This window comes from Nostoc cycadae WK-1, from assembly GCF_002897135.1.
Classification (GTDB): domain Bacteria; phylum Cyanobacteriota; class Cyanobacteriia; order Cyanobacteriales; family Nostocaceae; genus Nostoc_B.
Genome location: NZ_DF978428.1, coordinates 186730 through 244400 on the forward strand (window position 1 = coordinate 186730; position 57671 = coordinate 244400).

The 57671-nt window shown below is 40.9% G+C and carries 41 protein-coding genes (1 of these 41 running past the window's edge); 23 read left to right on the forward strand and 18 right to left on the reverse strand.

Annotation, left to right across the window (positions count from 1 at the left end):
- From NCWK1_RS13485 to NCWK1_RS13500, 5 genes are all read left to right on the forward strand, one after another.
- Positions 1-439, forward strand: partial view of a cytochrome c oxidase subunit 3 gene (locus NCWK1_RS13485; protein ID WP_096583224.1) — the 3' portion only. It extends 152 nt beyond the left edge of the window; 439 of the gene's 591 nt are visible here — the last part of the coding sequence; its start codon lies beyond the left edge, outside the window; the stop codon is at positions 437-439.
- Between the two features lie 161 nt (positions 440-600).
- On the forward strand, positions 601-1086 hold the full coding sequence (locus NCWK1_RS13490) for a hypothetical protein (protein ID WP_096583222.1): 486 nt from the start codon (positions 601-603) through the stop codon (positions 1084-1086).
- Between the two features lie 43 nt (positions 1087-1129).
- Positions 1130-1348, forward strand: a complete 219-nt coding sequence (locus NCWK1_RS29125; protein ID WP_146033987.1) for a hypothetical protein — start codon at positions 1130-1132, stop codon at positions 1346-1348.
- 6 nt (positions 1349-1354) lie between these two features.
- Positions 1355-1966, forward strand: coding sequence for a cysteine dioxygenase family protein (locus NCWK1_RS13495; RefSeq protein WP_103125073.1), 612 nt, complete (start codon positions 1355-1357; stop codon positions 1964-1966).
- A gap of 134 nt (positions 1967-2100) precedes the next feature.
- Positions 2101-2574, forward strand: coding sequence for an ArsC/Spx/MgsR family protein (locus NCWK1_RS13500; protein ID WP_096583218.1), 474 nt, complete (start codon positions 2101-2103; stop codon positions 2572-2574).
- Between the two features lie 99 nt (positions 2575-2673).
- Here the strand turns inward: NCWK1_RS13500 and cysK are convergent, their stop codons facing one another.
- Positions 2674-3618 (reverse strand): cysteine synthase A, encoded by a 945-nt coding sequence (cysK, locus tag NCWK1_RS13505; RefSeq protein ID WP_096583216.1) that lies wholly within the window; start codon positions 3616-3618, stop codon positions 2674-2676.
- Between the two features lie 1101 nt (positions 3619-4719).
- Between cysK and NCWK1_RS13510 the strand changes: the two genes are divergently transcribed.
- The 6 genes from NCWK1_RS13510 to NCWK1_RS13535 all read left to right on the forward strand — a co-directional run bounded on the left by NCWK1_RS13510 (position 4720) and on the right by NCWK1_RS13535 (position 7677).
- Positions 4720-5124: a hypothetical protein gene (locus NCWK1_RS13510; RefSeq protein ID WP_096583214.1), complete on the forward strand. Its 405-nt coding sequence runs from the start codon at positions 4720-4722 to the stop codon at positions 5122-5124.
- A 30-nt stretch (positions 5125-5154) separates the two neighbouring features.
- Positions 5155-5436 carry a hypothetical protein gene (locus NCWK1_RS13515; RefSeq protein ID WP_096583212.1) on the forward strand — a complete coding sequence of 94 codons (282 nt, stop codon included), beginning with the start codon at positions 5155-5157 and terminating at the stop codon, positions 5434-5436.
- Between the two features lie 2 nt (positions 5437-5438).
- Positions 5439-5750: a hypothetical protein gene (locus tag NCWK1_RS13520; protein WP_096583210.1), complete on the forward strand. Its 312-nt coding sequence runs from the start codon at positions 5439-5441 to the stop codon at positions 5748-5750.
- Positions 5751-5936: 186 nt separating this feature from the next.
- A complete protein-coding gene (locus NCWK1_RS13525) occupies positions 5937-6299 on the forward strand; it encodes a hypothetical protein (protein WP_245894895.1) in 363 nt (120 codons plus the stop codon).
- Between the two features lie 12 nt (positions 6300-6311).
- Positions 6312-7313: an LLM class flavin-dependent oxidoreductase gene (locus tag NCWK1_RS13530; RefSeq protein WP_103125074.1), complete on the forward strand. Its 1002-nt coding sequence runs from the start codon at positions 6312-6314 to the stop codon at positions 7311-7313.
- Positions 7306-7677 (forward strand): hypothetical protein, encoded by a 372-nt coding sequence (locus NCWK1_RS13535; RefSeq protein WP_103125075.1) that lies wholly within the window; start codon positions 7306-7308, stop codon positions 7675-7677. Before NCWK1_RS13530 ends, NCWK1_RS13535 begins: the two co-directional genes overlap by 8 nt.
- A 118-nt stretch (positions 7678-7795) precedes the next feature.
- Here NCWK1_RS13535 and NCWK1_RS13540 read toward each other — a convergent pair whose 3' ends face one another.
- From NCWK1_RS13540 to dnaK, 4 genes are all read right to left on the reverse strand, one after another.
- Positions 7796-8884, reverse strand: coding sequence for a sensor histidine kinase (locus NCWK1_RS13540; RefSeq protein ID WP_187308144.1), 1089 nt, complete (start codon positions 8882-8884; stop codon positions 7796-7798).
- Between the two features lie 6 nt (positions 8885-8890).
- A complete protein-coding gene (locus NCWK1_RS13545) occupies positions 8891-10048 on the reverse strand; it encodes an FIST signal transduction protein (RefSeq protein ID WP_096583202.1) in 1158 nt (385 codons plus the stop codon).
- Positions 10049-10162: 114 nt separating this feature from the next.
- On the reverse strand, positions 10163-10813 hold the full coding sequence (locus NCWK1_RS13550) for an acetoacetate decarboxylase family protein (protein WP_103125077.1): 651 nt from the start codon (positions 10811-10813) through the stop codon (positions 10163-10165).
- Positions 10814-10944: 131 nt separating this feature from the next.
- Complete coding sequence (dnaK, locus tag NCWK1_RS13555) at positions 10945-12852, reverse strand: molecular chaperone DnaK (RefSeq protein ID WP_096583198.1); 1908 nt, start codon at positions 12850-12852, stop codon at positions 10945-10947.
- Positions 12853-13338: 486 nt separating this feature from the next.
- On the opposite strand from dnaK, the gene NCWK1_RS13560 reads away from it, so the two are divergent.
- The gene (locus NCWK1_RS13560) at positions 13339-14331 is read left to right on the forward strand and encodes an ADP-ribosylglycohydrolase family protein (RefSeq protein ID WP_103125078.1); all 993 of its coding nucleotides are present in this window, start codon (positions 13339-13341) and stop codon (positions 14329-14331) included.
- 173 nt (positions 14332-14504) lie between these two features.
- Here the strand turns inward: NCWK1_RS13560 and NCWK1_RS13565 are convergent, their stop codons facing one another.
- The 10 genes from NCWK1_RS13565 to NCWK1_RS13610 form a co-directional block, all read right to left on the reverse strand.
- Positions 14505-16001, reverse strand: coding sequence for a beta-barrel domain-containing protein (locus NCWK1_RS13565; RefSeq protein WP_096583194.1), 1497 nt, complete (start codon positions 15999-16001; stop codon positions 14505-14507).
- A gap of 88 nt (positions 16002-16089) precedes the next feature.
- Positions 16090-16965 carry an SDR family oxidoreductase gene (locus NCWK1_RS13570; protein WP_096583192.1) on the reverse strand — a complete coding sequence of 292 codons (876 nt, stop codon included), beginning with the start codon at positions 16963-16965 and terminating at the stop codon, positions 16090-16092.
- A 154-nt stretch (positions 16966-17119) separates the two neighbouring features.
- On the reverse strand, positions 17120-17308 hold the full coding sequence (locus NCWK1_RS29925) for a hypothetical protein (RefSeq protein ID WP_146033988.1): 189 nt from the start codon (positions 17306-17308) through the stop codon (positions 17120-17122).
- 1 nt (position 17309) lies between these two features.
- Positions 17310-18578, reverse strand: coding sequence for a glycosyltransferase (locus NCWK1_RS13575; RefSeq protein WP_103125079.1), 1269 nt, complete (start codon positions 18576-18578; stop codon positions 17310-17312).
- A 146-nt stretch (positions 18579-18724) separates the two neighbouring features.
- Positions 18725-19984: a glycosyltransferase family 2 protein gene (locus NCWK1_RS13580; RefSeq protein ID WP_103125080.1), complete on the reverse strand. Its 1260-nt coding sequence runs from the start codon at positions 19982-19984 to the stop codon at positions 18725-18727.
- 288 nt (positions 19985-20272) lie between these two features.
- A complete protein-coding gene (locus tag NCWK1_RS13585; RefSeq protein ID WP_103125081.1) occupies positions 20273-21532 on the reverse strand; it encodes a glycosyltransferase family 2 protein in 1260 nt (419 codons plus the stop codon).
- Positions 21533-21677: 145 nt separating this feature from the next.
- Positions 21678-22145, reverse strand: coding sequence for a DUF2141 domain-containing protein (locus NCWK1_RS13590; protein ID WP_096583183.1), 468 nt, complete (start codon positions 22143-22145; stop codon positions 21678-21680).
- A gap of 224 nt (positions 22146-22369) precedes the next feature.
- On the reverse strand, positions 22370-23371 hold the full coding sequence (locus NCWK1_RS13600) for an NAD-dependent epimerase/dehydratase family protein (RefSeq protein ID WP_096583181.1): 1002 nt from the start codon (positions 23369-23371) through the stop codon (positions 22370-22372).
- Positions 23372-23463: 92 nt separating this feature from the next.
- Positions 23464-24642, reverse strand: coding sequence for an ABC transporter permease DevC (gene devC / locus NCWK1_RS13605; protein WP_096583179.1), 1179 nt, complete (start codon positions 24640-24642; stop codon positions 23464-23466).
- Between the two features lie 104 nt (positions 24643-24746).
- On the reverse strand, positions 24747-25952 hold the full coding sequence (locus NCWK1_RS13610) for an ABC exporter membrane fusion protein (protein ID WP_103125082.1): 1206 nt from the start codon (positions 25950-25952) through the stop codon (positions 24747-24749).
- A 700-nt stretch (positions 25953-26652) separates the two neighbouring features.
- Between NCWK1_RS13610 and NCWK1_RS13615 the strand changes: the two genes are divergently transcribed.
- From NCWK1_RS13615 to NCWK1_RS13650, 8 genes are all read left to right on the forward strand, one after another.
- Positions 26653-27993 carry a ParB N-terminal domain-containing protein gene (locus NCWK1_RS13615; protein ID WP_103125083.1) on the forward strand — a complete coding sequence of 447 codons (1341 nt, stop codon included), beginning with the start codon at positions 26653-26655 and terminating at the stop codon, positions 27991-27993.
- Positions 27994-28744: 751 nt separating this feature from the next.
- Positions 28745-29023: a hypothetical protein gene (locus NCWK1_RS13620; RefSeq protein ID WP_103125084.1), complete on the forward strand. Its 279-nt coding sequence runs from the start codon at positions 28745-28747 to the stop codon at positions 29021-29023.
- Positions 29024-29211: 188 nt separating this feature from the next.
- Positions 29212-34644 carry a type I polyketide synthase gene (locus NCWK1_RS13625; RefSeq protein ID WP_103125085.1) on the forward strand — a complete coding sequence of 1811 codons (5433 nt, stop codon included), beginning with the start codon at positions 29212-29214 and terminating at the stop codon, positions 34642-34644.
- Between the two features lie 155 nt (positions 34645-34799).
- The gene (locus tag NCWK1_RS13630) at positions 34800-36530 is read left to right on the forward strand and encodes an SDR family NAD(P)-dependent oxidoreductase (RefSeq protein ID WP_103125086.1); all 1731 of its coding nucleotides are present in this window, start codon (positions 34800-34802) and stop codon (positions 36528-36530) included.
- Between the two features lie 326 nt (positions 36531-36856).
- Positions 36857-38224, forward strand: a complete 1368-nt coding sequence (locus NCWK1_RS13635; RefSeq protein WP_103125087.1) for a beta-ketoacyl [acyl carrier protein] synthase domain-containing protein — start codon at positions 36857-36859, stop codon at positions 38222-38224.
- A 97-nt stretch (positions 38225-38321) separates the two neighbouring features.
- A complete protein-coding gene (locus NCWK1_RS13640; RefSeq protein ID WP_103125088.1) occupies positions 38322-41618 on the forward strand; it encodes a PfaB family protein in 3297 nt (1098 codons plus the stop codon).
- Between the two features lie 321 nt (positions 41619-41939).
- Positions 41940-43583 (forward strand): PfaD family polyunsaturated fatty acid/polyketide biosynthesis protein, encoded by a 1644-nt coding sequence (locus tag NCWK1_RS13645; protein WP_103125089.1) that lies wholly within the window; start codon positions 41940-41942, stop codon positions 43581-43583.
- 15 nt (positions 43584-43598) lie between these two features.
- Complete coding sequence (locus tag NCWK1_RS13650) at positions 43599-45113, forward strand: thioester reductase domain-containing protein (RefSeq protein ID WP_103125090.1); 1515 nt, start codon at positions 43599-43601, stop codon at positions 45111-45113.
- A gap of 254 nt (positions 45114-45367) precedes the next feature.
- On the opposite strand, the gene NCWK1_RS13660 is transcribed toward NCWK1_RS13650, so the two are convergent.
- Positions 45368-49963, reverse strand: coding sequence for a CHAT domain-containing protein (locus tag NCWK1_RS13660; protein WP_103125091.1), 4596 nt, complete (start codon positions 49961-49963; stop codon positions 45368-45370).
- Positions 49964-50190: 227 nt separating this feature from the next.
- Between NCWK1_RS13660 and NCWK1_RS13665 the strand changes: the two genes are divergently transcribed.
- Positions 50191-51972 (forward strand): tetratricopeptide repeat protein, encoded by a 1782-nt coding sequence (locus NCWK1_RS13665; RefSeq protein WP_103125092.1) that lies wholly within the window; start codon positions 50191-50193, stop codon positions 51970-51972.
- Positions 51973-51979: 7 nt separating this feature from the next.
- On the opposite strand, the gene NCWK1_RS13670 is transcribed toward NCWK1_RS13665, so the two are convergent.
- Together NCWK1_RS13670 and NCWK1_RS13675 are read right to left on the reverse strand one after the other, a co-directional pair.
- Positions 51980-53230, reverse strand: coding sequence for a dihydroorotase (locus NCWK1_RS13670; protein ID WP_103125093.1), 1251 nt, complete (start codon positions 53228-53230; stop codon positions 51980-51982).
- A gap of 202 nt (positions 53231-53432) precedes the next feature.
- Positions 53433-54782 (reverse strand): histidine phosphatase family protein, encoded by a 1350-nt coding sequence (locus NCWK1_RS13675; protein WP_096583154.1) that lies wholly within the window; start codon positions 54780-54782, stop codon positions 53433-53435.
- A 223-nt stretch (positions 54783-55005) separates the two neighbouring features.
- On the opposite strand from NCWK1_RS13675, the gene NCWK1_RS13680 reads away from it, so the two are divergent.
- Both NCWK1_RS13680 and NCWK1_RS13685 read left to right on the forward strand, forming a co-directional pair.
- Positions 55006-55575 (forward strand): DUF3611 family protein, encoded by a 570-nt coding sequence (locus NCWK1_RS13680; protein WP_103125143.1) that lies wholly within the window; start codon positions 55006-55008, stop codon positions 55573-55575.
- Between the two features lie 174 nt (positions 55576-55749).
- The gene (locus NCWK1_RS13685; RefSeq protein ID WP_187308146.1) at positions 55750-57633 is read left to right on the forward strand and encodes a PAS domain-containing sensor histidine kinase; all 1884 of its coding nucleotides are present in this window, start codon (positions 55750-55752) and stop codon (positions 57631-57633) included.
- Positions 57634-57671: the final 38 nt, after the last annotated feature.

A 57671-nucleotide genomic window follows, 5' to 3' on the forward strand; every position in this document is an offset into this window, starting at 1 on the left:
GCCGCCCGAAGGAACAGAAGTAGAATTACTCGTACCCACAATTAACACCATCATTCTAGTATCTAGTAGCTTCGTCATTCACTTTGGTGATGTAGCGATTAAAAAGAATGATCTTGCAGGAATGCAACGGTGGTACAAAATTACCGCCATCATGGGCGCAATTTTCTTATTAGGTCAAGTTTATGAGTACATGACCTTGGGATATGGTATGACAGCCAATGTCTTCGCCAACTGCTTTTATTTGATGACAGGCTTCCACGGCTTGCACGTATTTGTGGGGCTGTTATTGATTTTAGGAGTATTGAAGCGATCGCAGCGTCCCGGTCACTACTCAGCAACCAAACACACCGGCATCGAAATGGCAGAAATTTACTGGCACTTCGTAGACATCATTTGGATTGTTCTGTTTTCTTTGTTATACATTCTCAATCAGTTTTAAAGATTGAGTAGGGGAGGCAAAAAGCAGTGTGGATGTTCCTCCTGCTTTATTGCCGTTGTGTTACGGCACAAAGTAATTCAATGTAAAAGCAATAATTATTTTGCCGTAACGCACCATTTATTTTGATGCGTTACTCTGTGCTTTCTTCACACTTCAGATGTATGCAAATCGATACCAATAGATTTTCTTGGTTTCAAGTACCAGAAAATGTCAAAAAGTTACTCATATTAGCAGCAGATACTTGGCATAATAATTCTGAATCCGAGAAATATATGCAACAAGCTATCACTGAAGCCGGAGACAACCCAGACATTTTAATTTCCGCCTATAGATATTTTTACTATAAAAATAATTATGTTCTCGCCTTGCAAACAACAACTAAATTATTAGATAAAATTAAAAAAGCAGAAAATTTTCCTGAAAATTGGGAACAGCTAAAACCCATACTTATAAATCGGAGGGAAGAAAGTCAAATCAGGTTGTACTTAAATGCCTACTCTGCTACTGGTTTGGTTTTAGCTAAATTAGGAAACATAGAACAAGCTAAAGAAATCAGCATCAGGGTTCAAGAAATTGACCCCAAAAATGATTATGGTGCTGGTATCCTCCTGGATATTTTGACACGTCCAGCCGAGGAAGAAGATTAAATAGTCAAGAGTCAAGAGTTATTTGACAATTGACCAATGACTATTGACTAATGACCAATATTTACCAACACTCAACGGTCAAAATTTACAAACCATGATGAAGAGTTTTTCTTTTTCTCTACCCTTATCCACATTTAACCTGCCAGAAAATCCCCTTCCTAATACTGTTCCCTTATCTCCTGTTAGTCTTCCTAGTACTAACTCTCCTTGGTATGCAGCACCAGTGATTGTCATGCCTTCAACTTCTCAATTTAGATTCTAAAAAGTTATGCAAGGTAGGGATTGGCTACTTACTGGAGACGGTCAGTATCAGATCTGTAAAGCTGTCAGAGCATGGGATTTATTGCGAGAAAATTATCGCCTCTATCGTTTTTTGACTGAGGTGGAAGATGTTCTCAATGGTGTTGAGGATGAATCTAGCCGTCTACCAGAAATTAGGATGTTGGTGAGGCGCTTAATTGCCAATTCCTACTGGGTCAGAAGTCAACATTTAGAACCTTGTCCCAAAACAGGAACTTCTGTACTTCTCTTATACGATGAATTGGGTTTTCCGTTGACAGTCCAAACAGTAACTTTTGCACCAGGGACAACTTCAACCATTCATAATCATGGAACTTGGGGAGTTGTAGCGGTGTTAAAAGGTGAAGAAAAAAACACCTTTTGGCGACGTAAAGATGACTCAAAATCTCCAGATCAAATTGAACAAACGGGAGAAATAACTTTATCCCCAGGTGATATTGTTAGCTTTACTCCCGATGCAATTCACAGCGTGCAAGCAGTCGGTGATGAACCAACTGTGACTTTTAATATTTATGGGGAAACTGATCCAAAACAACGATTTGAGTTTGATTTAGTTACCCAGACTGCACGAAAGTTTTAAGAAGGCAGGAGGCAGGAGGCAGAAGGCAGGAGGGAAGAATTTACTTACTCAGCACTTTTAACTCAGCACTCAGCACTTTATAGAGGGGAATCTGCGTAAGTCCTAAACCATAAAGTGGATTAGGAGCAAGTACAATGGCAAGAGTAATTTTTTATGAAAAACCAGGCTGTAAAAATGGCACTCGGCAAAAAGTGTTGCTGACTGCGGCTGGTCATGAAGTAATTGCATATAACTTATTAACCGAACCTTGGACAATTCAGGGTTTACGGTCGTTTTTTGGCGATCGCCCTGTAGCTGAATGGTTTAATCGGGCTGCACCCAAGGTAAAATCTGGGGAAATCATACCCGAAAACATCGACGCAGAAACCGCCTTGGTGTTGATGTTGCGCGACCCGCTATTAATTCGCCGCCCTCTAATTCAAGTAGGCGATCGCCGCGAAGTCGGTTTTGAAGTCGAAAAGCTTGACGCTTGGATTGGCTTAAAACCTGTAGATGAATCCTTCCAAGCTATGAGTGAAGACCTGATGAGTAAGGATTTACAAGGTTGCGCCCACGGTGGTAATCATCATCATGAACATGGCCACGGTCATGGTAATTGCAAACATTAAATTAAGTAAAAAGTAAAAGGGTAAAAGGCAAAAGAGTTTATTTTCTATTTTGACTGTTTACTCTTCACTTTTTACTTTTTCCTTTTAACTTTTGACTTCTTAACTAATGCTCAAATCTTGAAACATTGCTGTGCTGAGGTAACGTTCACCGAACGAAGGCTGAATCATCACAATCAAACGACCAGCGTTTTCTGGTCGTTTTGCTACTTGCAATGCAGCACACAAAGCCGCACCAGAAGAAATCCCCGATAGTAAACCTTCTTCTTTGGCTAAACGCCGTCCATAAATCATTGCTTGGTCATCACTAACTCTGATGACTTCATCAACCAGTTCCAATCGCAACACATCGGGAACAAATCCTGCACCGATACCTTGAATTTTATGTGCGCCAGCTTCGCCACCAGAAAGGACAGGGCTATTGCTGGGTTCAACTGCGATCGCCTGTAAACTAGGCTTACGTTGTTTCAATACTTCGGCAATTCCGGTAATCGTCCCGCCAGTACCAACCCCAGCAATCACAATATCTACTTCCCCATCTGTATCTGACCAAATTTCTTCGGCGGTGGTTTCGCGGTGAATTTTGGGATTAGCTGGGTTGCGGAATTGTTGCAGCATATATGCGTCGGGTGTATTCGCCACAATTTCTTCAGCTTTGCGAATTGCACCTCGCATTCCTTCTGGGCCTGGTGTCAACTCTAATTTTGCACCATAGGCACGCAGCATTGAGCGACGTTCTTGGCTCATGGTTTCTGGCATAGTCAAAATTAGGCTATAACCACGGGCGGCTGCTACCATTGCCAAAGCGATTCCGGTATTTCCAGAAGTTGGCTCAACTAAAATTGTTTTACCCGGTGTGATGAAACCCTCCGCTTCCGCTGAGAGTACCATACTCAAGCCAATACGGTCTTTCACCGAAGCTGCTGGATTCATACCTTCGAGTTTGGCAACTATTCGCGCCACTGCACCTTCAGCTTGAGGAATTTTATTTAGTTGAACTAAGGGAGTTGTGCCGATAAGTTCTGTGACATCTTTAGCAATTCGCATAAATTAACTCCTAAAACATTTAATTTTAAAGCAGCATATTTACTTATAACAATCATTTTTGGCTAACTGCTGAGGTTAGCGATCGCTAAACCTATTTACTTTCACTAAAGCATAAATATGTAACACCAAGAAATAATTTTGGTTAATTTACACTTAAATTCGCATTTTCTATTACCATTAACTTAACATTCTGCTATTTAAGTATTGCCAAATACTAAATATCAGTTTATCTAGGGAACTTTATTAGCCGATATTTGTCTAAAAACATATACAAACTCATTTCATATTCTTTAACAAAATCATCCTGAAATCAACAGTCTATTTAACAGTTTTGCTAAATATCTAAATTTCTCCATATAAAGCTCTAAAATGTAAATTAAATACAGTAATTTTATTCATCAATAAAACTTGATTATTTTGGGTTTATTTAATTGACTTTCTGAAAAAATTTAGTTATTTAAAATATGAAGTTTTTATCCTGAGTACAAAATTTATTCATCAAAATTTATTAAAAAAAATCGTTTTTAACGATAGCCTGTCTAGCTTTAAGTCTGAGTACAAAAGTTCCAGAACCCCACCTCAGTAATACTAGTCCCTTTACTCAAAAATGCTAGTCCATTTACCCCAAGCAATTTTTTAAAAGCTTGTGCATTAATGGTTTGAGGTTTTGAGTACAACCTTAATCTATTTAATAAACTTAATCCACACCTATTAAACAGCCATAGAGAAAGCCAACTGATATAAAACATATAGGATTTACGCAGAGATTCCCCTCTACCCCCCGAAATTCTCTAGCTTGCTAGTGAACTAGGGGGGACTTCTTAACCCCACATTTTCAAGTAAGAGTGCGTTAATTCGACAAGTATAAAAATATAATTTTTAGCAAAATAGGTAATTATCTACTAGTTACTTACTGGTTTAATTTAATAAACATGAAACTATATACCTAATTTATTTATGAATCAATAAAAACCATAGTCTTCAAGCTGTTTGGGATATAAACCATAACTAAATTTTGTAATTTACTATGTAAAACTCTCTAATCTAGACCCTAAACTCTAGCCTAAACACCTAGCTTCTACCTAGCCAAGGAGAGCAAAAATGAAAGTCAAACTTCTAAATGTTCTCACAGTTTGCCTTGTAACATTAATCGTAATTTCTCCAGCAATGGTAGCCCTAAAAGTAGTTTGGGAAAAACATGGAGAGTTAGTTAAGGCACAGAATTTAACTTGTGAAGTTAATAATATTAACAAAGTAAATCAAGCCTTAGAACCTGTGGTGACGGCTGGTGTTAATAATTGCGATCGCCAAATCGTAAACCAACCGCCAACTACTGATTTTGTATATAAACTTGCCATTATTCTGCAATGGTTTATCTTGCTAACCCCTGTGTGTATTGGGTTAGGAATTCTTGTATACGATAGGTATTTAGTACATCGTGCCGCCGTATTCCAAGAACAAGTAGAAATGTTAGAAAGACTTTGGCAACAAAGTATTGAACAATAATCAATCCATACTCCAAAATTAGCAAATATTATGACAGAAGAACGGCAAGCTCAATATTTTGATTTAATCGATAAATTATTGCAATGTCCTAATGGTCAAGAACCAGAAATTTTAGAAGCACATTCAGAATTAATTGATGCTAATTTCGTAGAAGCAATGGCTAGAGTTGCTACAATGTTTGCTCACGAAGGCAACCAAGATGGCGCTCAATTTTTGTTTTTTTTAGCTCGTGAGCTTGCTAAACAATTAGGTTTATATCCAGACTTTAAAAATTCCGAAGCTGCAAAATCTGAAGTGCCAAATAAGGAGTAATCATGCTACTGACGGCTACTGATGCTGGACATATAGCGTTAGAGTTTCTCTTAGCAGACTGGAATATTCGTGACGAATATAGAGAGTGGTTTACTATTATAAAATCTCGTTTAACTGGCGAGAGTTGGTACATTGTAGAGTTGGGTGTAGAAGGCTTCCCTGATAGATGGTTTATTCAAGTTTACGATACAGGAGAATGTGATCCAAGTTATACTTTTCTTTCCCCTATCAGTGGTAAAGAAGGATTTTCTGACTTTGGTGATTTACCAGAAATGGTTGCTGAAGTATTAGTCGCCGAACGCAAATCTCGATAATACATCTGATTATTTATAAAATATCGAGAAAGTTCAGATCCCCGTCTTCTTCAAGGAGCCGGGGATTTTGGTCTCTATTAACGTCTGACAAATCATTTTTTATATATTTTTTAACACTAAAAAGCAACATATAACACACTCTATGTCATGCTTGGTTGACAAATATATGTTATATTAAATAGCGTGATGAACGCTACAGAAACATCAGTTAAAATGATTACTGAAGATATCATCGCTAAAGAATTCAAAAGAATCATCAGCGAGTATTATCCAAAGGTTGGGGAACTATTAGACGGGTGCCATGTGAAAGTCATCACCTGTTTTTGGGGAAGACCGCCTAGACGTTTGCAATACATAGGTATTTACTGCTCTGAGGAAATGCTGCCCCATATTAGAGAACAACAAAAAATCCTCAGAGACATAGCAGACAATATGGGATTAGTCCAAGTAGTTTGTATGAATGCTAAACGCTTAATTCGTGATCCCAAATCGACGCTGAAAGATACCGATCCGCGCTTGTGGTTGGAGTTGCAAATGGTAGCAACCTAAGAATAGTAAACAATGAAAATTGGACTTTTCTGCAATTACGAAAATCATCATCAAAATGCCCGCCGGGCTATTTTTGAGCAAGTCGCTTTAGTTAGACAAGCCGAAAGCTTAAATTTTGCCGAAGCTTGGGTAAGTGAACATCATTTTAGTGAAATTAATATCAGTTCTTCTATGCTGCTATTAATGGCACATTTAGCGGGTGTCACCTCAACAATTCGCTTAGGCACAGCGGCGGTTTTACTACCATTTCACAACCCGATTCGGGTAGCAGAAGATATTGCTACCTTGGATAATTTGTGTAATGGCAGATTATTATTTGGAGTTGCTAAAGGTGGGCCTTTTCCTCAGCAAAATAAACATTTTGCGATTTCAATGGGAGAATCTCGCGCCAGAATGTTAGAGGCGATCGCATTAATTCATAAGCTGTTATATGAAAATGAAGTTTCATTTCACGGACAACATTATCAATGCGATCGCCTCACAGTTTACCCTAAACCGCTGCAACAACAAATCCCTGTATATATAGCCAGTGGTGATGAGACAAGCATAGAATTTGCCGCTAAAAATTCCTTTAGCTTAATGGGAGGGCCACCCTTTGCGCTAGAGAGATTGAAAAAGACAGTGAGCCAATATCGAGAGATTAATCCCAGTGGTGCAGACAATTTTGTCTTAGCGAGGTTCTTTTTTGTTGGACAAACCAACGCAGATGCTATCACCGAAGCGATGCCTTTTATCCGCCAATTTAGCCAAAAAATGAAAGCTAATTCGGCAGTAGTAATGCAGAATAGTTCCAATGGTCATAAGGCATTTGACCGTAGCAACATTTGTTTTGACGAAGACTATTTGATTGAAAATTCAATCATTGGTGATCCTATCACTTGTCGAGACAAAATCAAAAAATTTCATGACGAATTGAATCTAGGTACATTAGCGCTCAAACCGACATCGTTTGATATGCAAAAAAACATCGAAAGTTTGCAGCGCTACAACCAAGAGGTACGCAATTATGTCTAAATTAAACCTGCTTCCACCCGATGATTTACCTCCAACAAAGGTAACAAAAGAGGATGGAATGCTGCACCTAGAGCTAGAGCAATCGATTGGTAGATGTTTTTATTACAGTTGCGATCGCATTACTCAAGCTCTACTTAATAATTGTCAGTGGTATCTTACTGATAAAAACACCAAAGTGATGTTAGTAATTGATTGCCCTGACATCGTATCTTACTGGCATATAGTCAGCAATATTCCCCAATTAGGTAATAGATTAGAGAGATTTACAACTAATGCCAAAATCAAAGTTTATCCACCTTTTGGTAAAGGTGAGCCATTAGAAATTAGTGTAAATGAAATCTCTGCTTATCGAGATTGGCTGTAAATCATATTTACTAAATTCAGAAACCCAGTTTTTTCACGAAAGCTGGGTTTTTCTTGATAGATAACTTACCTAGTGAGTAAAAGAGCGATCGCATTGAATTTCAAAACATAACATCTAGCTACAGCCTTTGTAAAGGTATCATAATCATAAATTCCGTACCTACGCCAGGAATAGATTGACATTCTAGCTGCCCTTGATGAGTTTCCACAATTATTTGATAACTAATAGAAAGCCCTAAACCTGTACCTTTACCAACTGGTTTAGTAGTGAAGAAAGGATTAAATATTTGTTGCGTTGTTTTTTCATCAATTCCAATCCCATTATCACTTATGCGAATAGAAACCCAGTTATTGATTAATTCTGTAGTAATCTTGATAGTGGGGGTAAAAGTTGCAGTTTGCAGTGTAGCTAAACCATTTGTTTTAGAATAAGTATGCTGACTATAATTTAATTTCTGCTCTAAAGCATCAATAGCGTTACTAATAATATTTATTAATACTTGATTCAGCTTACCTGCATAACACTCTACCCTGGGTAGATTGCCGTATTCTTTAATAATTATAACTTCTAAGCAACCGAGTTGAGAATTTAAGCGATTTTGCAGAATCATCAATGTGCTATCAATACCTTCATGAATATTGACTTTTTTGAGTTCAGCTTCATCTAATCTGGAAAAAGTACGTAAAGAGCGAACAATTTCACTAATCCGCTGACTCCCTATTTCCATAGACTGTAAAACTTGTACAAAATCTTTTTTGATGAACTCCAAATCAATTTTTTTGATTTTATCAGCTATAGTTATAACAGGATTTGGATAATATTCTTGATAGCATTTTAGTAGTTCTAAAATTTCTTCGGCATATTGAGTAACATAATTAATATTGCCATAAATAAAGTTTACTGGATTATTAATTTCATGGGCAATACCAGCTACTAAAACTCCTAAAGCAGACATCTTTTCAGACTCTACTAATTTGCTTTGCATAGCGCGTAGCTTTTTTAAAGTTTCTTCTAAGTCGCGACTTTGTTCTTCTAAAGTTTTTTGTGAATCACGTAATTCGTCAATTACCTTGAGAAACAAAGCCTCTTTTTTCTCATTGGTTTCCTCTAATGCAATTCTTAAAGATTCAGAGCGCTCTAGTTTTTTTTGGAGAATGCGATTGGCTTTTTCCAATTGTTTAATTTTCTGCTCATAATCTAATTGCATGATTTTTTAATATATTCCTATCAAAAGGGTAACAAAAGTCTCATGATGCAATCTAGTTTCACCGCCACTGTTTAACGGAGAAATTTCACCATGAGTATAAAAACCACAACCTGGGATTTCTGCTGTCAAAAATTCCTGAGCCAGTTGATATTCTTCAATTGTGCGTGTACCTAGTAATAGCCGACGAGCCGCACAAGAAAAAAATAAAGCTGCATCAGGCTGTTTCCCAGGATAATTATTTAAGGCATTTATAATTGATGTTTTCGCAGCACCTAAAATCTCATCTCGACTTGCTTGTGCTATTTGAACACAAGCATCTGCTGGTACTTCTCCTAAAAAAGTAATGCTACCATTTTCAGGATTATAAATGCTAGGCGCACGCATATAAAATTCTTCAGTTTCTGATTCAAACACCGCTAAAGGATATTCACCAGAAGGAGGAAGACCACCTAAATAATGATGATAAAAATCTAATGCTGGTTTGCCATCAATTTCATAGAGAATATTTTGCTCAACATTGGTAACTTTGCCTTTTCTTCCTAGAGGATGCCAACCACTAGCGACTCCTTGAGAAAATAAGAAATTACCAGAAAATATCAATACAGGAACAGAATCACTGAGAATTTCTGTTTGAAAAAATTGATATGTCTTTGCAAATTTCCATTGATCGGCGGTTAATCCACCAAAAATAGGAATATCTTTCCCCAAAGCGACTTTCAAGCCTTCAACAATCACCACCCCATCAACTGTTAAACTTTCGGGAAAAGTCAAACATAATTGAGAGAGAGATTGATGTTTAATTTTTGCTTTTGCTTGTTCTACAGCTTGTTTCGTAGCTAACATTGGGTCTTGGGATAGATTTCTACCCAACCCTGCATAAATTTCAATTTCATCAGCACAAAATAGCATTAAAGCTAGTGAATCTTGCTGAAACTTTAATAATGAAGAAATTTCGGCATCGCTAGTACCACCAATTAACTCAATTCCAGGAAAAGCCAGCACAATTTCTTGCAAGATAAGTGCATAATCAAAATCTATTGCCGCAAATAAAATACCAGCTTGAGGACGTTTTTCACCTAAATTATCTTGACATTGCTCGATAACTTCAGTAATCGCCGCTAAAGAATCAGGGTCATTACTATGGCCAACTACTACATTCAACATATATATATCTGGTCTGGAAGTTTTCTACCGTGAATTTATTATTCCCAAACCAGATTGCTTTTATAATGCCGACTATAAATTTATTGGTGATAAGATAAGCATTCTTTCGCTATCTTATCTATAAATAACTTCGCCTACTCTTTGCCCTACAATTTCTGGGTGAGCAACTGTTAATGTCATCTGTTCAAAACGCCCAGTTAAAAAAGCCTGACCTAAACCTAGACTCGCAAAAGGACTGTCTGTAGGAACTTCTAATTGGGAACTAATCAAACCCAACCGCGCTTCACATTCAGCCGAAAATTTGAGTAACTCCACACCCTTAACACTGAAGGTGGAACCAGTCAGCCTTTGTCGCCAAGCTAAACTTTGCTGAGTATAATTCAGAGTACACAAATTGCGATCGCCCTGACTCACCCTCACCCGCTGATCATTTTCCCACGTAAAATCGGCCAATTCTTTCGGCAATCCCCAAATTTCTCGCCCACCAGCCACAGAATCAACGTTATCTACATAAATGTGCGAAATCCAAGCACCAATTTTATTTTGATAACTCACCACAGCCGGAGCAACAATTAACTCACTGTACTCCAACACAGAGCCTTCCCCGTAATTGGATAAATACACGCAGCCGAGAGTTTTACCCGGCCAGACAGAAAAAATTTGCAATTCCGACGGAATCAGGGAGCGTACTTGGTTAATATTTACCAGATGTAAAGAGGCGATCGCTTTGCCTCGAAGTGTCCAAGGCGTTGCAGGATATGACATATTAACCTATCACCTGTAACCTGTAACCTATATACCAAATCCCCGCATAAAAAAAATCCCCACCCAGGTGAATACCTAGATGGGAAATATTGAGTAGGGAATTTCTCACCTTCCCTACAACATTGGAGGAATTACTTGCTTTCAGTGAAATCTGCGTCAATTACATCATCACCGCTACCAGAGGAAGTAGAAGAACCGCCACCACCATCTTGAGGTTCAGCGCCAGGTGCAGCACCGCCAGCTTGTTGATAGATATTGCTACCAACCGCGAATAGTGCTTGTTGCAATTCTGGCATCAGCTTGGCGATTTGCTCATCATCCTCTTTAGCAACAGCTTCCCGCAGATCTTTTATCAAACCTTCTACTTTGGTTTTGTCAGCCGCAGGTACTTTATCGCCTAATTCTTGCAGCTGCTTTTCAGCTTGGTACGCCAAGGAATCAGCTTGGTTCTTACGTTCAATTTTCTCACGGCGCTCTTTGTCAGAGGAAGCATTTTGTTCTGCTTCGCGTACCATCCGGTCAACATCATTTTTATCTAAGGTAGAAGCACCAGTAATGCTGATGGATTGTTCCTTACCAGTACCTTTGTCCTTAGCCGTAACGTTGAGGATACCGTTAGCATCAATGTCGAATACCACTTCGATTTGAGGTACGCCACGGGGCGCAGGAGGAATACCATCAAGACGGAAGGTTCCCAAACTCTTGTTATCGTTAGCAAATTCCCGTTCACCTTGGAGGACGTGAATTTCTACGTTGGTTTGACCATCAACAGCAGTAGAGAATACTTCGGATTTTTTGGTAGGAATTGTTGTGTTGCGAGGAATAATCTTAGTCATTACACCACCCAAGGTTTCTACACCCAAGGACAATGGTGTTACGTCTAACAATAGAATACCTGTAACATCACCAGCCAACACACCTGCTTGAATTGCCGCACCAACGGCTACTACTTCATCAGGGTTAACAGTTTGGTTAGGCTCTCTACCCAAAATCCGCTTCACCAACTCTTGGACGGCAGGAATACGGGTGGAACCACCAACCAGTACTACTTCATCGATATCATTTTTGCTTAACTTGGCATCACGCAGCGCATTCTCTACTGGAATCCGAGAACGGTCAATCAAGTCAGAGCAAAGTTCTTCAAACTTAGCGCGAGTCAGCGTCATATCCAGGTGCTTAGGCCCGTCCTGGGTAGCGGTGATGAACGGTAAGTTAATTTCTGCTTGGGTAACGCTAGAAAGCTCAATTTTGGCTTTTTCTGCCGCTTCTGTTAAACGTTGCAGTGCTTGTCTGTCTTTACGGAGATCAATACCTTCGTCTTTGCGGAACTGTTCAGCTAAGAAATCAACGATTTTTTTATCAAAGTCGTCACCACCGAGGTGGGTATCACCAGAAGTTGCTAATACTTCAAATACGCCGTCGCCAACTTCCAATACAGATACGTCAAATGTACCACCACCTAAGTCAAATACCAAGATGGTTTCGTTGCTCTTTTTATCAAAGCCGTAAGCCAGAGAAGCAGCTGTCGGTTCGTTGATAATCCGCAGAACTTCAATCCCGGCGATTTTACCAGCGTCCTTTGTAGCTTGGCGTTGGGAGTCGTTGAAGTATGCAGGGACGGTAATTACTGCTTGAGTGACAGTTTCACCTAAATATTTGCTTGCGTCTTCCACTAATTTGCGGAGAACTTTTGCCGAAATTTCTTCTGGAGCAAACTGCTTGCCAGCACCAGGAGAATCTAGCTTGACGTTACCACTGCTGCTGAGGACTTTATAAGAAACTTCGGTTGCTTCATTAGTCACTTCGTCATAGCGACGACCGATAAAGCGCTTCACCGAGTAGAAGGTATTTTCAGGGTTCATCACCGCTTGGCGCTTGGCAATTTGCCCTACCAAGGTGTCGCCATTTTTGGCAAATGCTACTACTGATGGTGTTGTCCGAAAACCTTCTGCATTAGCAATAACCGTGGGTTTACCACCTTCCATCACTGCGACGCAGGAGTTAGTTGTACCTAAGTCAATTCCAACTACTTTTGCCATTTTATGTGCTGGCTCCGTATAACTACAAATGAATGAATGGGAATATAAGGACTAAATCTTGAACCAACTGGTTTATGAAAGCAGTTACTTCAGCATCAATGACCTTTAGCTCGGTGTTGTTGGGGTTATAGCCCCAAGTTCTGCTGATATATATACTGAGCTTGTATAGCCAGTCCATGAAGGGTGGTTTCCCGAACCTTATCTGGGACGGTTAATTTTAAAGTTTTGTTTAGTTGGTTCATGGATTAATTTGCTTTCACTTCGTCTAATTTATGAGAATTAATACATTGAGTAATTAGGGTGAACCGTAATCACCATGTGGTGTTTGCCGTCTTTAAACAACATTAACTCCAGAGATATAGAGAATAAATTAGCTATAAAAGGAGTCTGTGCTTGATAAATTCAGTTAAAACGCGGATACTTACACTTACTCAAGGGTAGATTTTGTAGCGTTTGTGTATTAAAAATGTAATTAAAAAACTATTTATGCGTCGTGCCTCTGGATGTTTATTTGGGTTAGCCTTTGGTGATGCCTTGGGCGCTGCTACAGAATTTTTAAATGTGAAAGAAATTTGTCGTCGCTTTCCGCCAAATGGGCCGCAAGAAATTGTTGGTAATCCTGCACGCGTTACAGATGACACACAAATGACATTAGCAGTAGGGCAAGCCCTGATTGAGGTTGGTGTCGCAAACTTGAGTTTGCCTAATTTAGAACCTATTCTCAGACGTACTTTTGTTGAGTGGTTACACAGTCCAGACAATAATCGCGCTCCTGGGATGACTTGCTTACAGGCTTGTGAATATTTGGAATCAGGTCTGCCTTGGCAACAAGCAACTAGACCCAACTCCAAAGGCTGTGGTGCAAATATGCGTGTTGTGCCTGTAGGTTTGTTGCCCACAGATGATAAAATGCGTGCGGCAGTTGCTCAATTTCAAGCAGCATTAACTCATGGTCATCCTACTGCCCTCGCTGCTTCCGATTTAACCGCAGCAGCAATTACTTATCTTGTCAAGGGTGGCGAACCACAAAAATTGCCGACTCAATTACGCAACTATGCTCTAACTCAGCGATCGGTTTATCATGCTGATTGGCTGGATTATTTATGGCAACGTCCAGGCATTCAGACACCAGAAGAATTTATTAGTCGTGGTTGGGATGAGTGTTTAGCAGTACTCGACCGTCTTGATGCAGCATTAGTCAACCCCAACCGCGACATTGACCCCTGTTTAGCCATAGGTGAAGGTTGGGTGGCAGAAGAAGCCTTAGCTACAGGTCTATTATGCTTTTTGTTATTTCCAGAGGCACCTTTAGCGGCTTTGCGACGTGCTGCACTCACATCTGGTGATTCTGATTCCATTGCTTGTTTAGCAGGTGCTTTTGCTGGAGCATATTTAGGAATGGCAGTATGGCCAGAAGATTGGGTAGTTCGGATTGAATACCGCGACCAATTGGCGGCCTTGTGCAAAGTTTGGGATTAACAGTTATGGCAGGAGGCAGAAGGAAAAGTCTTACTATTCATGGCATTCAAGCTTTCAAGTTGTCCTAACATATCTGACTACCGCTATATAAATTATTTTTGGATAACAAGATCCCCGACTTTTTTAAAAAGTCGGGGATCTGAGCCTCTCGATTTTTACAATCCAAAATTGTCTTACCTGACAGAAAAAGCTTCGCTAAATCTGCGAGTTACAGGTTCGACAATGAAAGTTAAAATTGATTTCTTGCGAGTGACAATTTCTCCCGTAGCAACCATACCCGGAGTAAATACTACTTCTTTACCCCGCACATTTAGGGAATGTTGATTCATTTGAACTCTGGTGGGGAAAACTAACCCTAATTCTTTATCAACTACGGCATTTGGGCTAACTTGTGCTACCGTGCCAGCAATGGTACCGAATTCCTGGAAAGGAAAAGTAGTCATTTTTATTTTTACCTTCATCCCTGGACGAATGAAACCAATATCGCGGTTGAGAACTTTCACCTCTAGTTGTAATTCTTCTCCATCCGGCAAGATAGATAGTAATTCTTCCCCTGATTGTACGGGGCCTTTGGTTGCCTTAATTCTATAGATTGTGCCAGCAACTGGAGCTTTGATGGTTTCTCCTTCTTGTTGCTTTTTCGCTTGGGCTAATTGACCGGAGACGGTGGTTAATTCTTCTTTACGCTTATTCATTTGAGTCAAAATTTCGCTTTGACGCTCAGATGATAATCGTTGTACTTGATTCCGCGCGGCTTGAAAAGCTTGTTCTGCTTGGCGAATTTCTTGGCCTTGAGCTGCAATATCTTTTGCTAAAGATAAGACTCGATCTTGCGCTTCGGCAACTTTATTGTTGGCGTTAGTCACTTCATCTTCTGATCTGGTGACATCGGTATTCGCACGATTTAATCGTTCTTGAGCTTCTAAGTAATCAACTCTGGGGACAGCACCAGGAGTAATCAAGGTGCGGAGTTTTTCTTCTCTATTTTGAGCGATCGCTAATGCTTCTTTGACTCTTTCGCGGATACTTTTAGCATTAGCTAAGTTGGCTTGGGAATTGACTAAGGAACTTTTGGCTGTATCCAAATTTTCTCGCAAGCGAGCCAAGCGCACTTTTGCTTGGTCAAGAAGGGCGCGTTGGCGATTTGCTTCGGCTTCTGTGGCTGCTTGGCGGGCTTGATAATCACCTAAACGCGCAGTTAAAAGTTCATCTTGGAGTTTTTCACCAGTACTTTTACCGCCGATGCGTTCTACATCCAAACGGTCTAAGTCATCCTTAATTAACTTGGTAGATTCTGAAAGGCGGTTTACGTCTGTTTTTTGGAAATCGGGGTCGCGTTGAATTAACACTTGATTTTTAGTCACGCGATCGCCTTCTCTGACTTTCACCGCTAGAATCATGCCATTCCCCAGAGATGTCACTGGTCTAACTTGAGTCGAAGCAATGAGTTCTCCTTGAGCGATCGCCACTTCGTCAATTTCGGAGAAATGCGCCCAGGCGATCGTCCCAAATAAAGCTACACTGATAGTCCCTGCTAACAATCTTGTATAAAGCGGTGGCAATTCTTGAACTGCCTTACCTAATTCATAAGACAGTTGATCCTCTGGTTTAGCGAATCGCTGTTTTGTCTGACGCGCTTGAGCAGCATTAGCAACTAGGGGAGAGGTCATAAAATCTTCATGTTATTGGTTCTTTGTCATTTGTCCTGAGTCATTAGCCATATTTCCGGATGCTCATGACTCAGGACTAATATTCACTTCAAACTGCTAAATAGCGTCGTAAAAAACTTTCTAAAGTTTCTAAGGGAAAATTGAAAATTCTCTCTAAGTTGGCTATTTCCTCTTTTTTACAGAAAAATTCATTAGATAGCAATGTTTGATAAGTCCCCAAAGCTTTTTGTGTTTGCGGATTTAACAAACCGATAACATTTCTTAATCCATCAAGTATAAATACTGGCGGGTTAATGACTATTGGCGGTTTGTTAAAAATCCGCCCAAATATGCGCGGAATATCTTCTCGTTGCAAAATTTCTGGCCCCCCAACTGGCAATATTTGGTTACGCGCCTCTGCAACTTTTACAGAATCTACTATCATTCTTGCCAAATCATCTGTACTCACAATAGAGCTACGGTTTTGGCGATCGCCAATTAGTAAATATAACCCTGTGTCTCGAAACTGTTCCGCCAGCGGCAGCAAATTTGATGCTAGTCCAGATGGGCGTAAAATTGTGTAATTTAAGCCACTATCTACCAAATATTGTTCTACTGCCCGTTTAGCTTTAAATACAGGTGCATCTTCATAACCGCGATCAACTCCCAAGACAGAAACAAAGACAAAATGCTCGACTTGATTTGCTTTTGCTTGGTCAATTAGTTCGATATTGGCGCGATAGTCAAGGGATAAAGCATCACCACCAGAACCGTGAGCGCTGATAATATATTTGACACCTTGAGTAGCTTTTTCTATATCTCTTGCTTCGCGTAAATCACCAATGAAGATTTCTGCACCTCGGTGTTCTAACTCGCTATAACGCGAGGTGAGACGCACAAACGCCCTCACGCATTGTTCTTGCTGGCGTAGCAGTCGCACAACACGACGACCGATTCCTCCCGTTGCTCCTGTTACTAAAAACATATAAATACCTAAAATTAATATACTTAGAGTCTACTGATTGATTCTCGAACATCAAGTATGAGCATATTTGTATATTAACTAGGACTTACGCCACGAGATAATAAATCATCGATTTTAGCGATCGCTCTTGCTCCAACGATTGAGTAAATCAATGTTACTGCACTTTCTCTTGCTTCAATGCTCCGGACAAAATTAGGCAGAATAAGGCCATGCGTTCGTAAGTATAGCTAGAGCCATAAAGATTAGGACTTACGCACACACTATTGTTCTGCATAAGTCCTGATGATTTGGGATTGCTGTAATTTTTAGCTAACTTGGGCGATCGCTCATCATCTCCGGTCAAGTTATCCCACAGTTGTAGTTTCTAGTGGTTGTGATGATTGCACCAATTCATACAGTTTGGTTTCAAATTTCTGCATACCTGCCGACCAATCAAATTCCTGAATTGAGGAACGTGCTTGGCTGGTCATTGCGGTTTTGAGTTCAGGATTTGTCAGAATGGCAATTACTTGATGAGCCAAATCTATAGGGTTATTAGGTTCACTTAAAAAACCATTAATTCCGGGAAAAACCTGTTCTGAGTTCCCGCCAGCGTTGGCTGCAACTAAAGGAGTGCCTGATGCTAGAGCTTCCATATTAGTTGTACAGAAGTTCTCGGTAACGGAGGGGTTCACAAATATATCAGCGCGTGCAAACCAACCTAACAGTTCTGTTCCGTGAGATTCTCCCCACACAGTAATTCCATTAGGAAACTTTTCTGCACGTCGGCGGATTTCTTGATCTAGCGGGCCGCTACCGATAATGACTAAATGCACATCAGGAACTTTCGTTGCAATCAGTGGAAAGGCATCTATCAGTTGAGTGACATTCTTTTCGGCAGTAACACGCCCGACAAACAACAATGTTGGTCGACTATCTTCGGGAATTGGGTTATGAATAATGTTTTGGGGGTGAAATTTTTCACTATCAATTCCTTGATAAGGAACATATTCACTACGTTGGCATTTGAGATTTTTGTACTTATTCAGCAGTTCCCTAGAAGGGAATAAATTGACATCATAAGCTTCACTAAACTGCTGTGTGAGAAATGGAATAATCAGGCTAATCAAGCTAAATAATTGATTACCTAAATAATATTTGATATAGGCAACAATATCTGTATGGAAAACTGAAATGATGGGAGTATGAGTTTGTTTCGCATATTCCACACCTACAGGACGACCATAACCTTGTAAAAAGCCTGAATATAATCCCCGCATTTGTGCGGCTTCTTCAACCACAATAATATCGGGTTGAAATTCTGCTAGTAGTTTAGTATCACTCCAATGACGATAGTTTAGTGGTTGGGGTAGAGATTTATAAAAGATTAACGGCTCTGTGGGAAATGTGTAGGAAGAAAAAGCCGGAAAAGCTTTTAACTCATCTAGCCCAGGCATGGGGCGATCGCTCACATTTTTAGGATACTTATCGTTGATTTCTGGATGGACAAGTAAAACTTGATGTCCTTGTTGTAGCAACCAGCGAACTCTTTGATGGACTGCAACGGAAACTCCTGTCAAGAAAGGAGGGTACAATCCTGTAAACAGCGCAATGCGTAGCTGTTGCTTTTGCATGATTTTAGTTAGTTTGTTAATTTTTTCTGAGAGCTTAATCAGTCAGATTACTCACACTAAAAAACTGGAATTTGAGGATTTACGCATTGCTGTGGAGATTCCATGAGTTAATTCTAAATGCAGAATTCTGACTGTTGAATTCTTCTTTAGAGAGAAACTTTGCGATCGCTGGGTTGATCTATGCTCTGATAAGGGCGATATTCTACAAGGCGGATATTCCAAGGGCCTTGAACTTTATAGGTCACACCACGCCAATGGACTGTTGGCATCTGCAATGATGCTAACATTGCTAACCCATAAATCCATTGTGTGAAAGGCAAGGCGATCGCAATTTTGCCAATCACAGCTGCTGATAGTCTTGTTACCTGTTGACCTTGAGCGCGAATTTCTGGCTGTACACTCAACTCTAAAAAGAGGATGAGCATAACTAAAGCCAACATATAAATCACATACCAACTCAGAGCTAAATTCGCACTATCTCCATCTCCAATCAATAAAGCAACTAAAAACACTACCAACAAAAGATTAGGTAGCAAAATTGTGAAAATTACATCTGTCGCTACAGCTATCCACAAAGGATGATATAAGCGAGAAGATAGCAATTGACGTTGAAACCAGTATCTTAAACTTGGTAAATCGCACTCTTCCCTATTCAACATAATTAAAGCAGGCACAAATTTGACTTGCAGTTTATGCTTACTCAAGACACTACGAATCATCGTATCTTCGCCAAAGGCTTTACCCCATTTATCGAGCAGTCCTGTTTGCTGGATTACAGAGGTTTTGATAGCTAAAGTTCCACCCCAAGGAATGCCATAGAGAAACATTTGCACAAGTGCAGAGACATTCCAGATATAGCGCACTAAAGTACCCCAATACCTACCTGTTGGGATATACCAACGATTACCTGTTGTTGCGCCTATTTTAGGGTTATGGAGAGGGGTAACTAATTCCCGCAACCAATTAGGATGCACTACAGTATCAGCATCAACTAAAGCCACTACCTTGTATGACTCATCTAGTTCTGAGATAGCTTGGATGAGAGAACTACATTTGAGACTGCAACTATTCCGGACTATTTGGAGTGGCTTGATTTCAACGTTAGTTGCACCTAGTTCATTGATAGTGTCGTGAGCTATTTGCCATGCAGGATCTTGGACGCTATCAACAACCAACTTCAAATTATATTGAGGATAATTCTGATGAAGTAGCGATCGCAAGCAATTAGGTAAAAATGGATCAGCACCACGCAGACAAAGAATCACTGCCGTTTTTGGAAGTTCCTCATCTAGTAATGGTTGTTGTGGTCGTGAAGTTAAAGACCACAACAACGCCAACACTGAACACACCTGAATAGCTAACCAAATTAATAAGCATCTAGACAGGAATATGATCAACTCATTCATTTTTGATAAACTCTACGTAATTGCATCGGAAAGATGAGCTATAAATAGCTCTTTTGACTCAGTAAACTAAACAGTCAATTGACGCAGGATTTACACAGAGTTTGTCAGATAATTTCAGATTGTAGATTTTGGATTGATTCCATAAAAAGCCATCAAATATTTAGTCAGGAATATCCAAAAAATAAAATGGGCTTCAGATCCTCGACTTTTTTAATAAGTTGGGGATCTGGTTATTCACGAATGCTTTATGCTCTAGGTTTTAACCCTTAACCTCTATTACGTCTCAACTCACAAAGATATTTTGCTATCTATTGGTTGATCCAAAAAATCATAAGCCTGGTATTCCACTAACCGGATATTCCAAGGGCCTTGGACTCGGTAAATCGCGCCCCGCCATTTAATTGTTGATCTCAATAAAGAAGAAAGTAATGCTAAACCATATACCCATTGTGTTAATGGAATAGCAAGCAACATTTTTAAGATTGTGCCAACTGATAATTTTGTCACAGACTGACCTTGAGCTAAAATCACTGGTTTAACTCCTATCTCTAATGTCAGCATGAGTAAGAGTAGTCCCAGAGTATAGATGCTATAAGCGCGAAATAATAAAGCTGCTGTTTGCCATTGTTCACCCCACAACGACACTAGTAATAAAACAATGGTGATAGTTGGAAATAAAATGCTAGAAATGACATCACCAACTATAGCTATCCATTGAGGATGATAAAGTCGAGAGTATAAAAATAGCCGCTTGAGATGATCGATTAAGCCTAACAAATCAGACTCTTCACGATTGAGCATCATCAAAGAAGGCACAAACTTGATTTGCATCCCGTGTTTTTTGAGAACTTTGTGCATCATCAAGTCTTCATTCAAAACTTTTCCCCACATATCTAGCATTCCTGTGTGGCGCAGTACTTTTGTTTTGATTGCTAAAGTACCACCCCAAGGAATGCCAAATAAGAACATCTGCACAACTGTAGATACATTACCTGAGTAACGAACTACAGAACCCCAATACTTACCAGTTGGGACATACCAACGATTACCAGTTGTCGCCCCTACCTTGGGATTTGCCAGAGGGCTGACTAATTCTCGCAACCAGTTAGGATGAACTATTGTATCAGCATCGACGAAAGCTACCACTTCGTACGCATCATCTAATTCGGCAAAAACTTGCAAAAGGGCGCTGCACTTCAGGCTGCAATTGTGACGAATTACCCTTAAATAGTTGATTTCAACGTTAGTTGCGCCTAGCTGATGAATAGTATCTTGTGCAACTTGCCATGCTGGGTCTGTTTGACTATCGACTACTAGCTTTAAATTGTATTGTGGATAATTTTGAGTTAGAAGCGATCGCAAACATTCAGATAAAAACGGATCGGCTCCACGTAAACAAAGAATCACCGCCGTTTTGGGTAGCTGTTCATCTGGTAATGAGTTTTTTCGGCTGAGGTGCAAGTACAACAAAAATACAAGTGCTAGACACACCTGAATAGCCAGCCAACCCAGCAAAGACTTAGACAGAAATATCGTCAATGCTTCCATGTAATTAGTGGGAAGGGGTATAAGGGTGCAAAGGGTGTGGGCGAAGTAATACCAATTCCCCAAAATATGGCTACATATAAGCAGCAGAGGGGCAGGGGGAGAATTATCCATTGCCTGGATTTAGAGAATTGGCATAAATTCTTCTTTATGGGTCTAGAGAGTATTTCATGACGATATTGATGCTGGTATTTTTATTAACTAAAAAACTGGCATCACGAAATTTTGGTGTACCTGTTTGAACAGAAACAGTAGGATTTTTTGAAATACCAAAGCCTTCTTTGGGGATACCAAAGAAGTCTGTATTGAGTTTGCGATCGCCATTTTGATCGTCAACAATAGCAACAGCATAAGTGCCATGTTTTAAACCTGGGAATTTCTTAATTACAGAAGTGCCTGTAATTTTAGTACAGCCGCTTTGTACTTCACTTTTGTTACTCATAGGAAATCCTTTTTCCCCGGCGTAAATCCGAAAGCAAATATCACCTTTTTGGTGACGAATATTGTTAACTGCAATGGTTAAAGTAGCGGTTTGTTCTGCGGTAACTGGTTTAATACAATAAATGCTGACTACAGAAGAAATGAGAAAGTAAGACCAACGTGCAATTTTACGCATGATGATTCATTCAAGAGTAATGTTGGTTGTTTTAAACGCAAAGTATCGCTGAGTTTAACGCAGTGAGACCAGCCCCCGTCTTGGCGGTCTCCGTCACGATGGGGGACTGGCGAACCCGAAGGGAGTCACGCAGAGAATGAGTTCCAATTTATCTGGGTGCATCTGCGATTAATTATTTCTGGATAAACTTTGGATAAAATAGCTATAAAGTAATATCCTCAAAGCTATTTTACTAGTTGCTGGATGTCAGTTTTTTGCACCCATGCTGATGTTTTACGTAAGCCTTCTTCTAAATCAATTTTTGGTTTGTAATCCAATAAAGTTTGGGCTTTGGTAATAGAATAAGCGTAGGGACGAGTCATAAAATCAACTGATTCTGGCAGAATATCAGCTTTTTTACGGAATAGTTTTTGTCCTTGGCTGCGAATTTTGAGAAATAGTTTGATTTCATCTTTGGCAACAGACATAGGAGCCTGTAACCCTTCGGTTGCAGCCAAGCGCATAAAATACTCTTTCCAGGAAGTTTCTTGACCGTCGGTAATATTAAAAACTTCACCGTAAGCTTCTTTTTGGATAGCCAAGAACATGGCATCAATCAGATTATCTATATATAGATGATTGATAACTCCTTTACCATCGTTAGCATAAGCGAATAGCTTTTGTCGCATCATCAATAATGGTCTGACTATCCAAGGGATACATCCAGGGCCATAGACATCACCAGCACGAATCACTATCACACCGAAGTCTGGTGGAGAATTTAGGGGTAAGAGTTCTGCTTCTGCTTCGATTTTGCTTTGACAGTAAGGATTATTGTCGCCAGATAAACGGTCAGACTCAGTGATGTTATTGGGATAATCAAAGCCGTAGACCATTACGCTGGAGAGGTGAAGGAAAGTTTTTACTCCAGCACCTTTAGCAGCTTTGGCCATATTGATGGTACCGCTGACATTGATTTCCCGAAATTCTTTGATGGGGCCAGCTTCTTGGGTAAGTTGGGCAGTGTGGAGAACGATATCTACTCCCTGACAAGCTTTTTGGGCAATTTTAGGGTCAGTAATACTACCAACGATAACCTCTACACCTAAATTTTGGGCTATGGTGCGATCGCTTGAACTTTGTAGTCCGCGTACCTTCATTCCCTGCGCTATGGCTAACTCGGCTGCACGCAAGCCAATAAAATCGTCAATCCCAGTAATTAGCAGGGTTGTGTTTTGTAAGTTCATCAGGAGTTATTATCTTACTAAAGTTTGATTTTTAGATAGAAGGTTGAATGCTAAAGGATGAACATTCTTTCATACTTCATCCTTCACACTTTTTAGAAAATATCTGCCGGGTCAGCAGAACGTAATTTGTTAATTGCAAGTGCGCCAGAAGTAATACACATTAAAACTGCTGAAATAAATACAATCAGGGCATTATTTGCTGTCATCATAATGGGTAATTTTGTCGCTTCCATCGCAAAGTCGTACAAAATTATAGAAGTCAAAAATCCTGGTATATATGAAGCAATTGCCAAGATTAAAGCTTGTTGAAAGACAACATTTAACAAATAAGAATTTGGATAGCCAATGGCTTTTAAAGTTGCATACGCAATAAATTGAGTTGCAATATTACTGTAGAGAATTTGGTAAACAATAACTACACCGACAACAGAAGCCATCGTCAACATTAAGTTAAGAATGAAACCAATGGGTGTTCTGTCAGCCCAATATTGTTTCTCAAAATTGATAAAGCCTTGACGCGTAAACACCAGGACATCATTAGGTAAATTGGCTTGCAAATTTTCTAAAACTTTTTCTTTATCAGCGTTAGGCTTCAAGGTAATCACGCCTATATCGATTTTTTCTGCTGGACGAGTATTCGGATTTATCCGCAGAAAAGTTGAGTCGCTGACAATTAAGTTACCATCTACACCAAAGGAAGGGCCTAAGCTAAATAATCCACCTACTCGCACGTTGTAGCCAATGGGTCCATCAAAGGGAAATATTTCAATTGTCTGTTCAGTATCTCCCTGGTCAAATTTGGCAGCAATTGGCCCAAACTCTGGTCGAGAATTCCGGTCAAATAGCATGACATCAGGAATTTTCAGTTTGTCCAAATTTTGCTCAATCTCTGGGATATTCATCACAGGATTTCCTGGGTCAAAGCCAATCACGTATATGGAATATTTCTCACCAGTAGCAGGATTTTTTAACTTAGCAAATTGTAAATACATGGGGCTAACAGATTCAACGCCTTCAAACCCCAAAGATTGATACAAACGAGTTCGAGAAAAGCTTTGGCTAGATGTCAAAGACTTATATTGTGAACTAACTAAAAATAAATCTCCGCGTAAGCCTTGATGCACTGCGGTAGCGCTAGAATATAGTGCATCTTGAAAGCCTAGCTGGACAAACATCAACAGCACAATAAAAGCAATTCCAGCTACAGCAACAACAAAACGAATCTTTTGTTGGGCTAACTGTAGCCACGCTAAAGGAATCTTAAAATTCATGGATTCACGGGTTATTTGTTATTTATCATTTGTCATTGGTCATTAGTGATTCATTATTTTTTCTTCTAACTTTTGACCATTGACTTTTGACTTTTGACTCTTGACTATATTTGAATAGCGACATCCACTTGCAAGTTAGTCAAACGCGCTACTCTTTGACTATCTGCGGGGTTATCAATGGATATTTTTACTTCAATAATTCTGCGGTCTGTATCAGATCTGGGGTTAAGACTAAAGATGCTTTGTTTATCAACTTGCCAACCAATTTCTTTGACAGTTCCCTGTAATTTTCCAGCAAATGCAGCACTGCTAATGCTGGCTTTTTGACCTACACGTACATTTTGAATATCGGTTTGATAGACTTCTGCAACTACATACATTTGCGATATCTTCCCGATTTCTGCAAAACCTGCGGTGTTGATAACTTCACCTGTTTTTGCGTGAATTTTGAGGATTTTACCGTCAATGGGAGCTTTAATGTAAGTTAAGTCTTGGTCAGCTTTAGCTTGTTTAATTGCAGTCACAGCACTTTTAACTTCAGTTTGGGCTGCATCAACATCTACAGAACGTACTTCACTGATACTGTTGAGTCTGGCTTTAGCTTCTGTTTGTTGGTCTTTTAGAGTATTTTGTGTACGGATAAGCGCAGCTTTAGCTTCTGTTAATTGCTCTTGAGTTGTCTTAAGTTGTAAAGCTTTGCTGTCGGCAACAGAAGCAGCGATCGCACCTTGTTTGTATAATTGCTGATAGCGATCGTTCTCGGTTTGAGCGTTGTTTACTTGAGCTTGAATACGGTTAATTGTTGCCTGTTGAGTCGCAACTTCTCCTTTTAGTTGTGACTCTAAATTCGCAATGGTTGCTTTTTGTGCGTCGATATCTCCAGATTTAGCACCAGCTTTTACCTGTGCTAATTTAGCTTTGGCAACTTGCAATTTATCTAAAGACTGTTGCAAAGCTGCTGTAGCACGAGCATAATCTTCTAAATACGCCAATACTTGTCCTGCTTTAACTTCATCACCTTCTTTCACCAACAGTTTCTCAACACGCACACCGTTGATGGAATTTGGTGCAGATAAATAAGTAACTTTACCTTCTGGCTGCAAACGTCCTAAAGCTGTGATTGCAAGTTTAACAGGTACAGGTTTTGGTGGATTTGCTTGAGTTGTTTGCAGGGGAACACGAGAAAATTTTGGTGCAACACTGTAAAAAGTTCCTAGCCCAGCAGCAGCGATAGTGAGAGAAGCTGCTAACATTATTTGCCACCGACTTAGGGGTTTTGTAAACAACTGGCTGTATTTTCTTAGTGCCATATTTTTATTCCAATTGTGCTATGCCAGGAAAGTGCCTAAATGGCTATAATTTCAGCGATCGCATTATCAACGCTGAAGTTTGAAGGATAATACTTCAGCCTGTTACTAGTTAGTTTTCGGTAAATTGTTGTACGCCTTTACACCACTATTAATTACTAATTTTGCGGAGAAATTACAGCAGGCGTGACTCTAAATCTTTCTCAGTTTTATCCTAATTTCTCATCAAATCCAGTATTCTAAAATACGATAGTGCTAACCAAAAAATTTAAATTTACTCAAATGAAGCGTTTAGGAAAACTGGATAAACTGTGTCCAATTATTGCAAAGCACTTTAATCTTGTCAACCAATTGACATTGCTTAAGTTAGCTTTTAATGACTATCAGGAAGGTGAGAGGTTATAGGTTACAGGTAACAGCAATAGGTATGATATTTTTTATTACTAACAATTTGTTGTGTTTAATACACTTTATGTGTTAAACACAATAAAATCTCATGTTTAAACTCACTCATTAAGTAAGGATATCAACACAATAGTTATTCTTTTACCTGTTACCTATCACTTCAATTTTGTAATATTCATTACCTTTCTTAGATTTCAGGAACAAAACTTGCAGTTTTCACTCACTAACTAAAATGTTGCATCTTGATTTTGCGTGTTATCTTGGGTGTTTTAACTGAAGTTATATAAAAACAGTAATTATGCCTGCAATTTCTGTAAATCAAATTCATATAGGTTCTAACCGCCGTCCTGTCAATGCTAATAAAGTTAATGAGTTAAAAGACTCCATTAAGGCGAATGGCTTATTAAACCCCATCACGGTAGATCAGAATTTGAACTTGATTGCTGGGTTACATCGGCTCACAGCTTGTAAGCTTTTGGGGCTAGAAGCTATTGAATGTAATGTTGTTAACTATCAAGACGCTGACCAAGCGCGGCTGGCGGAAATTGACGAAAACTTGATTCGCAATGAGTTAGAACCTTTAGAACGTTCTGAATTATGGTTAGAACGTGACCAGATTTTAGAACGGATGGGGTTGCGGGCGAAACCTGGGGATAACCAGCATACTCTCAAAGGTGGTGAAATAATTTCACCACCTCCCAAAAGAACTATTGAGTTAGCTAAAGAAGTTGGCTACTCTGAACGAACTTTTCAGCATGGGAAACAAATTGCGAAAAGTATCCATCCAGATGTCAAAGAGATGATTAAGGGTACACCTCTAGCTGAGAGTCCCACGATATTACTGAAAATCGCTAGGGCTGGGAGTGAAGAGCGCACCTTAGCCGAAACAGCACAAAAGGCTGTGGAGTTAGCCCAACAGCAGGGAGATAAACAAACTACAGCCCAGCAAACTCAATTAATTGCAGAAGCCACAAGAAAGCAAAAAGAGTTACAGATATTAGCTTTTAAAAGTGCTATGGCGGAGCGAGAAGCAAAATTGGCGATGAAAAAGGTGCAACGCCAGGTAGAACAAGTAATTGAGCAGCCAAAAGCTAATTTAGAACCTGTGATCAAGGTTGGTGAAGAATGGATGCTAGGGAGACATTTGGTTTATTGTGGCGATACTTACACTTCACAGTTTCGCAATCTGTTACCTTCAGATGCAGCACTGGCGATCGCTACTGTATCCTCTACATGGCAACATAATTATTTAGTAGACGAAGCCAGAGTTGTGGCTGTCCTCCGTTCTGAAGGACAAATTTACGACTTTTACAAAAATAACAAAATGCCATTTCAATATGAGTTGTTAGTAAATAACCTTTATATAGGCATTTTTTCTCATCATCCAATTGCTAAACCACAATCACCAATTCACATCGAAGGTGTTGAAGGTATTGTGAATTACTTAATCAATTTCTACACCAGTTCCAATAATTTTGTGATTGCTCCGTTTATGGGACATGGTGAAATCTTGATTGCTTGCGAAAGATTGGGACGCATCTGTTTTATCGGCGATGAAACCCCGTCATTAGTCAGTCGCGGCGTAATGCGTTGGCAGCAATGGACTAGCAAGCCAGCAAAAAAAATGTTGAGCGTTTAATTCCAGAAATAACATCATTTGTGAGAAGTTAAATTCCAGACTTTTAAAAGAGGTCGAGGATCTGAATATCTCTTCTTATGTAACATTTTTGGCAGATATTCATTACAAGCCTTTAAATGTTTGCAATCCGTGAAATGTCATCAATAGATTGTTTATGCTGTACTTTCCAAATATTTAATATTTGCTTGATTCATAACTTCTTGGTGTTAGTTTTTGCCTTATTTTTGAAATTCATCAAAAAGTTAGCTCAGATTATGATGTTCTGTTGAAATAACGAGATATATGCTGATGTATTTGTTCAATAATTTTCTACTAAGTACCTTGATTTTGAGAATAGCTAATAAATTAAGCTGTAGCTGGGATAGAAAGTGCGATCGCACAAATTATTCATTACTAAATATGAGTTATCAAATATACTTGTATGTCACATTTTGTTTAACATTGACATCAGCCAAAAGCCAGATTTTTTTCTTAAAATCCCTTGAAGAAATGATTTAGTTTGTGTGAAGTGTGCTATTCTTTTTATTAATTCACCTCTTCAAAGCGGAACGGAAACAGAACACAATTATCGCCCTTGAAGATGAGAAACCTACTATACAAAGTCGCATCACCATCACCTTGTAAATGTTGAGTATTTTTGTCAAATCGCTATGAAATTCAAAGTAGAGGTGATGTTCTTTCGGTAACGAACTTGTCAGCTTTTCTGGGTCGAATTTCGTACAATATATTATCCTGGACGTTGAAACTGGCTATGGCATTTATCAAGATACAGAACGTTGTCATTAATACCAGCTACGTTGCTGCTGTTAAGCTAGATAATCAAACGAGCTTCGGAGAAAAAAGCGTTTCTGTCCTAATAGCTACTCCTAAGTTTCCAGTGTTCCAGTTAGATACAATCACGCAAAACTTCTACCATTACGAATGGCTTGAATTCACTGGTCAAGCTGCTAACGCGCTTCAAGATTATTTTACCAGTTTCAACAACGTTATTGACTTGCTACCACAATATCAAGAAAAGTGTGAAGTATGAAGTATGAAAGGCTTCATCTTTAATTCTAAAACTTCATTTGTATTGTGTGGTGTTTGTTAGGAAAAAAGCATTTAGCCTTCACGCATAGGATAGCTAGTTGCTTGTCACAACAGACAGATACTTTTTGACGGGTAACAAAGACTACTGTAGCTTCACAATCCACAGTAATTAAAAACTGTCTATGTCCTATGTCTGCTTATTCAATTGATACTGCTTTGGCCGAGTTGGAAGCCCAGATCAACAGTTGTGAAAAAACTTTGATTAGGTATATAGAGGAAAAAAAGATGACGACAGACAAACCAATGTCGATTAACAAACTTAACAGACAATTGCAACAAAATCCTATAGCAATCGTTGGCATGGCTTCGCTATTTGCGAAAGCCAGAAATTTGCGAGAATATTGGCAAAATATCATTAACAAAATCGATTGTATTACTGATGTACCCTCTTCCCACTGGAGCGTAGAAGATTATTATGACCCCAACCCCAGAACCCCAGAAGATAAAACTTATTGTAAACGCGGTGGTTTTATTCCAGAGGTTGATTTTAACCCAATGGAATTTGGTATTCCGCCCAGCATTTTAGAAGTAACTGATGTTTCGCAATTACTCAGTTTGGTAGTTGCAAAAGAAGCAATGGAAGATTCTGGCTATGGTGAATCTCGTGAGTTTAGCCGCGAAACAACTGGGGTAGTTCTCGGTGTGGCGATGGCTAAACAGTTAGGAATGCCACTAGCTGCACGGTTAGAGTATCCTATCTGGGAAAAGGTTCTTAAAAGCAGTGGTCTTTCTGACGAAGATACCAAAAAAATCGTTGACAAAATTAAAGCAGCCTACGTTAAGTGGGATGAGAACGCCTTCCCCGGAATGCTGGCTAACGTCGTGGCTGGACGCATCGCCAACCGCTTGAATTTCGGCGGGATTAACTGTGTAGTTGACGCGGCTTGTGCTAGTTCCTTCGGTGCATTGAAATTAGCTATCAGCGAACTAGTCGAACATCGCGCTGATATGATGCTGACTGGTGGTGTGGATACAGACAACACCATCATGGCTTACATCTCCTTCAGCAAAACCCCGGCAGTTTCTCCCAGTGAAAGTGTGAAACCTTTCGATGCTAAGTCTGACGGGATGATGCTGGGTGAAGGTATTGGGATGATTGTTCTCAAGCGTCTAGAAGATGCAGAACGGGACAACGATAAAATCTATGCCGTAATTAAAGGCATCGGTACTTCCAGCGATGGCCGCTATAAGAGTATTTATGCACCTCGCAAAGAAGGTCAAGTAACTGCCTTGCGCCGCGCTTATGAAGATGCTGGTTTCTCTCCCGCTACCGTCGGTCTGATGGAAGCCCACGGTACGGGGACAATGGCTGGCGACCCCACCGAATTCGGTTCTTTAAGAGACTTTTTTGGGGTACACGACCAGAAAAGACAGCACATCGCTTTAGGTAGTGTGAAATCCCAAATCGGACACACCAAAGCGGCTGCGGGTGCGGCAAGTTTAATTAAAACTGCTTTGGCACTGCATCACAAAATTTTACCGCCAACTATTAATATTACTGAGCCGAACCCCAAACTCGACATTAACAACTCGGCATTTTATCTTAATACTGAAACAAGACCTTGGATTCGTCCAGAAGGCGATGCACCAAGACGCGCGGGTGTAAGTTCTTTCGGGTTTGGTGGGACAAACTACCACGTCGTTTTAGAAGAATACGAAGCTGGACAAAATCAACCTTACCGGATACACAGCACACCCCAAGAAATCCTGCTGTTTGCTGAGAACCCAGCGCAACTACTCAGCAAGTGTGAAGCCGATTTATGGAAGTTGCAATCAGAAGGTGCTGAGAGACACTTTTCTCAGTTGATGCAAGATAGTCAGTCACTCGAAATTCCCCAAACTGCGGCGAGAGTTGGCTTTGTTGCTGAGAACCTACAAGAAGCTTGCAAGTTGCTGCAAATCAGCATCGACTGGCTAAAACTCAAAGGTGCAGCCGCATCTTGGGAACATCCCCAAGGTATTTACTACCGCGCCTCTGGGATGGAATTAGGCGGTAAAGTTGTCGCCCTGTTCTCTGGTCAAGGTTCCCAATACCTAGAAATGGGTCGGGAATTGGTGATGAATTTCCCACAGATGCAGCGTTTGCATGGTTACATGGATAGCCTGTTACTCAAAGATAACTTGCAGCCTCTCTCAGAAATCGTCTTCCCCCGCCCGACCTTTGAAGCAGCCGAGAAAAACGCGCAAGTTGCTGCACTGCAACGCACAGAATACGCGCAACCTGCCATTGGTGTTTTCAGTGCTGGGTTGTATTCTATCCTGCAAAAAGCTGGTTTCAAATCTGATTTCGTTGCTGGACACAGTTTTGGTGAACTAACTGCATTGTGGGCTGCGGGTGTGTTGAGTGAGCAAGATTACTTGTTCTTGGTGAAAGCTAGGGGTCAAGCGATGGCTGCGCCAGAAGACCCAGACCACGACGCAGGTACAATGTTGGCGGTCAAAGAAGACATCAACAAAATTGAGCCGATACTGAAGCACTATCCACAAGTATCCATTGCTAACTTTAATTCTCCGACTCAGGTAGTGTTAGCAGGGCCGACCGCAGAAATCGCTAAGGTTCGTCAGACTTTGCAAGAACAGGGTTATGCAGCTGTACCGTTGCCTGTTTCCGCAGCTTTCCACACTTCACTGATTGCTTTCGCGCAGAAGTCCTTTGCGATCGCTACTAAGTCAGTCAAATTCAATACCGCTACAACTCCAGTTTTCAGCAATGTTACTGGCAAGCCTTATCCCCAAGACCCCACAGGAATGCAGCGCATCCTGGAAACACATCTTGCAAGTTCGGTGCTGTTTAAACAGGAAATTGAGAATATTTACGCGGCTGGTGGTTCTTGTTTTGTGGAATTCGGGCCGAAACGAATTCTAACTAACTTAGTTAAGGATATTTTAGGCGATCGCCCTCATATTACCATCTCGTTGAATCCTAGCACTCAGAAGAACAGCGATCGTTCTCTGCGGGAAGCAGCAGTGCAAATGCGCGTCATTGGGATGCAGTTGAAGAACCTTGACCCCTATCAAGTTCAACCTGCACTACCTCCGGCGGAGAAAAAGAAAACCTTGAGTGTGCGTCTCAACGGGATTAACTACGTTTCGGAAAAAACTAGAAACGGTTTCAAGGAAGCTTTGGAGAGTGGCCATAAGGTTTCTTTACAAAGTGCTGAGTTGAAAGTGCTGAGTGCTGAGTTGAAAGACCAGTTACAAGAACAAGCTACTGAAGTGGAACTAAAGCAAGTGGCGTTGGGAGAACAACCTTCTCCTGATAACAATGTTCTCCCCACAATTGACTCAGCACGGGCTAAACGCCCCGCTACCGCTAACAGCACTCAGCACTCAGCACTCAGCACTCAGCACTCAGCACTAAGTATGAAACTAGCCCAGGAAACTGATATGCCAAAACCTGAAAACTTGGTAAATTACCAGCGAATGCTAGAAAGCTTAGAGTACCTGCTGACCCAATTCCAAAAGAATCAATCTGATAACTTACAAACTCACGGTCAGTACCTCAACCATCAGATGGAATACACTAAAGCATTCTTCCAACTGATGCAGCAGCAAAACGCTTTGTTCGCTAACGCCAAGTCTTCCCAAGAGGTAGCGCAACTGAAGCTAGTGGTGATGGAAGGTGTAGAACGCAGCATGATGCAGTTTCACTCTCAACAAGGTGAAACTCTCCGCATCCATGAACAATATCTTCTGGAACAGGTGGAATACGCCAAAAACTTCTTCAATCTGATTCAGCAACAATATTCACAGCTGATTGCTGGTGGTGTTGCAGTTGAACCAACCAATACCCCTGTCAGCGATACACCTGTACCTGTAACCACTAAAATTGTTGCACCAACCACTCCAGTAGTTGAGCCTGTAGCGAAAAACGGCAATGGTAACGGTCATGTTTCTAAACCTGTTGAAACACCAGTTGCACCAGCACCTCAGCCTGTAGCAGTTGCAACTACACCTGTAATCGAAACACCAGTTGCACCAGCACCTCAACCTGTAGCGGTTGCACCCACACCTGTAATTGAAACACCAGTTGTACCAGTACCAGTAGTTGAAGCACCTGTTGTTTTCACTCCCACGCCGGTAGTTGAAACACCCGCACCAGTAGTCCAAATTCCTACACCTCAGCCTGTAGCTGTAGTTAGCGCACCTGTTGTAGCTGCACCTGCGGTTGATGTCTCCGACTTAGACAAAAATCTGCTGGCAATTATCAGTGACAAAACTGGCTACCCAGTTGAGATGCTGGAACTCGAAATGGACATGGAAGCCGACTTGGGTATTGACTCCATCAAACGAGTTGAAATCTTGGGTGGATTACAAGAAATGTATCCTAACTTACCCAAGCCCAACTTAGAAGAACTAGCAGAAAAACGCAGCATCGGCGACATCATTTCATATCTGCAATCTAATGCTTCGGGAAATCCTAGTGTCGGAGTTGCAGTGCTACCCGCGCCAGTCGCACTAGAAATGCCAGTCGCTACTACCATACCTGTAGTTCCTGTAGCACCTGCACCTGAACCAGTAGTAATTGCTGAAACTCCAGTCGTAGAGATTGTAGAAGATACTACAGATTACGCAGATATCGCCCAAACACTCCTAAATATTACTAGCGATAAAACTGGCTACCCAGTCGAGATGCTGGAACTCGAAATGGACATGGAAGCCGACTTAGGTATCGACTCCATCAAACGGGTAGAAATTCTGGGAGCAATGCAAGAAACGTACCCCAACCTACCCAAGCCAAACGTTGAAGACTTAGGCGACTTACGAACCATCGGTCAAATAGTTGAGTATCTGCAACGCCTAGTTGCGGATGAAAAAAAAAAGCCTGATTCTAACTGGGACTTCCAGCCAGTCCAAGTAATCGATAACGTTGCGCGTCGTCCCGCGCAACTAAAAATCCTCCCACTACCCGACAGCTTAGAGTTCAGTTTACCAGAGGGACACATCTGCTTAATCACAGATGATGGCTCCCTCACTACCTCCCACGTAGTCCAAACCCTGTGCGATCGCGGTTGGAAAGTAGTAGTATTAAACTTCCCCCAAGCTATCATCGCTCAACAAGCACCCTTACCTGCTGGTGTAGAACGCATCACCCTCGCAGATATGAGTGAAGAATTACTCCAACACAAATTATCCGCGATCGCAACTAATATTGGCACAATTGGCAGCTTCATTCATATCCATCCACAGGCTGTAGAACAGGACAAAGCGATAGTTAAGCACATCTTCTTTGTAGCTAAACACTTGAAGAAATCCCTCACCGAAACCGCCAACTACACCCGCAGTTCCTTCCTGACAGTAGCGCGCTTAGATGGAGCATTTGGGTTAGAGCATAACACTAATTATGGAGCGATCGCAGGTGGTTTATTTGGACTTACCAAAACCCTAAGATGGGAATGGCCAAAAGTATTCGCTCGTTCAATTGATTTGAGTCCAGCAATAGAGCCACAAAAATCGGCTGAACATATTATTGGCGAACTGTGTGACTCAAATCTTTATATCAATGAAGTAGGTTACGGTTCGCAAGGGCGAGTTACTTTGAAGGCTTCCGTGATTAAGTAATCACGCAGAGACGCAGAGGCGCGGAGAAGAGCGCACAGAATAACTCTCATTCCTCTGTGTTCTCCCGAAGTTTGCTCAACGCGGGGAACCCGCGCACGCAACTTCTCTCTGTGTCTCTGTGGTTCGTTTAAATAAATTCTCAAATTCAAATAAATATGACAACAGCAACTCAGGTTCGTTCTTCCTCAGTATTTCTCGTCAGTGGCGGTGCGAAAGGAATCACCTCCCTCTGCGTTAAAAAACTCGCACAACAACAACCTTGCACATTTATACTCCTCGGTCGTTCCGAAATATTAGAAAACGAACCAGACTTCGCCAAAGATTGTTTTGAAGATGCTGCATTAAAAAAACGCATCATGGAAAATCTTCTCGCTCAAGGTGAGAAACCTACACCCATGAGTGTGCAGAAGATATATAACAAAATTGCTTCCAGCCGCGAAATTAAACAGACACTAGCAGAACTTCAAGCCACAGGTGCAAAAGTTGAATATCTGAGTGCTGATGTGACAAATGTTGCTGAACTACAACAAAAACTAGCAGCGACCGTTGCACGTACTGGTGCAATTACTGGCATTATTCACGGTGCTGGTAACTTAGCTGATAAATTAATCGAAAAGAAAACCGACCAAGACTTTGAAAAAGTTTATACAGCTAAAGTTCAAGGCTTAGAAAATCTACTGAATTGCGTTAACCCCAATCAACTAGAACAGTTAGTATTGTTCTCCTCCGTAACTGGATTTTACGGGAATATTGGGCAATCCGATTATGCGATCGCTAACGAAATTCTCAACAAATCAGCCCATCTATTCAAACAAAACCATCCCAATTGTCACGTAGTTGCAATCAACTGGGGCGGTTGGGATAGCGGTATGGTAACACCAGAACTCAAAAAAGCCTTCGCCGAACGCGGAATTGATATCATCCCCGTCGATATCGGCGCACAAATGTTAGTCAACGAACTGCATCCCGCACACCACGACTCTACCCAAGTAGTTATCGGTAGCCCCACAATTCGCCCACCCGCACCCTTAGATGCAGAACTCAAAAGCTACCGCATTCGTCGCCGCATCGTATTAGAAGCAAACCCCTTTTTATATGATCATGTCATCGCTGGTTCTCCTGTATTACCAGCAACCTGCGCCATGTCTTGGATGATTAACGCTTGTGAAGAATTGCATCCAGGTTATCGCTATTTAAGTTGTAAAGAATTCAAAGTTCTCAAAGGAATTACCTTTGCTAACTCCAACGTCAGCGAACACATTCTCGAAATCCAAGAACTCGCCAAAAGTGAATCTGAATTTGTCGAATTACAAACCACAATCTTAAGTAAAACACCCGAAGGGAAAACTCATTATCACTTCCGCGCCCAAATCAAAATCGTGCGGAAAATGCCAGAAGCACCCATTTACGAATCAGTAAACTTCACCGAAGATAACATCATTACCGCTACTGGCACAGACTTTTATCAAAAAGATAGCTCCTCATTATTCCACGGCCCAGCATTTCAAAAAATCACCAGAGTCATCAACATTACCCCCGAAAAAATTACCGCCGAATGCTATTGGGCTTCAATTTCTGCTCAAAAACAAGGGCAATTTCCTGTTAACTGGCACAACCCATATTCCAACGATTTAAGCACACAACCCCTATGGATTTGGCTCAACCATTTCCATCAAGAAATTTGCTTACCAGGACAACTAACCCACTCCGAACAATTCCGCGCCTTACCTTGCGATGAACCCTTCTATGTTTCCTGCGAAGTGAAAGCAAAAACAGCAACAGGCGTAACCGCAGACTATTACATTCACGACCGCGAAGGTAAAATATACTCTCGCATCCTCGGAGCCAAAGCAGTCATTTGGCCTATGAGAATGATGAACAAATAATTAACATATAAACGCAGAGGCTCGCGGAGGTAAACGCAGCGAAAAGTTGCGTGCGGGGGTTCCCCCCGTTGAGCAAACTTTTCAAGACAAAGTTACGCGGAGAATTATCTGCGTTTAAAATAGCAATAGTAAACTCATTTCTATTCTCTGTAACTCTCCTCTTCTTTGCGCTCTTTGCGTCCTTCGCGGTTCGTTAAAAAAATACTCTGGGAAAACACACCTTCCCAACTCTCCGCGCCTCTGCGCCTCTGCGTGAAATAAACTCTTAATTTCCACTCCGGGGAACACCGTAAATCCTAAAGCCCACCCCAACGAGGACAACAACAGTGGAAAAAATAGCCATCATCGGTATATCCTGCCTATTTCCCGACGCGAACAATCCCGAACAATTTTGGCAGAATATCACCGAGCAAAAAAGCTCAACCTCAGAAGTTACACTCGCCGAAATTGGCGTTGATCCCACAATATTTTACGACTCTGCTAAAGGCAAACCGGAAAAAATTTACTTCCTCCAAGGTGGATTTATTCGCAACTTTAAATTCGACCCCAGCGAATACAACCTCCCTCCAACCTTAGTAAATAGCTTAGATAACACCTTTAAATGGTCACTCTACGCAGCTAAACAAGCAGTTCAACATAGTGGCTATTTAGGTAATCAACAAGCCCTCGCCAAATGCGGCGTAATTCTAGGCACTTTGTCCCTACCGACAAAACTTTCCAATCAATTATTATCCCCCATTTATCGCCGCACACTTGATGGTGCGATCGCTCAACTTATCCAAGACCAAGATTTCCATTTAGCAGCCATTCCCCCAACCAGCAAACCATCGCCCTACAACGCGATGATCTCTGGTTTACCAGCCGCCCTCATCGCTCAATCTCTCTCACTATCAGGCACTCATTTCTGTATAGATGCCGCTTGTTCCTCAGCCTTTTACTCCATCAAACTAGCATCGCACTATTTACAGACAGGTAAAGCCGACTTAATGCTGGCTGGGGCAATTAGTTGTTCTGACCCTCTATTCTTACGAATGCTCTTTTCTGGTATTCAAGGATATCCAGAAAACGGCATTAGCCGCCCCCTAGATAAAGCATCACGCGGTTTAGTTACCTCAGAAGGCATCGGTATGGTAGTTCTCAAACGCTACAGTGATGCTGTCAGAGATGGTGATAACATCCTCGCTACTGTTTGCGGTAACGGACTCTCCAACGATGGTAGAGGCAAACACCTACTCAGCCCCAACGCCAAAGGACAAATATTAGCTTACGAACGAGCTTATCAAGAAGCCCAAATCAGCCCAAAAGAAATTGATTATCTAGAGTGTCACGCTACAGGCACACTCTTAGGCGATACCACCGAATGTAATTCTGTAGAAAGCTTTTTTGGTGAACATCAAGCATCACCATTAGTTGGTTCTGCTAAATCAAATGTCGGACATTTGTTAGTAGGTGCTGGGATGGTGGGCTTAACTAAAGCCATTTACAGCCTGAATCATGGTGTGATTCCACCAACTATTAATGTTGATGAACCCATCGGTGCAGACAATACTGTCATTTCACCCAAAAACATAGTCAAAACAACAACACCTTGGCCTAACAATAATTCAACTAAACGCGTAGCCTTAAGCGCCTTTGGTTTTGGTGGAACTAACTCTCACATTATTTTGGAAAAAACCGCCAAGGACACAAAGTAAAGAGATTTTTGTATGAGTCTACAAAGCTATTTCTCTTCTCTTTGCGCTCTTTGCGCCTTTGCGCGAGACAAAAAAATATCTGTTTAGGTACTCAGTAATGACCCAAGATAATAAAAACAAGATTGCCATTATTGGCATGGATGCCTTCTTTGGCGAATGCAATGGCTTAGATGCTTTTGAACGCAGTATTTATGATGGCAAACAGCATTTCATACCTCTACCCGAAAAAAGATGGTATGGTATCGACACAGAAAAAGATTTACTCCAAGACTACGGCTTATCTGAAGGTAAACCCCCCGTCGGAGCATATATCAAAGACTTTGAAATTGATACTTTAGCCTATAAGATTCCTCCTAACGAAGTCGAAAAAATGAACCCTCAACAGTTGTTATTGTTGAAGGTTGCAGAACGCGCCATCAAAGATGCAAACCTACCCGAAGGCGGTAATGTCGCAGTAATTATTGCGGCTGAAACAGAGTTATCTGTACACCAGCTACAGCAAAGATGGGATTTGTCTTGGCAAGTCAAAGATGGTTTGAACGCGGCGGAAATTACCTTACCACCGGAAAAGATTGCTCAATTAGAAACCATCGTTAAAGATAGCGTTCACCAACAAGTAGAGATTGGTGAATACTTAAGCTATATCGCCAACATTATGGCGAGTCGCATTTCCTCGCTGTGGAACTTCACCGGGCCTGCTTTCACCCTCACGGCTGTAGAGACTTCGGCTTTCAAAGCTTTGGAAGTCGCACAAATGCTACTAATGACTGGTGAAGCAGACGCAGCCATTGTTGGTGCTGTTGATTTGGCTGGTGGTGTAGAGAATGTGTTGTTACGCAACCAAACCGCCAAGATTAACACTGGTGTCAATACGTTGAGTTATGACCAAAAAGCCAACGGTTGGAATGTGGGTGAAGGTGTTGGTGTAGTTGTTCTCAAACGCTACGATGTGGCGCAGGAAAATGGCGATCGCATTTATGCCACTATTGATGCTATCAGTATCGGACAATCTCTCGTCAATTCAGCTAACGAAGCCTTTCATAGCGCAGGTGTGCAACCTTCTCAGGTGAACTATGTAGAGGTTTGCGCCAGTGGTATTCCCCAAGAAGACGAAGCTGAAATCACTGGTTTATTGCAAGCATATCCATCGGTAGGTCATGGTTTGCACAGTGCTATTGGTAGCGTCAAAACCAATATCGGACACACTCAAGTAGCTTCAGGAATTGCCAGCTTAATCAAAACAGCTTTGTGTCTTTACTATCGCTATATTCCAGGTACGCCTAATTGGTCTGGTGTGAAAACACCACAACAATGGGAAGGAAGTCCTTTTTATGTGGCTACAGAATCTCGTCCTTGGTTCTTGGGTAAAGACTCTGACCGTCGGATAGCAGCAATTAACGGTCTGGGTTGTGATGGTACTTTTGCTCATGTAATTATCTCGGAAGACCCCACCCAAGAAGAACGCCCTAGCCGATATTTGGAACAAATGCCATATCATCTGTTCCCGATAGCGGCTAACGACAGGGACAGTATTTTTGCAGCTCTAGATAGTCTGCAAAAGAGCATTGAAACTAGTTCTTCTTTATCAGAGTGTGCAAGTCAAACTTTTGCTACATACAAAGCTAATCCTCAAGCGCAATACGCCATCGCCATCAATGGACGGAATAAAAAAGAACTCCTCAAAGAAATTGAGTCAGCGCGTAAGGGTGTCAAAACAGCGTTTGAAAAAGGTACAGACTGGCAAACACCTGTAGGTAGTTATTTCACACCCAAGCCTCTCGGAAAAGTTGGCGAAATTGCTTATGTGTATCCGGCGGCGGTGAATTCATACATAGGTATGGGTCGGAATCTCTTCCGCTTATTCCCTAGAATCTTTAACGACCACATGGTGAAGAGTCTGCATAAGCGGGCGGCGGATGTGGAACGACGCGTGTTTCCCAGAAGCTTGAGTAAGTTATCCCTCAGACAAATAGAGACTTTAGAAAAGCAATTGCTAGATGATTCCCTGGCAATGTTTGAAGCGGAAATGTTCTTTACCAGACTGCTCACCACAGTTATTCGTGATGACTTTCAACTCAAGCCGAAGTATGTATTTGGTTACAGCTTGGGTGAAACGAGCATGATGGTAGCGCAAGGAGTTTGGAGTGATTTCTTTCAAGGTAGTAACTCTTTCAATTCCTCGGCGTTGTTTGGGTATAGGTTATCTGGCCCGAAAAATGCGGTGCGCGAATTTTGGGGTTTACCAAACGCAGATAGTTTAGATAAAAGCTTTTGGGGTAACTTCGTTTTGATGGCGAGTCCTGAACAGGTACAGGAAGCCATCAAGAACGAGCCGCAAGTTTATTTGACGCAAATTAATACACCGGAAGAAGTCTTAATTGCTGGTGAACCAGCGGCCTGTAAGCGAGTTATCGCCGCCTTGGGTTGTAATTCTTTCGTGGCTCCTTTCGATCACGTTATCCACTGCGAAACGATGCGATCGGAGTATGGAGAGTTAGTTAAATTAAATACTTTACCATCCGAAAATCCAGCAGGTGTAACCTTCTATTCGGCTGCGGAATATCAGCCTATTGTACTAGAGAGTGGTGCGATCGCTCGCAGCATCGCCACCGGACTTTGCCAACAATTAGATTTCCCGCGCTTAGTTAACCGCCTCCACGACGACGGCGCGAGAATCTTCATCGAAGCTGGTGCGGGTGGTGTTTGTTCACGCTGGGTTGATAAAATTCTCGAAGACAAAGACCACATCACCGTATCCCTCAACCGTCGGGGTATGGATGACCACACTACCATTGTCAAAGCACTAGCAAAACTTCTCAGCCATCGCGTAGCTGTAGATTTATCACCACTCTACAACCTCACACCTGCGCCTAAACAAAATAAAGCCACCTTACGCACAGTTACCGTCGGTGGTAAATCAATCACCGCTAGTATTTTGACTGAAGAAAACCGCAAACTTTTCCAAGATTTACCAGGGAAAGCTAAAGGTATTCAAGCTGAAAATCTGCATTCAAATATACCATTGCCTGATGAAATTGATATCATCAAATCGCTGCAAGATACTCATAAAATTTTAGGCAATGATATTTTGACTCAAAATGCAGAAGTTTCAATGAAAAATATCATTGAACACGGTTTTGCAGCAGAAGAAAAAGTAGAATCTTCTGAGTTAATCGCCACACATACGCAAGCATCTGCTACCAATCAAGATTTAGATACCCTAATCAGAATGCTGGAGTTAAATACCTCTCACTGTCAAAAGCTGAATGCTAATAATGCTCGGATAACTCAAGCACATACAGCGTTCTTACAAGCGCGGCAAGATTTTAGTAAGCAGATGCGTGAAATTATTCAATTGCAATTAGTTTGCGCGGAAGATTTGCTTAAAGAATAAGCTTGAATGCACGTTACCTCATGGTTTAAGGATAAGGTTTTACACTTTATTCTTAAACCTTTCTTAAGAAAGATAATTATAGCAAATCTACTTGAGTAATGAAAAAAAGTTTCTTTAACGAACCGCAAAGTACGCAAAGTACACGAATGTAAGAAAGCCAATTTTACAAATGAGTGATAATTAACCTCTCTTATCTCTTCTTCTCTTTTCTTTGCGATCTTCGCGCCCTTTGTGGTTCGTTTCAAAAAATAATTCACCTAACCACAACAATAAAATTCGCACTTAACAATCCGAGGGATAACTACTGTGACTACCTTCGATATGCCACTCAGCACCCAAGATAATGGCTTAAAATTCCCTACCTATACCTACAATCATAATCTTGTTTGGAAAGGTAATTTAGAAACAATATCTTTTGAACAGCAAGCTATCAAAGATAAATTACTACTATTAGATAAACCTTGCTATATTGTCAAAATTGCAGGTAAGATTGGAATCACTAACGAAGGATATTTATATCCTGTTGAAAATAGCACAACTTCCCAATTAGAATTAATAAGTTCAATTGCGCCTATTTCTCTACAACAGTTAGGCGACCCCAGTTTTCTCTCTTGCTATGGCGTGAAATATGCCTATATGACTGGTGCAATGGCTGGTGGTATCGCTTCCGAAGAACTGGTCATTGCTTTAGGAAAAGAGAAAATTTTAGGTTCTTTTGGTGCTGGTGGTTTACCTCCAGAAAGAATAGAATCAGCAATTCAACAAATTCAACAAGCTTTACCAAATGGCCCTTATGCTTTTAATTTAATTCACAGCCCTAATGATATGGCGATTGAACGTCGGGCTGTGGATTTATATTTAAAATATGGTGTCAGAATTGTTGAAGCTTCGGCATTTTTAGATTTAACACCCAACATTGTTTATTATCGATTGGCTGGGTTAAGTTTAAATGCTGCTAATCAAATTGAAATCAAAAATAAAGTCATCGCTAAAATTTCTCGCCGGGAAGTTGCGAGTAAATTTATGCAGCCAGCACCAGCCAAACTTGTAAAGGAATTAGTTGAACAAGGATTAATTACTGAGTTACAAGCAAGATTGGCTGAACAAGTGCCAATGGCTGATGATATTACTGTGGAAGCTGATTCTGGCGGTCATACTGATAACCGCCCGTTGATTTGTTTGCTTCCTTCACTAATTTCTTTAAGGGACGAAATTCAAGCAAAATATCATTATACCCAAGCAATTAGAGTCGGTGCAGCCGGGGGAATTGCTACCCCAGAATCAGCCTTGGCAGCTTTTATGATGGGTGCTGCTTATGTAGTTACTGGTTCAATCAATCAAGCTTGTGTTGAATCTGGTGCTTGTGAGCATACTAAAAAAATATTAGCGCAAGCTGAAATGGCTGATGTGACTATGGCTCCCGCAGGCGATATGTTTGAAATGGGTGTGAAGGTACAAGTGCTAAAACGGGGTACTATGTTCCCGATGCGAGCGCAAAAATTGTATGAATTGTATCGTACTTATAACTCAATTGAAGAAATTCCTGCGGCAGAAAGAGAGAAGTTAGAAAAACAAGTTTTCCGAAAAACTATTGCTGAGGCTTGGGAAGGAACAGCTGCTTATTTATCACAGAAAAATCCTGAAAAATTGGGTAAAGCTGTGAATAATCCTAAGTTGAAGATGGCTTTGATTTTCCGTTGGTATTTAGGATTATCTTCTCGCTGGTCTACTGCTGGTGAAAAAGGTCGAGAAGTTGATTATCAAATTTGGTGCGGCCCGGCGATGGGAGGTTTTAATGATTGGGTGCGTGGTTCTTATTTAGCTGAACCTCAAAATCGCACAGTTGTAAATGTTGCTGACCATATTATGAAGGGCGCGGCATTTTTATATCGCATTCAAAATTTAAAAATTCAAGGTTTGCAAATACCCGATTACTACACTCAGTATCGTCCAGAATGTCAATAATTTTAAGAGGTAACAATGTCTTATAGCGCAGCAGATATTCAAGCGTGGATGGTGTCTCACCTAGCTGAGTTACTGGGTGTAGAAACTGATGAAGTTGATATCCACGAAAATCTAGAAAACTACGGGTTAGACTCAGCACAAGCAATGACTCTGGTAAGTAAGTTAGAGGAATTGCTGGGTTTTCAACCATCACCTTTGTTGTTGTGGCATTATCCAAATATTGCATCTTTGTCAGAGCGTTTAGCTGAGGAATTAGTAGAACAATCTGATGGGCAGGATACAGGGATTGTAAAACAAACAGGTGGGAATGCGATCGCTGAACTTCCCACTCTCGATTTACAAGCCGAAGTAGTCCTCGACCCAACTATCCATCCTGGTGGTGCTGTTTACACACCTGTAGATAAACCCAAGAAAATCTTCTTGACAGGTTCCACGGGCTTTTTAGGCGCATTCATCATCCGGGAACTGCTAGAACAAACCGATGCAGAACTTTACTGCTTGGTACGTGCTGCTAATTTACAAGATGGTAAAAACAAGCTGCAAAAGAACTTGGAACAGTATGGAATTGGTCAGGATGAGTTAGATCCTCGCATTATTCCCGTCATTGGTGATTTGTCTCAACCTTTGTTAGGGCTTGGCGCAGAACTATTCCAAGCTTTAGCTACCAACATTGACACCATCTATCACAGTGCTGCTTTGTTGAACTACGTTTATCCCTACTCAGCACTGAAAACCGCTAACGTTTTAGGTACTCAAGAAATATTGCGCTTGGCTTGTCAAATCAAGGTCAAGCCTTTACATTACGTTTCTAGCGTGGCTGTATTTGAATCACCTTATTACGCTGGTAAGGTGGTGAAAGAAGATGATGATTTTAGCCACTGGGAAGGTATTTTCCTCGGTTACTCGCAAACAAAATGGGTGGCTGAGAAGTTGGTGAAAATTGCGAGCGATCGCGGTTTACCTGTTACAATCCACAGACCACCATTAATCGCTGGAGATAGCAATACAGGTATCGGTAACACCCACGACTTTATCAACTTAATGGTCAAGGGTTGTCTACAAATGGGTAGCTTCCCCGACGTAGAATATATGTTGGATATGTCTCCTGTAGACTATGTAAGTAAAGCTATTGTCTATCTGTCCATGCAAAAAGAATCGATAGGTAAAGCTTTTCACTTACAACATCCCAACCCTGTTTCTTTAAAAGTATTAGTTGACTGGGTTAGTTCTTTTGGTTATCCGGTACAAATGCTACCCTACGATGAATGGCAAGTAGAGTTAATTAAAAATGCGGCTTCACCAGATAATCCTTTATATACTCTGCGCCCATTTCTACTAGAACGTTGGTCTGAAGAACAACTCACAATTCCCGATTTATATCTGCAAGCTAGAAGACCAAAAATTAGCTGTGAAGCAACCGTAAAAGCGTTAGCAGGTAGTTCTATTTCCTGTCCGCCAATCGATTCTAAGTTGTTTATGACCTACACAGCTTATTTAATCGAAAGCGGTTTCTTGAGTGTTGCTTTGTAATAATTTACATTAATTAGATGATAAAAACCCAGTTTCTGATAGAAACTGGGTTTTTATTGTTAGATAACAACCGAAAAAATTTACATTAGCAATATCACTGAACTACACTGCGGTAGTTTGCAGTGTATTTCCCAGCCAGGGAAGGGAGCAGAATTTGTAATTGAAATCCCTATTCAGCCGCCACAGATTTGTCACACAGGCGTAGTCAAGCAAAGATTTTTAAGTTCTCCAGCACAACTTGACCGCAAACCCACTTACCAAGGATTACCAATCATGGTAAAAGCTGACCAGAAATAGGGATGAGTTAGGTTTTTGTCTCCGAGTTCTAGTAAGACGGGTGGTAGAGGTAAATCACCATGAGACGTTTTCAGTTTACCGTTTTCTAGGCGGACTTCTCCTTTGATCATGGCTATTTGTGCTTGGCGGAGAGCTTCAGCTTTTATGGGGGCTTGTTTCAGCTTTTCGTAAAACTCGGTCATTAAACTAAATGTACCTTCATCGGAGACATACCATAAACTCGCCAATGCAGACTTAGCACCAGCTTGGACTGCAAAGCCAGCAAAACCTAGTTCTGCGTCTTCATCACCCAAGGCTGTGCGACAAGCACTCAGTACTACTAGTTCTACAGATGGGTTATTCCAGCCAAGTTGGCGCATCTGATCCATTCTCAGTTGGCTATCCCATAATTGAATATAAGAGTTACCGGGCGCACCTTTTCTAAATTCGCCGTGGGTGGCGAGGTGAACAATTCCGTAGGGTGTTTCTTGTCGTTGAGCTTTAAGATTTTTCAAAGTAAAGGCTTCGTTTAAAAAGGCTTTACCAGGCCAGATTTTCTCGATAGTAGTTAATTCTGTGGGGACTGCGGGTAATGGATCTAGGTTCATGAATTGAGATGCACCCATACTCAAAACTTTAGCTTTTTTAATATCGACATATTTGGTGTCTGTCAGGCTGAGACTGGGCATTAGACCGACGCTATAACGTTCCACCAGATATTGTTGACCATTATAAAGTGCGGCAACAGGCATAGCGCGTAATCCCGTATCCATGAGAAACACTAAATTATTGATTTCTCGTGTCTTGAGACTAGATTCAATGGGTGTAATTAGCCAACTGTATAGTTGTTGAGCAGGCTTGATATAGGTGCGTCGCAGTGCTGGATCTGTTACAGAACTGGTTAATTGACGGCTGGCTGCGAGAACCTGCGATCGCGTCACATTCGTTAATACTTGCCGAATTGGTTCACCTTTAGCTGTCACCACAACCAATTCTAAAACGTCATTATCTTGACCGATGATTGGTAATTGGGCAGTGGGTTTGATAGTTGCAGGTACAAAGGAAACGTAAATTAGGGCAGGTTTCGCACCTGTAGAAGATTCAATGTTAGTGAGAATCTCCCGTGCTTCCTTGATACCCTTAATTGGCTGTTTACCTTCTCCTAAGTACGTCCCCACCTGATCTGTAAACTTCTCATCTTGAGGAAAATCGGTATCAGTTGGTGGAGTTTTTGGCGGTTCTGGAGGTTGTGGAGGTTGTACACACAGAATAGTACATTGTGGTGGAGTAATAGTGATGTTTACTTGTTGAGGCGCTGACTGAGAAACAACATCACTCGATCTAACGGTAAAAGCCGGAATTTGACCACTAGCTCCTGATGGTGGTGTGTACACTAAAATAGTACTGTTACTTAATACACTTCCCGATGTGACTGGTGTACCATCTTGAAAAGTTAAAGTACCTGATGAAATGGCATCAAAAATGATGGTGAGATTGTCATTATTGACATCACTAGTAATCGGATTTAAAGACCCAAATGTGAAAGTTATGGATTGATTTAGTCCGCTTGAAAACAGCGAATCTGCTGTGATTGTCGGTGGCGTGTTGATGGAAATAAAATTAGCACCATTACCAGCATCTGCAACTGTGCCACCATTGGGTAAAACCGCAAATGAAGCACCAGTTGTTGGCGTATCATTTCTCACAATATCTCCGTCTGTACCATTAGTAGCGGAATTACCAACAATAAATGGGACGTTATTTGGCCCACCATCATGTTGAATTGTGATTGAGCCTGAAGTAGTACCACCAGTAGTGTTAATTGTATCTGGACTATCACCATTAAAAATTCTGTTGATGCCTCTCACTAATCCATAGGCCAAAATATTAACATTTCCACCATTACCGCCCTCTCCTTCTCCAAAAAAACCTTGAGTATTGATACTATTAAAAGTAATATTCTTACCAAATGTACCGCTAGTTCCTGCTTGAAGTGTGACTGCACCCGCAATGACATCTCCAAAACCTATTGCAGATGTATCAATATCACCTGTGGTAATGCTACCTCCTGCGGTTAAAGTCACAGCACCGCTTATTCCACCACTAGCAGTAGTAATATCGTTGGTGTTAATATCGCCTCCGGCTGTCAGTTCGACTTGACCAGTAATATTATCATTATTATTAGGGCTAGTAATATTTTGAGTCGTAATATTACCGGTAGCACTAATAATTACAGGGCCACCATAATTACTAAATGAAATATCACCTGTGACATTCACATTACCCGGTGAAGATGTGCTGCCTGATGATGTGAATAAAGCTCCACCGACAATAAAACTTGATGGATTACCAGTGGTAACTTCTTGTAAACTGCTCACACCTGCTCGTAAAATTAATGCTGGCTGACTGCTCAAAATTTGACCATCAGCAGTAGTACTAGAAAGGGCGGTATCTGCATCAGTAATCACAATTTCGCCAGTCGTGATACTACCACGAGATTCTACTTTTAAAGATGGGCCAGTATAGTTACCAAAGGTAACATCTTGGTTAGAACTAAAAATGGGGTCAACTAAACTGATGAAATCAGCACCTTGTCCTAGAGAGTTGAGAATTGAAAATTTACCACCGCTGGCAAAGTGCGCGTCTAAAGAAATATTCCCGTTACTAACTAAAGTCAAATCACCACCACTGATAAATGGTGTTTGAGCTAAGTGATTAATTGCAAAAATATCAATGCCTTGATTACCTTGAATTGTGAGTTTATTGCCAGCAGTAGCCGAGAAATTTTTAGCAACACTATCACGAACTCTGACGGTATCTTTAGCAAGTAAATTTAAGTTGTTAGTGGCAGCAAGTTTACTTTCTGGTAGTGTCAAATTGTGGTTAGCAGCTAGGGTAACATTTTTCCCAGATGCTTGATTGACTAAAACATCACCATTGCTAACCGTCAAACCAGAACCAGTTAACTTTACCTCGCCATTATTTACCACCAAACCAGAGGCATTCCCAACACCACCACCAGTCAACAATGCTGGTAAAGAATTCCCTGATAAATTATTATTAGTTGCATTCAGCGGTTGAATTTCTAAACTTAAAGGATTCCCCGCCATACTCAATTTGAGTAAACTACTGCCAGGTACAGCCGCAATTGTAACGTTACCATTAGGCGCTGACAAAGTTCCTGTACTTACCACTGTGCCACCAAATAAACTTAAATTATTCCCTGATGGCACTGCCAAATTACCTTGATTGAAAATAGCACTAGCGACACTGCTATCAAAAGCGAAACTATTGGGTGTACCGATAAGTTGATTGTAATCGTTTGTCCCAACCGCATTTAACCAGTTATTATTACCAAAACCCAAGCGTGTGGCTGTGGTAGCGGTAAATGACGCAGGTACATTTAAACTAGAATTAGCACCAAAGATAATGCCTGCGGGGTTGATTAAATATAAGTTTGAATTCCCGCCACTAACGCGAATGATGCCGTTAATTATTGATGCTTCACCACCTGTAACTCTACCTAAGATATTTTGAATTGATGGTTGCGATAAAAAGTTAGCTGTTTGGTTAGCATCTAGACCAAATTTGCTGAAGCTATGAAAGAGGTTAGCTTTGTCGCTACTTAAACTACCTCCACTAATATTAATATTGTTACCTTGAGTGTTAACAGTTGTCCCTGTACCATCGTTAGCAGGGGTGATAGTTTGTTGCGCTTTGACTGTTAGAGGTAGGAGGCATAACAGCAATGCGATGTTGCTTACTGCTAATGTTTTGATAGATTTTGAAAAAATTTGCTTTTTAGCTTTGGAAATAGCAGTAAAATTTATCTTGCTGCCAGGAATGAGGGCTTTCTTTTGTAATTCTGGTTTGTGATGCTGTCTGCGTTGTCGTGCTTTGAGAATTGCTAGTTGGGCGTTCTTGATTTGTTCTTGTTGTCGTTGCCGCGATATGCTTTCTAGATGGGTGCGATAGTAGTATAGCGGTTTGTAAATATGCTCAACTTCTGCAACTTCAGAAAGTCTTAGACACAAATCGTAATCTTCTACTGTTGCAAGTGACTCATCAATTTCCCCAACCAACTCCAACACTTCTCGACGAATTAGCCGAAAGTGAAATGTCATGAACTGATTTAACAGTGCTTCACGGCTATAAGCTACAAGACAACGATAGCCATAGCTGAGGATTGTATTGTTTTCGTCAATATCTAAATAGTCGGTGTAAACCCAGCCAATATGGGGTTTGACATCTAAAACTGAAGCTGTTTCGGCTAGTGCTGTTGGTGCGAGTAAATCATCACTATCTACCCAACCGATATATTTACCACGAGTTTGAGCGATCGCAGCTTTTAAGGCTCTGGCTGCTCCCATGTTATCTTTGCCTGATATTACCCGCACGCGGCGATCGCACTCTTCATATTCACGAGCAATAGCTAGGGAATTATCTGTGGAACCATCATCCCAAATCAGCAGTTCAAAGTCTTGCCGGGTTTGCGATAAAACACTTTCTATAGCTAATCTTAGATAATTTTCTCGATTGTAAACTGTGATGATTAAGGAAATTACTGGCAGCATAAAAATTAGATTTTTTTAATTTATTTATAGAGAGTTTAAAGTTTTTAGTTATCTTTTGGATCAATAGAATATACATTAACTTATTAAGTTGCCTATAATTAAACAAATTTGAATTTTCTTCTAATTCAGGATGTTAATTTTTGCGAATGTTTGCAAAATTGACTCGTTATAGATGTATTTGCTAAAGTTAATGCCAAGTTAAATATTATTGACAAAGTTTAAAAAATATGAAATATTTTTGTGCTACTGCCAAGTCAAGACGAAGACAAGCTATTAATAACTGGTTGAGGAAATCAGCCAAATCCAGCAGTATGATTGGAGGACTAACGGCGATTTTTTTATTAGCAAATTCGTTAGTCCCAACAACTTTGTTTGCTGAAGAAAAATTAGAAATCAAAGACTTTGACTACTGGGCAAATTTTTGTAAGTTGTTGGGAGAGGAAAAGAAATATGATGAAGCGATCGCCGCTTGTAATCAAGGAATTGCGATTAAGCCAGACGAACCAGAAATTTGGGTAACGCGCACAGAAATTTTACTCAAGCAAGCCAAGTATAGTGAAGCGTTAGTCTCAGCTGATCGCACCTTACGTCTCCAACCAAAATATTCTTTAGCCTTGGCTCAACGATGTGAAGCATTATTAAATTTAAACAAATATGCCGAAGCGATCGCCGCCTGTGATTTAGCGCTGCGTTCTGATGGTAACTGGGGCAGTACTACAGCAGTTGTGGCATGGTACAATCGTGGTCTAGGAGAAAGTAAATTAGGACAACTAGACGCAGCGATCGCCTCATTTAATCGCGCCTTAGAAATTACTCCTGAGAATTCATTAGCTTTAGTGGGCAATTGTCAAGCATTAGCAAATTTAAACAGGTTCAGCGAAGCGATCGCAGCTTGCGACTCAGCAATTAAAGTTAATCAAAATTGGGGTGATACTACGCCAGCAATTGCTTGGTACACTAAGGGTCTGGCACAGAAAAAAAATGGCCAATTAGAAGAAGCGATCGCCTCCTTTGATCAAGCAGTGGCGATGAATCCGAAAGATGCAGATATTTGGTTAGAACATGGTAGATCATTAGCAGCAATCAGTAAACCAGAACAAGCTGTCGTTTCATACCAATTTGCCATCAAACTCAGTCCTAATTATGCCTTAGCCTTAGCCAGTCAAAGTGCGAGTTTGAACAAAATAGGTAAATTTCCCGAAGCACAAGCAGCCGCAGAACAAGCACTCCAAGGCGATAGTCGTTGGGGTGATATCAGTCCCGCCTTAGCTTGGGAACAGAGAGGAATCGCTTTAGCTGGATTAGGAAATTACGAAGAAGGATTAGCATCAATAGAAAGAGCGATCGCTCTCAATCCCAACTATGCTGAAGCATGGAATAATCGTGCAGCTACCCAATGGTATTTAGGCAGATATGCCGATGCAATTGCTAGTAGCGATCGCGCCACCGAAATTAATCCGAAATATGCTCAAGCATGGTTTAATAAAGGCAGAATTCTCAAAACCTTAGACCGTTATTCAGCATCACTCGCAGCATATAATAAAGCATTAGAAAATGTGGGCAAATTTGCCGATAAATCACTTTTAGCTAATATTTGGGCTAACCGGAGTGTTGTCTTGTGGCATTTATCCCGCAATCAAGAAGCCTTAGTGTCTGTAGATAGAGCGATCGGCATTAACCCTAATTTATCGCAAGGATGGTACAACCGCGGCATCGTACTATTTAATTTAGCCAGATATGATGAGGCAATTAATGCTTACAACCAAGCTAGTACTCTAGCTCCAATGGATGCGAATATTTTAGCTGGTAAAGGAGTTGCCTTATTGAGATTGGGCAAATTAGAAGACGCTGTAAAAACTTTTATGGCTACCTTAGCACTTGATCCTAAAAACGCATTAGCATTAGCAAATCAAACAATTGCTCAACAAAAACTAGACGCACAAAAAGAACAACAAAAACTCAAGTCCCCAGTAATGCCAGATAGCACTACAATGCGTCAGGGTTCATGATTCATATCTAACACCAAGTTTGCAAAACACGACCTTGTAATTCTTTACCAAACCAAGGTGTATTACTGGAAAGTGTATGTAGATTTTTCCTGGAGACTTTCCAAGTTTGTGTGGGATCAAATAAAGTTAACTCAGCTTTTTGATGGGGAGTCACTGTACTTAATTTCTGTCCCAAACATTTCGCCGGATTAGCGCTTAATGCTTGCCATAATTCTAATGCGGTAAATTCCCCAGTTTCGACCAGATTTTGCCACAGTAAAGGCAAGGCTAACTCAAACCCAATTGCCCCAGTTGGTGCTTCAGCAAAAGCTTGGACTTTTTCTTCATAAGTATAAGCTGCGTGGTCGATCGCGATCGCATCAATTACCCCAGTGCGAACACCAGCACGCAAAGATTTCACATCAATAGGATTACCTAGAGGCGGGTCTAAATGCAAACTGGTATCATAACTTTGAATAGCTGCGGTATCTAATAACAAGTGCATCCAAGTAGTACTGGCGGTGATGGGTAAACCAGCAGCCTTAGCAGCGGCGATTAATTCCACACTCCGCGCTGTAGAAACACGCATAATATGAACTTGTTGATTACCAGTAGCCGCAACTAATTCTAACAAAGAAGCGATCGCCGTTGTTTCCGCACTGGCGGGGACTGGTGATAAACCAAAACGCAGCGCATTGGCCCCTTCCCGCATGACACCATTAGAAGTAAGCTGGCGATCGCAAGGCCAAAAAGCTACCGGTTTATTCAACGGCTGTAAATATTCCAGCACTCGCCGCACCAACCCCAAGTTATCTAACGGATGACTATCAGTAAAACCAACAACTCCCGCAGCCGCCAAATCAGCCAATTCCGTCATCTGCTTTCCCGCCACATCTAAAGTAATTGCACCCCAGATATTCAGCAAAGGAGAAGCGCTGCTTTGCTTTTGCAACTGCGCCACAAGCGCCGGATGATCAATAGATGGAGATGTATCCGGTAAAATACCAATTCTCGTAAAGCCGCCAGCAGTAGCAGCTTGCAACAGAGACGACAAAGTTTCCCGTTCTTCAAACCCTGGTTCGCCAGAGTGACTATATAAATCAACCAACCCAGTTCCTAGAATTAATCCCTGACAATTTCTAACTTGAGTATCAGCACTAATATTAGCAATTTGTGCCGCTACAGCTTGAATCTGACCATCAGCAATCAAGACATCTGCTATTTGGTCAGTACCAGAAACCGGGTCAATTACTCGTACTTGTTGTAAAAGTTCAGTCATAAAAATTATAAGTTAGGAGTGACGAGTCAGGAGTTATAGCAAGTGACAGGGGACAGGTGACAGGTGACAAAATTAAAAGCCTTGTGGTGTCTAATGTTTTTCATCTGTTAATGTTCTAAACTATGCTGTGATTGCTAATATTTAGGCTTTACTTTCACACTTAGCTTAATTCCTCACTACTTACTCTTCACTCCTCCCTGTTTTATAATGCTCCAGCTGCGGTCTGATCAAGAACACCGCCACCCAAATGAGCCGTGATATTCATTGCTTGTAAAACGGGAAAACCATCCAGTCCGTTGGGGTAGTCAATAACACTCACTGCGCCATTACCTTGACGAAAATTCCAGAAGTTTTCGGCTGTTAAACCAAGAATATGACAAAGCAAGGTTTTATTAGTAGCATCGTGAGCCACTACTAATCCAGTTTTGAGTTGATTGTCTAATGCAGCTTGCACAATAGATTGCCAAGCAGCAACGCTACGTTCCCAAACTTGTTGTAAATTTTCTCCTTCCGGCATTTGTACCTCAGCGGGGATAGTTCGCCAACGGTGCAATTCCCCAGGAAATTCTTGTTCAATTTCTGCTTCTAACTTCCCTTCCCAAAGGCCATGACTAATTTCTCTTAAACCATCCTGCAAGTCTAATTTAATGTCTGGATGTTGACGCAATATAATTTCGGCCGTTTCTTGAGGACGTAGCATTGAACTACTCACAGCAAAATCAATGGCTACATCTTTGAGAAATTCCCCGGCTTTTTGGGCTTGATTTCTCCCATTGTCATTCAAAGGAACGTCAATTTGTCCTTGAAATCTGGTTTGACGGTTCCACTCTGTTTCGCCGTGACGCACCAACAACAACCGCACTCCCTGATGACTAGGACGCAAGGATGGTAAACTTTCTCCTGTATGTTGCGTCTGATTCATCGATTCTAGTTGGACTGGTTCATCCAATCCGCCAGCAAAATTCAGTACAGTGACAGCACAGTTAGATTGTTGGATAGCATGGTAACGGCTGGGAGGAATGCCTAGTGCTGTGCTAATTAAGGCGCGATTAATTCCGTTATGCCCAACTATGAGAATAGTTTTACCTTGATGTTGCGGCAAAATTTCTTGCCAAAATTGCCTTGCTTGTGCGTACAAAGCCACAACCGGAAAATGCTCTCTAGTTCCCTCAGCATTGTTAACTAGCATGACCAATTCGTCGGGATGTTCGTGCCAAATCCGATAGTCTTCAGCAAACTTCTGCTCGACATCAGCAGTTAGCATTGTTTCCCACAAAGGCAAATCGATTTCTAACAACTTATCAGAAGTCTGAACAACAGCAGACTCTGGAGTATTGGTTAACTCACCTTGAATAATCTCAGCGGTTAGTTTAGCTCGTTGCAGAGGACTGCAATAAATTGCATTAAACGAAATATTACTGAGGGCTTTGCCTACTTTACTGGCATCTTGACGACCTTTTTCTGTTAACGTTGACGCATCCGTGCGTCCTTGAATCCGCCGTTCAGCGTTGTAGCTACTTTGACCGTGACGCACAATGATGACACGAGTCATCGGCTTTGCCCTCCTCTATCTAAAGGATTAATTTTACTCTAAAGTGTTTGCAGAATAATCTAATGCCGTGTGCAACTTTTTCAAACCTAACCCCCAAATATACTTATTCATCCTGGAGATAGTTTGCTGGTTCTGCCTGTAGGTAGGGGTATCCGATTATCCAGCCAAAATATGCTGGAGATTGGGGGCAGTTTCCCAGAAATTCCCACAGATGGAAATTAATATGCAAACAGAAACAGATGCAAAAACTTTAGCACCGTCGCTTCATGCAATTGGCAATACTATTCGCTGGACAGGTTGGATTACTTTCTGGCTACAACTAGGACTGGCTGTGGTTTCTGGTATAGCTGTATTGTTTGCTTCCACTGGGCGTGGCTTTGCTGACCAACCAAATGCAGGTTTGGGAGTTGGCATATTTTGGGCAGTCTGCGGGATTGTAGCTTTATTATTTAGCGTCTACTGGGATTTTCGCTATACTCGCCTTGGTAAACAATTAGAAAATCCTAATCACGCTTTACACCCTAGTAAAGCAGATACGATCGCCGCTATTAGATTAGGCTTAGTTGTGAGTTTAGTCGGCATACTATTAACGCTTTTGGGGGCTGGCTCAACTTTAGGCGTTTTGGTCGCCAAATCAATTTCTCAACCACCAGGGGTAGCAATTACAGACCCCAACAAAATTATTCGGGCGTTAGATGTGTTTGTCGCAGTGGCAAATATTAATGGAATTACGGCTCACTTTTTTGGTGCTGTGGCTTCTTTATGGTTGTTGGAACGGGTGCATAAGCACTAAAAATTATAGAAATGACGCTAAAACACATGATTTTCTGTTTAATTGCGTCAGCCATTTGGAATTTAAACGCACATTGGGCATACTAAGGGAAAATTTAGGCAATCTTTTGCGCTACTCATCTCTGATTTGGATGAGATGCTTAGAAGAAAGTCATTACTTGCAGGACTTAGCAAGATGGCGTTTTTCCCCTTTGTACAGCAACAATCTTCTCGGACTTTTCTGTGGAGTATTCTTAACACTATTACAGATCCCATATTTGTGAAAGATCGGCAACACAGTTGGGTGTTTGTTAATGATGCCTTGTGTCAGTTCATGGGTTATGAACGAGAATCACTAATGGGTAGATCTGACTATGATTTTTTCTGTAAAACAGAAGCCGATGTTTTTTGGGAGAGAGATGAACTGGTATTCGCCACAGGGGTGACAGATGAACATGAGGAATTAATCACAGATTGTCGAGGTGAAACCCATATTATATCGACGAAAAAAAGCCTCTTTTGTGACGAAGTTGGTAATTCGTTTTTAGTAGGTTCATTTCAGATAATTGCCTCCCAAGATAAAATTGAAGCTACTTTGCTGCTTCAAACAATCAATCAATTAAAACAAGAAATTTATGAACGCCAAGAAACAGAGAAACGCTTTCGCAGACATAGTAATTCTCTACAGCAACTTGTGCAAAGCGAAAAACTACAACATGATGATTTTCAAATTGCCATTCAATATATAACGGAAGTAGCTAGTTTAGGTCTTGATGTTACACGGGTTAGTGTTTGGTTATACACAGATAAACGTTTGAGCATTCAATGTGTTGACCTATATGAACAAGACAAAAATTGTCACAGTCATAGTTTAGAATTATTTGTCGGCGATTTTCCTAAGTATTTTCAAGCTCTCAGGGAGGAACAAATAATTGCAGTTGCTGATGTGCATACTGATCCTCGCACTTCAGAATTTTCGGCAATTTATACAACCCCACTGGGAATTGCGGCGATGCTGGATGCAAGAATTTGGTCGAGAGGGGAAATAATTGGTGTAGTTTGTTGTGAACATTTGCTAACTCAGCGCCAGTGGACATTAGAAGAAGAAAGTTTTATCGGCTCAATTACTGACTTTGTGCGTCTAGCAATTGAATCACGCGATCGCAAAAACGCCGAAGCAGCACTGAGACAACAAACTCAACAATTAGAGGAGACACTCAAAGAACTACAACGCACTCAAACCCAAATGATTCAAAGCGAAAAAATGTCTTCTTTGGGACAGTTAGTAGCAGGTGTGGCTCACGAAATTAATAATCCAGTTAACTTTATTTATGGCAATATTACCCCGGCAAATAATTATATTCATGACATCCTCAATCTGATTAATCTCTATCAAGAACACTATCCTTATCCTGTTGATGTGATTCGAGAAGAAATTATTGCTATAGACTTAGAATTTTTAATGACAGATTTACCGAAGTTATTATCTTCGATGAAAATAGGAGCCGATCGCATCAGGCAAATTGTCCTTTCTCTGCGAAATTTTTCTCGTCTTGATGAAGCAGAATATAAAGCAGTTGATATTCACGAAGGCATTGATAGTACTTTATTAATTTTAGAAAATCGTCTGAAAGCCAAATCTGATTATCCAGGTATTAAAATTATTAAAGAATATGGACAATTACCGCTTGTTGAGTGCTATGCAGGTCAACTCAATCAAGTATTCATGAATATTTTAACTAATGCTATTGATGCTTTAGAAGAACGAGATGAACAAAGAACTCCCCAGGAAATTCAAGCATCTCCCAACACAATTAGGATTAGTACACAAATAATTAATCCAAATCAGATTGCGATTAAAATTGCTGATAATGGTCTAGGTATCCTAGAAGATATCAAAAAACGTATTTTTGACCCCTTCTTTACTACAAAACCCATTGGTAAAGGTACTGGTATGGGGATGTCTATTAGTTATCAAATTGTGACCGAAAATCATCATGGAAAGATTGACTGTATTTCATTCCCAGGTAAAGGTACAGAATTTGTCATTGTTATTCCTTTAAAACAAGGTCAGGATTGAATGAAACAAGCGTGTAAGGGTTTTGAACACTTACACGC

Coding starts and splice junctions, on each gene's coding strand:
- NCWK1_RS13490 (WP_096583222.1), top strand. CDS start 601: ATGCAAATCGATACCAATAGATTTTCTTGGTTTCAAGTACCAGAAAAT.
- NCWK1_RS13495 (WP_103125073.1), top strand. CDS start 1,355: ATGCAAGGTAGGGATTGGCTACTTACTGGAGACGGTCAGTATCAGATC.
- NCWK1_RS13500 (WP_096583218.1), top strand. CDS start 2,101: ATGGCAAGAGTAATTTTTTATGAAAAACCAGGCTGTAAAAATGGCACT.
- cysK (WP_096583216.1), bottom strand. CDS start 3,618: ATGCGAATTGCTAAAGATGTCACAGAACTTATCGGCACAACTCCCTTA.
- NCWK1_RS13510 (WP_096583214.1), top strand. CDS start 4,720: ATGAAAGTCAAACTTCTAAATGTTCTCACAGTTTGCCTTGTAACATTA.
- NCWK1_RS13515 (WP_096583212.1), top strand. CDS start 5,155: ATGACAGAAGAACGGCAAGCTCAATATTTTGATTTAATCGATAAATTA.
- NCWK1_RS13520 (WP_096583210.1), top strand. CDS start 5,439: ATGCTACTGACGGCTACTGATGCTGGACATATAGCGTTAGAGTTTCTC.
- NCWK1_RS13525 (WP_245894895.1), top strand. CDS start 5,937: ATGAACGCTACAGAAACATCAGTTAAAATGATTACTGAAGATATCATC.
- NCWK1_RS13530 (WP_103125074.1), top strand. CDS start 6,312: ATGAAAATTGGACTTTTCTGCAATTACGAAAATCATCATCAAAATGCC.
- NCWK1_RS13535 (WP_103125075.1), top strand. CDS start 7,306: ATGTCTAAATTAAACCTGCTTCCACCCGATGATTTACCTCCAACAAAG.
- NCWK1_RS13540 (WP_187308144.1), bottom strand. CDS start 8,884: ATGCAATTAGATTATGAGCAGAAAATTAAACAATTGGAAAAAGCCAAT.
- NCWK1_RS13545 (WP_096583202.1), bottom strand. CDS start 10,048: ATGTTGAATGTAGTAGTTGGCCATAGTAATGACCCTGATTCTTTAGCG.
- NCWK1_RS13550 (WP_103125077.1), bottom strand. CDS start 10,813: ATGTCATATCCTGCAACGCCTTGGACACTTCGAGGCAAAGCGATCGCC.
- dnaK (WP_096583198.1), bottom strand. CDS start 12,852: ATGGCAAAAGTAGTTGGAATTGACTTAGGTACAACTAACTCCTGCGTC.
- NCWK1_RS13560 (WP_103125078.1), top strand. CDS start 13,339: ATGCGTCGTGCCTCTGGATGTTTATTTGGGTTAGCCTTTGGTGATGCC.
- NCWK1_RS13565 (WP_096583194.1), bottom strand. CDS start 16,001: ATGACCTCTCCCCTAGTTGCTAATGCTGCTCAAGCGCGTCAGACAAAA.
- NCWK1_RS13570 (WP_096583192.1), bottom strand. CDS start 16,965: ATGTTTTTAGTAACAGGAGCAACGGGAGGAATCGGTCGTCGTGTTGTG.
- NCWK1_RS13575 (WP_103125079.1), bottom strand. CDS start 18,578: ATGCAAAAGCAACAGCTACGCATTGCGCTGTTTACAGGATTGTACCCT.
- NCWK1_RS13580 (WP_103125080.1), bottom strand. CDS start 19,984: ATGAATGAGTTGATCATATTCCTGTCTAGATGCTTATTAATTTGGTTA.
- NCWK1_RS13585 (WP_103125081.1), bottom strand. CDS start 21,532: ATGGAAGCATTGACGATATTTCTGTCTAAGTCTTTGCTGGGTTGGCTG.
- NCWK1_RS13590 (WP_096583183.1), bottom strand. CDS start 22,145: ATGCGTAAAATTGCACGTTGGTCTTACTTTCTCATTTCTTCTGTAGTC.
- NCWK1_RS13600 (WP_096583181.1), bottom strand. CDS start 23,371: ATGAACTTACAAAACACAACCCTGCTAATTACTGGGATTGACGATTTT.
- devC (WP_096583179.1), bottom strand. CDS start 24,642: ATGAATTTTAAGATTCCTTTAGCGTGGCTACAGTTAGCCCAACAAAAG.
- NCWK1_RS13610 (WP_103125082.1), bottom strand. CDS start 25,952: ATGGCACTAAGAAAATACAGCCAGTTGTTTACAAAACCCCTAAGTCGG.
- NCWK1_RS13615 (WP_103125083.1), top strand. CDS start 26,653: ATGCCTGCAATTTCTGTAAATCAAATTCATATAGGTTCTAACCGCCGT.
- NCWK1_RS13620 (WP_103125084.1), top strand. CDS start 28,745: ATGGCATTTATCAAGATACAGAACGTTGTCATTAATACCAGCTACGTT.
- NCWK1_RS13625 (WP_103125085.1), top strand. CDS start 29,212: ATGTCTGCTTATTCAATTGATACTGCTTTGGCCGAGTTGGAAGCCCAG.
- NCWK1_RS13630 (WP_103125086.1), top strand. CDS start 34,800: ATGACAACAGCAACTCAGGTTCGTTCTTCCTCAGTATTTCTCGTCAGT.
- NCWK1_RS13640 (WP_103125088.1), top strand. CDS start 38,322: ATGACCCAAGATAATAAAAACAAGATTGCCATTATTGGCATGGATGCC.
- NCWK1_RS13645 (WP_103125089.1), top strand. CDS start 41,940: ATGCCACTCAGCACCCAAGATAATGGCTTAAAATTCCCTACCTATACC.
- NCWK1_RS13650 (WP_103125090.1), top strand. CDS start 43,599: ATGTCTTATAGCGCAGCAGATATTCAAGCGTGGATGGTGTCTCACCTA.
- NCWK1_RS13660 (WP_103125091.1), bottom strand. CDS start 49,963: ATGCTGCCAGTAATTTCCTTAATCATCACAGTTTACAATCGAGAAAAT.
- NCWK1_RS13665 (WP_103125092.1), top strand. CDS start 50,191: ATGAAATATTTTTGTGCTACTGCCAAGTCAAGACGAAGACAAGCTATT.
- NCWK1_RS13670 (WP_103125093.1), bottom strand. CDS start 53,230: ATGACTGAACTTTTACAACAAGTACGAGTAATTGACCCGGTTTCTGGT.
- NCWK1_RS13675 (WP_096583154.1), bottom strand. CDS start 54,782: ATGACTCGTGTCATCATTGTGCGTCACGGTCAAAGTAGCTACAACGCT.
- NCWK1_RS13680 (WP_103125143.1), top strand. CDS start 55,006: ATGCAAACAGAAACAGATGCAAAAACTTTAGCACCGTCGCTTCATGCA.
- NCWK1_RS13685 (WP_187308146.1), top strand. CDS start 55,750: ATGGCGTTTTTCCCCTTTGTACAGCAACAATCTTCTCGGACTTTTCTG.